Raw genomic sequence first — 56,613 nt, 5'->3', positions numbered from 1 at the left:
GCAATACGTTGAATGTTCGAAAGGTGCAGTCACACAGCATTATTCAGCTTTATATCCTCCTCTGGAGGGTCGCGATGGCCTCAGTGTTTCCGTTCGGTTAACTTCCGTGGACCGCAGTGGCTGTGAAAGATCGCACCGCACAGAATCATCCGACGTCAGACGCACAATGTGCGTACTTCCGGTCGTGGATGCCGAAGGCGGATCGCTTCACCGATGGGATGTCGAATCAACCCGACGCGGGCTCGGTGTCCCTTGCGCCGTGCGGGATTGCGGCTATAGCCTGGCCTCAGCAGCTGTCGGGGGGCGGGGCTTGGCAAGGGGAGGGGTCCGCACTGCTCACCGATCGGTGCGAGGGCGATGGCGCCCGGGTTCTCTGACCGGATTCTTGCTTCTCGGATTCTGACTGCTCGTCATCGTCGACGGGTGAGCGAGCACCTTTCAGGTCGGTGGTACGTCGAGTGTTCTGGAGAGTGCAGATGACGGGTCCGTTGCTCGCAATCGATACGAGGGGTTTAACCAAGACGTACGGCCGCGCGGCTGCGGTCGATTGTGTGGACCTGCAGGTCCCTGCCGGGGGCGTCTATGCGCTGCTCGGTACCAATGGGGCGGGTAAGACGACGACGGTACGCATGCTCTCGACGCTGGTTCGTCCGGACGCCGGCACTGCGCGCGTATTCGGCCTCGACGTGGTCGCGCACGCGGGCAGAGTTCGCTCCTTGATCGGGGTCACCGGCCAGTATGCTTCGGTGGACGAGGATCTCACCGCTACGGAGAACCTGACGATCTTCGCCCGATTGGTGGGCGCGTCCCGTCGGCAGTCGCGTGGACGCGCAGACGAACTGCTCGCGGAGTTCGGTCTCGGTGCGGCCGCCGACCGCGCTGTGCGTCACTTCTCCGGCGGGATGCGGCGACGGCTGGACCTCGCCGCCTCGATGATCACCCGGCCTCGACTGTTGTTCCTCGATGAACCGACCACTGGCCTGGACCCACGCACGCGTCAGCAGATGTGGCAGACGGTTCGCCGGATGGTGGCCGACGGTTCCACGGTCCTACTCACCACTCAGTATCTCGAGGAAGCAGACCAACTGGCCGATCGTGTGGCGGTGATGGATCACGGCCGCATCGTGGCAGACGGGACGGCCGACGAACTGAAGGCGCGGATCGGGGACAACTGTGTGCGGCTGGATCTGCGAGATCCGGACCTGGCGCCCGCCGCCGCTGCCGTCTGTGCGGTGTTCGCACAGGAGGATGTGCTGCTCGAGGGGGCCGAACGGCGGGTGATGGTACCGATGCCCGACCTCGAATCCCTACCTGAGATGTTGCTGGCCCTGCGCGCCGCACAGATCGAGTTGGTGGCGGTCAACGTCGAGCGGCCCACCCTCGACGAAGTGTTCTTTGCGCTGACCGGGGATGCCGAACCGGGGGTCGCGGCATGAGCGCGGCCGCGACATTCGTGGTGGAACACCCCGGCCTTGGTAGCGATCGTGTGCCATTGCGTGCCACGGTCCGACAGTCACTCACCATGGCTTTCCGGGGTCTGCTGAAGATCAAACACAATCCTCAGCAACTCTTCGACGTGATCGTGCTGCCCATCGTCTTCACAGTCATGTTCTCGACGATATTCGGTGGCGCCATCGTCGGTGATGTCGCCGGATACCTGCCTCTGCTGATCCCGGGCGTTCTGGTTCAGGTCGCCGTCGCGGCGTCGGTGACGACCGGTGTGCAACTGCGCGAGGATCTCGATCGAGGAGTGTTCGATCGCTTCAAATCGCTGCCGATCGCCCGGATCGCGCCACTGGCGGGGGCATTGCTGGCCAACGCCGTGCGCTATGTGGTGGCGACGGTCATCACCGTGGCGGTCGGTGTCGCGATGGGTTACCGCCCGGAAAGCGCGGTGGGCCTGGCGATGGCATGTGTGTTGATCGTGATCGTGGCCTTCACATTGAGCTGGATCTTCGCGCTGATGGGGGTGCTGTTGGACAAGGCGTCGACGGTTCAGGGCGTCTCGATGCTGGTCCTCATGCCGTTGACGTTTGTGTCCAACGCCCTGGTGCCTGTCGACACCATGCCGGAGTGGATGCGCAAGTGCGCCACCGCCAATCCCGTATCACACCTGGTCTCGGCCGCCCGAGAGCTGGCCTCCGGTGGTGCGGCAGGTCCGCAGATCGCCGCCACCCTGATCGGGGCTGCGGCCGTACTCGCAATCTTTGTACCCGTGACCTTGCGAACCTACATGCGAAGGACGTGACGTGCCCCCTGGCGTTCCGGAATCGACCGATGCCCCGCGGCCCACTCTGTCGGTGGTGGTGCCGGCCTACAACGAGGAGGAGTCCATCGCGGAGTGCCTGGGCAGACTTGTCGCCCAGCCGGAGATCACCGAGATCGTGGTGGTGGACAACAACTCCACCGACCGCAGCAGGCAGATCGTCGACTCCTTGGCCCTCGAGCACACGAGGATTCACGTCGTGACGGAGCCCCGGCAGGGGTTGGTGTTCGCGCGTAACCGGGGATTGGACGCGGCAACCGGAGACCTCATCGCGCGTATCGATGCGGACACACGGGTCGGTCCGACCTGGGCGCAGACGATCATCGACTTTTTCACGGCCGATACCGCGCGCAGCTGGTCGGCCCTGTGCGGTCGTGGCGAAGCCTATGGCGTGCCACTGGCAGGGAGGTTCGATCGGTGGAAGATCCGGGTACATCCGCTCGGTCGCAGGCAGGCACATCGCGCGGTCACCGAGATCCCCGTCCTGTACGGATCGAACATGGTGTTGCGGCGGGAGGTCTGGGCGACGATCCGGACCCGGGTGAGCATGCGGCGCGACATCTTCGAAGATGTCGACATGGGCCTGTGCGTCACTGAGAGCGGTGGACGCAACGCCTTCCTTGCTTCGTTGACGGTGGGCGTCTCCTCGCGCCGGATGGAGACCGGCGTGATGTCGTTCGTCACCTACATGAGCTTTCTGCCACGCACGTTTGCTCTTCACCGGCGGGTTGCTCTCGCGGCCGGGACAGCGCTGGTCTACGTCCCTGCTCTGACGGTTGTCCACGCGATGCGGTTGGTGGCCATCCGACTGTATGACGTCGAGACCGGTCGCTTCTCGACGTCACCGCGGCAACTGGCCTCAGATCGCGTCTTGCCGTGAGTGGCGATCGGCGACACGCTCGGCGATGTCGGCCGCATGTGAGACCGCCAGCGATGGGGGAATCATGCTGTCACGCAGCGTGGTTGCGGCCTCACGAACAGATGGTGACAGCGCTGAGCGCACGGCTGTGACGAGTCGGGTGGTGTTCACCCGTGACATCGGAAGGGAGGTGCCCACATGCGATGCCATCACGGCCCGCCCCCAGATCGGCTGGTCGGCGCCCACCCAGGTGACCACGGTTGGGATGCCGGCACGCAGGCCGGCGGCCACCGAACCTGCGCCGCCGTGGTGCACTGCAGCTGCGCATCGGGGCAGAATCGCATCGTGGTCGACATGCCCGACGACCCGGATTCGGTCGTCGGACACCCCCGACATGAAGTCGCTCCAGCCGCCGGCGATCAGCAGACGCACATCGAGTTCGGCTGCGACGGCGAGCACGGTGGTCGCGAGATGATCGGGATCGGTCACCATCATGCTGCCGAATCCCACGTACACGGGTGGTGTGCCGCGGTCGATCCACTCGATGAGGTCGGACCCGGCATCGTCGCCGACGCCGGATCGCTGATCGTGCGGCAGAGTGAAGAAGCCGACGAGCGGACGCGCCGGCCCCCACTCGGATGTCAGCGTCGGGAACAAGACAGGGTCATAGGCCTGGATCTCCGGCACGCCCGTCGCGGCGATCTGGGCGGCGAAGGTGGCCGGTATCGGATCCAGTCCCAGATCTGCGCACAGCGCGTCTTCGGCACGCCGGCCCGCCCGCCACAGCACCTGCTCCACCAGCCGCCAACTCATCCGAGCCGTGCGTGGGCCGACATCGATGCCGGCGTGGGCCAGCAGCGTCGTCGACCCGTTGCGCCGGATCGGGCACAGATGCAGTGGTATGTGAGGAATTCCACGGACCCGCGAGACGTTGTGCGCCCGTTCCTGCCCCGCGCTACCGGCGATGATCGCATCGGCGTTCTGCGTCGCGTCGAGCAGTTGTCGTTGCATCACGCTTCCTCCGCGGATGGTCAGTTCGGTCGCAGCCCGCACCCGAGTGAGCGGATCACGGGACCGCATCCGTTCGCGCACCAGGGGGGAATCGAGCGCGGATCGTGTGCTCTCGCCGTAGGAAAGAGTGGGAATGCCTGTGCCAGAGGCGAATGGGACACTGTCTGGCGGAACCAGGAGCGTGACCTCGTGTCCGCGAACGCGCAGTTCGGTCGCCAAAGCGGCCGCAGGCTGCACATCTCCACGGCTGCCGCCGGCTGCAAACACATATCTCATCGGGCCCCTCCTGTTTCCGATGGCGACCAGTGTAGGGGGCGAAGAGTTCGACGGCGCGCCACCGACCGATGACCATGGGACGGATACGAGATGAGAATTGCTTTTGCAGTCAATGGAACTCGCGGAGACGTGCAGCCGGCAGCGGTGCTGGCGCATCGGCTTGCCGAACGGGGCCACGATGTGATCCTGGGGATACCGCCCAACCTCGGTGACGCCATCGCTGGGTCCGGGATGCACGTTCGCCGACTGGGACTCGACACCCAGGCGCAACTCGACCACGTGTCGAGAGCACGAGCTGCGGCCGGGCGTGATCCGATCAAGTTGCAGCGCATGCTCGCCGAGGTCCGAGATCTCGGCTGGGCCGAGATCGTCGGTGACATGGCGGGTGTGGTCGAGGGCGCGGACGTCGTGGTCACCGGGTTCACCACCGAGCAGGTCGCCGCCATGTACGCGCTACGTGCGGCGATCCCGGTCATCTCCCTGCACCACGCGCCGATCCGTCCGAATCTCAGTGTGGGCCCGCTACCCGCGATCGGCGCACGTTCGACGTCGTTGAACCGTCTGCAATGGGCGCTCGCCGACCGCGCTCTGACCGCGATGACCCGGCGGCGAGACCGGGAGTTGGCCGGCAGGGTGGGTGGCGTGCCCGACGACGGCCCCGGCTGGACCAGGGTGCGTCGGGCGCCTGGCGCCGACATCCAGGCGTACGACCCGATGTTCGCGGTGCACGACGACCCGGTATGGGACCGCGACTCCCGCCGCAGACCGCGGCCGGTGGTGGGGTTCCTCGACATTCCCGGCCGGCTTCGGCAACGCATGGGTAGCCAGATGCGCGGCACCGCGTCTGCCGATGTGATGTCCTGGATCGGCCGCGGGGAGCCGCCGGTCTATGTCGGATTCGGCAGCATGCCGCTACGCGACCCGGCCGCAGTGGTCGGCATCGTCGAATGGGCTTGCCGCAGCGTCGGTCGACGTGCGCTGATCTGCGCCGGCTGGAACCGGGTCGACGACATGGCGGCAGCTGTGTGCGACACCAGTGTTGTGCAGGTGGTGGATTCGATCGATCACGCCGTGTTGGCGCGGTGCGCGGTGGTGGTCCATCACGGTGGTGCGGGGACCACGGCGGCGACGCTGCGGGCCGGTGTCCCGTCAGTCGTGTGTTGGTTCAGCTCGGACCAACCGTTCTGGGGCGCCGAAGTGTCGCGACTCGGAGTCGGTGTTTCGCTTCGGTTTCGGAAGCTGGACGCGATGCGACTGGCCGCCGGCCTGCGTGCCTCGCTGGATCCCGCCTGCGTCGAGCGTGCGCGGGCGATGCCGAGTGCGCTGGTCGGTGCGCAGCAGGCCGCCGACCACGCCGCGGACGTGGTCGAGAGTTCGGTCCGACCGATGCGGATCGTCGCATGAGGGCCGCGTCGGCGATCCGCGCGACAGATCACACCGCCGAGCTTGTCGATGACGGCTCCGCTTCGCATGGCCGGTATCGAACCGACCTGTCGCGGCGTGACATCCGCCTCGGTGACGCTGACACCACTTACTGGTTTCTGCACCGTGCACTCGGGTGGGACGTGGTGCTGCAACTCGTGTGGGTGATGAACGGGCCGATCGCGGCAGACACGCTGGCGCTGCTCAACCGGCAGTTGGCCGCCGGTCGGCTCCATCGACGCCTCATCGTCCCGCGGATGCCAGGGGCGCGTCCGGTCTGGACGAACGCATACCAGGCCCCGGCGCTGGTCGTCGATCACGCGGAGATCGACGAGGCCGAGGCAGATGACTGGGCCGCCGAGGAGATGGCCACCGTGCGCCTCGATGCCGAGGCGGGACGGTGCTGGCGCCTGCGCGCGATTCGCTGTGCATCAGGAGCGACGGTGATCTCGTTGTGCGCACTGCACCTCGTCGCCGACGGCCGCACCTTGGTGACCGCAGCTGCGGCGGCCATGGCGGCCACCGACCGCGGCGCGCCGGCCCCGGCCCCGCCCGCCGGTGCCGCGGAGCGGCGATGGTCCCGGTTCGCGCACAGCCTCGTCTCCGACGCCCGCGACGCCGCGGCCCAGGTCCATGCTGCGGCAGGCGGGCTCGCGCGTGTCGCGGGCTCCACGTTGCGGGGCGGCGCCGGTGTCGTAGAGCCGGTCGCGGCGAACCGGGCGCCGATCGTCGAGCGATCACCGCAGGCTCGCTGGGCCCGCGCCACCGCGTCCGTGCCCACGTCCGAGTGGGACCGGGTCGCGGCGAACGCAGGCGGAACAGCGAACTCCCTGTTCATCGCCACGGTCACCGGACTGTTGCGGTCGAGTGGGTATGCGCCCGTGGGTGACCCGATCAAGGTCGGCATCCCGGTGGATCGACGTGACGGCGAGGACGATCCGCGTACCAATGCCACCGCCGGGGTGTCGATCGTGCTGACCGACGAACCGGTGCCCGGCGGCACCCTGCACACGATCCGGCGTGCCTGCAAGCAGGCGTTCGTCGCATTGGCAGCGGGACAACGGCCGGCGATCGCCCATCTGCAGTCGATGGTGTGGTTGATTCCACCCGCATGGCTGGTCGGCATGGTGACTGCGGGTGACGGTATGCCCGACGCGATGGTGTCCAACCTCGGCGCGGTACCCGCGGCAGCGGTGCAACTCGACGGTGCAACCGCGTGTCGATTCGTGTTCCGGGGCATGGCGCAGGGAGTCGACCCGCACCTGCCGTACCGGTTCGGCGACGGGGTGCAGTCCTGGTTGACGCGTACCGATGACCGGGTCACCTTCGCCGTCTTCGGTTGTGATGAAGAGTATTTCGATTCCGATGAGCACCTCCGGACGTTGCTCGACGACGAGCTGACCGCCTGGGGTCTCGTGCACGAGGTCTGGTGAGGTGACCGTGACGAGTTGGTATGAGCGTGTGTCCGCGATGCCCCGGGTGACCGGTGGCGACGAGGCGTATCTGTTGGCGGAGGAACTGTTCGGGCTGAACGCGCCGATGCATTTCGTCTGGGTCTTCGATCGCGATCCCGGAGTTGCGGCGGTGCAGCAACTGCGCGCAAGGCTGGCCGCCGGGTCGATACACCGGGCGGTTCACCGCACCAGGGTCCCGATGGCGCGGCACCGCTGGGTGCGATCGCATCTGCCTGCTGTCGGTTCCGACACCGATCGCATCGGTGACGACGAGGTCGGGACCTGGGCCGACGCGCACGTACGCGACACGACGCTGCGGCCGATCGACGGCGCGGGGTGGCAGCTGGACTCCGCGCTGACCAGCGATGGACGTCGAGTGGTGTCGTTACTCGTGTCGCACATGATCGCCGACGGTCAGGGGGTCTACCGTGCGCTCGCTGCAGCACACGCGGGCAACTCCGGCGCACTGCCGGACCCGGTATCGGCTCGTGGCGCACGTGCGGTCACCGAGGATGTCGTCGATGCAGGTCGGCAACTTGCCGCCGCCGCATCGTCGCTGCGGATCGTGCTTCGCGAGGCGTGGCGCAATCGTGGGTCGACGACGGCGCCGGCGCCGACGTCACCGGTGCCGAGCGCGCCGCGGCCCGTGCCGTCCGATGGGCCGGAGACAACGCTGGCGATCGTGAATGTCGACCGCGGTCAATGGCATGCTCGGGCCCGGGAGCACGGTGGTACGGCCAACAGCCTGTTCACCGCGTTGTTGGCGGGCGTCGTGCAGCGTTCGGGGTACCCCACGGGGCCGGAGTTACGGGTGTGTATCGCTGTCGACAACCGGGCCGGCGAACCCGACGAGCGGGCGAACGCGTCGGGCGGTGTGTGGATCCGGTTGTCCGACAGGGTTGACGCGCCGGGTCCGCTCGGTGGAATCCGAGCATTGAGCAAACAGGCGTTCGTCGAGTACGCGCAGTCGGGTGCGGAGCAGGTGGCCGACAACCTTCAGCCCATCGTACGGCTGCTGCCGCGTCGGCTGATCGCCAGGATGATGGCGGGGATTGCAGGTCCAGACACCACGGTGTCGAACCTTGGGGTGGCGCCGGAGACTGCGCTCGGACTCGGTGGGGTACACGCCAACTCGTTCGCTATCCGTGCCCTCATGCAGGGCATGCCCGCGGAGCGCCGGCGCATCCAGGGGCCGGCGATCGCGGCGTGGGCGGTGGAGTACGACGAGCGGATCACCCTCACCTTCTTCGGTATCCATCCCGATCATTTCGGAGATCCGGAGCTCGTCCGGAAACTCATCGCCGAGCAGTTGTCCTCCTGGCGACTCGACCACGAATTCTGGTGAGGTCGATGCCGATGTGGTCGCGCCAGTGCCGGAGTCGGATTCGAGTTGCAATTGTTTTGTACGGCAGTCGAGGTGACATCCAACCCGGCGTGTGTCTTGCTCTGGAACTACAGGGCCGGGGCCATCGGGTGACCGTGCTGGTTCCGCCGAACCTGGTGGATTTCGCGCGAAGCGCGGGAGTCGCGTCGGTGGTGGCAGTGGGGCTCGACTCCCACGCGGCCTGGTCGTCGGATACCGCGCTGAGCGTTGCGCGAGAGGGAAGCAGGTTGGCGCAGATGAGGTTTGCCGTACGCACCATGCGATCAGGCTTCGCCGCGTTCGACGAGTCGATGGCGGACGAGTTCACCGTCCCCGGAGCTCCGCTGTCCGATGTGGACATCCTCGTGGCCGCACCGCTGTGCCAGGACCGTGCGTTGGCGGTCGCGCAACGCATCGGGGCCCAACTGGTGGTACTGCGATACGCGCCGATGTCGGAAAACGGTGTCGTTGGCGCCGTACCCGTTCTCTCCAGATACATGTCACCTGCACTTCGGCGGTGGTCGTGGCGATGGGCCGACCGGGTGACCTGGGTTGCGACCGGCTGGAACGAGAACTCCTTTCGGCGCCGGATGAAGCTTCGCCGAGCACGGCGACCATTGTCGTTGCGGCTTCGTGACCGCGGAATCGTGCAGATCCAGGCTTTCGATGGAGCGCTCATACCCGGACTGGCGGAACAATGGCGCGACGCGAAGCCGGTCGTCGGGTTCCTGGACCTCGACACCGAGCATCGGCGCGACCTCGCCGAGATCGATGTCACCACACCGGAGTTGGCGACCTGGCTCGCCGAGGGAGACCGACCGCTGTTCGTCGGTTTCGGCAGCATGACCCTGCCCGACCGCGATACCGTCATCGCGACGCTGTGCGCCGCCGCGCGGCGGTTGGGTCTACGCTGTCTGGTCGCCGGACCCGAGTACCGAGGAGCCGTCGGCGATGACCGCGACATCTTCGTCGTCGCCGCGATCGACCATCAGTCGGTGCTGCGGCGCTGCGTGGCCGCGGTACATCATGGGGGTGCGGGCACCACCGCGGCAACCCTGCGCGCAGGTCTGCCATCACTGATCTGTGCGGTGACCGCCGACCAGCCGTTCTGGGCGCGCCGTGTACAAACCCTTGGGGTGGGCTGCGCGATGCGACCGTCGGCTCTCACCGAGACGATGGCCGCCGAAGCGCTCGCTACGATCCTGTCGGCGCCGGTCCGGGAAGCGGCCGAAGTCGTTGCGGCGCAGATGGTGGCGCCGGACAAAGCGGTCGCCACCGCGGCCGACATCGTCGAACAGGCCGTCGCTGCCGAGTAGTCAGCGGAAATCGGGTGACGACTGGGTGACGCCCCGGGCCGCGGTGAACCCGGGCGACGCGCACCCGAACCGGTCTGGGCGTTACTGGGCGATCAGCTTGTTGACCGCCCGGTTGAGGAAGTTGGGAATGAATTTCGCCGCATTGCCGAGCACCAGTGTCTGCGCGCCGACCGAGTAGCTGGTGCGGTGGAGCAGCTTGTCCTGACGCGTGGGATGGACCGACTCCCACACCTTGTCGGCGACCTGGTCGGGTGTGATCCGCACGCCGAGCGTCTTCGTCGACTTCGCCTCGTTCATGGCGAGCGCGGTCTTCGCCCAGAGTGGCCAGATCCCGACCACCCGGATGTCGTCGTCCTCCCATTCCAACTCAAGCGCTTCGGTCAGGCCGGCGACGAAGAACTTGGTGGCGCTGTAGGTCGCGATGCCCGGCTGTCCGTAGATCGCCGACGCCGAGGCGATGTTCACCAGGTGCGCGCCGGGTGTCGCCCGGAGGTACGGGTAGGCGGCTTGCGCGCCCAGTGCGACGCCGAGCGCATCGATGTCGATCTGTCGGCGCACGGCGTCGGGGGAGATCTCGTAAAGCGGACCCTCGACCAGGATGCCGGCGTTGTTGTCGAGGACGTCCAGGGTGCCTCCGGTGTGGGAGGTGAACTCGGCGAGCGCGGTCTCCCATTGCTTCGGATCGCGTACGTCGAGCGTCCCGGTGATGAATCCGGGGTGGTTGGCCTGGACTTTTGCCAGGGCATCGGTGTCGACGTCGAATACACCGACCGTCCATCCGGCGCGCCCGAATCGTTCCGCGGTAGCCAATCCGATGCCCGCGGCGCCGCCCGTGATGAAGATCGATGACATGTGCTTCTCCTGCTTTTGACCTGCATGTACGTGTCCCACGCGAAACTTACTGGCGAGTATATATCCGACCTTGTTCACTTCCGCGCGTTCCGATGCTATCGTGACAACACGCATTGTCATAACAGTGCTCATTGTCATGAAAGAACAGTTGTTCACCAACGGCCCGGAGGTCGAGACTCGATGACTGCAGCGATGGATCGCACGCAGGCCGACACCCACCATGGTGTCGACGAAGCGCAGAACGTGGTCAGCATGCGCGACCAAGGGACCGACGAGGTCTCTGAACGCCTGCTCGCCTCGGCGGCTCGGCTCTCGCGCAATGCGATGACCGAGATCGACTGGTCGGCCCCGATGGACCCCACCAAGTACGGGTGCAGCCCGGAATGGTCGTCGCTGTACGGCACCGCCTACTGGGAGGAACTCTCCGAGTCCCAGCGCATTTCGGTGACCCGCCATGAGTTCGCGTCGATCATGAACATCGGCATCTGGTTCGAGATGATCCTGCAGGAGATGGTCATCCGCGATCAGTACCTCGGCGCCTACCACAGTCCGGAGTTCCAATTCGCGCTGACCGAGGTCGCCGACGAGTGCCGCCACTCGATCATGTTCGCCAAGGCATCCGAGAAGATGGTCGGTACCTCCTACAAGCCCACCAAGAAGGTCGGGCGACTCGGCAAGCTGTTCAAGCGCACCGCCAAGAACGAGGTCGCCTACGCCGGCATTCTGGTCGCCGAAGAGGTGCTCGACGTCTTTCAGCGCGGTTGCATGCGCGACGATCGGGTGCTGCCGTTCATCCGCACCGTCAACGAGATCCACGTGCTGGAAGAGTCGCGGCACATGCGCTTCGCGCGAGAAGAGGTGCGTGAGTCGATGGATGGCGTCGGGTGGGCGCGTCGGCAGTTCAGCGCTCTCTACGTTGCGCTGGGCGCCTACTTCATCGTCACCAGCCTGGTGCAGAAGAAGGCGTTTGCCGATGCCGGGCTCGACGCCGACCGGGCCATGGCCGAGATGCGCTCCAACTCGCACTTCCAGTCCATGATCCGCAGCAGCTGCGCTCACCTCATGGAGTTCCTCGACGAAGTCGGCCTGCTCACCAAGCCGGCCATGTACTACTACCGGAAAGCGAACATGCTCTGATGTTCGTCATCACCCAGTCCTGCTGCAGCGACGCGGCATGCGTGTCGGTGTGCCCGGTCAACTGTATCCACCCGACACCCGAGGAGCGCGGCTTCGGCAGTTCGGACATTCTGCACATCGATCCCGAGGCGTGTATCGATTGCGGTGCCTGTGCTGATGCCTGCCCGGTGGACGCGATCTATCCGGCAGACAAGCTCGGCACTCGCGACAAGGTGTTCATCGACATCAACGCCGACTACTACAAGAACAACCCGGACGTGACCTCCGGGTGGTCGTCGGTCACGTATCCGGACATCCCGAAACTGCCGGCCGGTCTACGGGTTGCGCTTGTCGGCACCGGGCCGTCGGGCGGTTATGCGCTGCGGACGATCCTGGATCGCACCGAGGCGTCGGTGACCGTCATCGACAAGCTTCCCACTCCAGGCGGTCTCGTGCGTGCCGGCGTCGCGCCGGATCACCCGGGCACCAAGGGCGTGCTGCGGGGTTTCGATCTGCTTTATCGCGATCCGCGCGTCACCATGGCGACCAACGTCGAGGTCGGCATGGGCGAGGGCCAGATCACGCCGGACGAGTTGGCCGAACACTTCGATGCGGTGTTCTATGCGGTCGGTGCCAGCGAGTCACGTCGACTCGGCATCCCCGGGGAAGCCCTGCCCGGCTCGACGTCGGCGACCGATCTGGTCGCCTGGTACAACGCGGTGCCGGGCATGGAGGCTCCGCCGATCCCCCGTGACGGCACGGGACGCGCGGTCGTCGTGGGCACGGGCAACGTCGCACTCGACGTGGCACGCATCCTGGTGTGCCCGCCGGAGATGCTCGCCACCACCGACATCGCCGATCGTGCGCTGCGCATCCTGGAAGAACAGAACATCCACGAGGTGGTGGTGCTCGGTCGCCGCGACCAGGCGCACGCCGCGTACACATCTGCCGAGTACCGGGCGCTGTCGACGATCCCGGGGGTGGAGGTGGTGGTCCACGACGACCCCGACGCCGACCTCCCGGACTTCAGCGCGCCCGCCGATCCGGACAACCGTCGGATCACCTTCCTCTTCCACACCACCCCCGAGGAGATCTCGGGACAGTCGCGCGTCGAGCGGGTCACCGTTGCGACCGGTGGACGTCAACACCAGATCGCCGCCGATCTGATGGTTCGTTCCATCGGTTACCGTTCGACGCCGATCGGCGGGCTCCCGTTCGACGACGAACGTGGGGTGTTCCCCAATGTGGACGGCCGGATGACCACCGACAGCGGCGATGTCATTCCGGGTGTCTATGTGCTGGGATGGGCCAAACGCGGGCCGAGTGGCGGCATCGGCACCAACAAGGTCTGCGCGGAGGCAACCGTGGAGGACTTCATTCGCGATGCAGCCGCCGGGCATCTCCCGCGAACAACGCATCCGGCCAAGGCATTCACCGCCCTGCTGCGCCGTCGCACCCGACAGGTCATCGGCTACCGCGGAGTCCGTGCGATCGACGCCAGCGAACGGCGTCGCGGACTCGCACAGGGTCGGCCCCGCGTCAAATACACCGAGTTGTCGGAGATGGTCGGCGCAGCCGGGTGGCGGAAGAAGTAGGCCACCGGCGATCGAGGCGGCCTGGTTGCTCTGGTGGTTGAGTAGGCCGAGGCGCCAGCCGAGGCCGTATCGAAACCACCGCACGCGATCTCGATACGCTCCTCACTCCGTTCGTCGCTACTCGATCAGCGGGGGGACGCTCGATCAGCGAAGGGGGCGCGCGATCGGCGGCGGGGCTCGACCACCCGACCTCGAGATCACATCGGCCGACCTTCGCGGTGAGGTCCTGACAATCGCCTTGTAACACTCAGGCAAGAAGCGATTCACGCGCGGTAGCGATAGTGGCCGTATGTCCAGCACACCGCGGTTCCTGCAAGGCGTCTACGCGTTCACCGGAACGGGGCTGACGAAACCGGCGCCCATCGACCCGTCCCTGACCTACGTGGTGCCCCCCGGCATGACGGCACAGCCCCTCTACTTTCGTGGCGGGAACAGCTCGGGCGAACTGATCTATGTGACGCTGATGCGGGACGGCCAGCCCATGCGCATCTTCCCGATGGGGGCGCGGTCCTCGGTCAACGTCCCGCTGCGTGTGGTGGAGGACGTCGATCCCGACACCACCTTGGAGTTGGTCCTGGCGGCGCCGGAAGCGACGAGCGGTGAGGTCGTCATCGACTTCGGAATGGTCATCTTCTGATGCCTGTCGACGTCACGCCGCACGACGATGCAACCACCGCGAAGCGCAAGCTGGTGGTGGTCGGCAACGGTATGGCCGGCGCACGGACCGTCGAGGAGATCCTGTCCCGCGGTGGCAGTGAACTGTTCGACGTCACGATGATCGGCGACGAGCCCTACGGCAACTACAACCGGATCATGCTCAGCCACGTCCTCTCCGGCGAGGCCACACTCGACGACGACGACCTGATGCTCAATCCGATGGCCTGGTACCGGGAGAACGGGGTCACCCTCTACTCGGGCGACAGCGCCGAGGGCATCGATCGTTTCGCCAAGACCGTCACCTGCGCCAGCGGCCGTGTCATCGACTTCGACGTCCTGATCATCGCCACCGGGTCCAACACCTTCTTCCCCAACATGGATGGGCTGCGCGAGTCCGATGGGCGACTGGCGCGCGGCGTCTTCGGATTCCGGACCATCTCCGACACCAACGGCATGCTGCAGATGGCGACGGCGCGCGACGACGTCCGTGCTGTGGTCATCGGCGGCGGACTGCTCGGGCTCGAGGCGGCCTATGGACTCAAGACCCAGGGGGTCGACGTCGACGTCGTGCACTCGCCCGGTCACCTGATGAATCAGCAACTCGACGAACGCGGCGGAAAGGTGCTGCGCAACAAGATCGAGGAACTCGGGGTCGGCGTGCACACCGGCAAACGCACCACCGCCGTGCTGCGCACTGACGACGGCACCGTCAGCGGAGTCGGATTCGCCGACGGCGAATCGCTGCCGGCGGACATGATCGTGGTCACCGCCGGAATTCGGCCCAACGTCGAACTGGCACGCAGCGCCGGGCTCGTCATCGAACGCGGCATCGTCGTCGACGACCAGATGCGCTGCGAGGACGAGGGTTCCATCTACGCCGTCGGAGAGTGTTGCCAGCACCGCAGCGAGGTGTACGGGCTGGTCGCGCCGCTGTGGGAGCAGGCGGTGGTGCTCGCCGACGTCATCACGGGTGCGAATCCCCATGCGGAGTACCATGGTTCGCGACTGACCACCAAGCTCAAGGTTGCCGGGGTCGACGTCGCGGCCATGGGTGTGAAGGGTCCCGAACGCGAGGACGACGAGTTCGTCCAGTTCTACGAGCCGCGCAGCGGCACCTACAAGAGTGTGGTGGTGCGCGACAACAAACTGATCGGCGCCATGCTCCTCGGCGACATCTCCAAGGCCAACTTCCTCACCCAGGCCTTCGATGAGAAGGTGCCGCTGCCCGAAGAACGTATCTCGATGCTCTTCGACATGGGTACGCCCAGTGCGGAGACCGGTGCGGCCGAGCTCGCCGACGACGTGCAGGTGTGCAACTGCAATGGGGTCACCAAGGGCGACATCGTATCTTGCGTGCAATCCGGGTGCACCAGCGTCAGCGAGGTCTGCGCGAAGACCCGCGCCGGCAAGGGGTGCGGCTCGTGCAAGCCACTCGTCGGCGACATCGTCGAGTTCGCCGCGGGTGATGCGCTGACCGTCGACAAGTCGGCGGACTGGTACGTGCCGTGCATCCCGCTGACCAAGCCGGAGTTGATCGACGCCATCAAGCGGCAGGATCTCCGTTCGGTGTCAGAGGTTTTCGAGAACTTGGCGCCCGACGGTGAGGACGCCACCGCGAAGATGCCGTTGTCGTCGCTGCTGCGGGTGATCTGGGGAACCGGGTGGAATCGCGAACCGGGTGCGCTGTTCGTCAACGATCGAGTGCACGCCAACATCCAACGGGACGGCACGTTCTCCGTCGTACCGCAGATGAAGGGCGGCGTGACGTCGCCGCAGCAGCTGCGCAAGATCGCCGACGTCGCGGAGAAGTACGACATCCCGATGATCAAGGCGACCGGCGGACAGCGTCTCGACCTGCTCGGTGTGAAGAAGGAAGATCTGCCCAAGGTCTGGGACGACCTCGGCATGCCGTCCGGTTACGCCTACGGCAAGTCCTTCCGGACCGTGAAGACATGTGTGGGCACCGACTACTGCCGGTTCGGACTTGGGGATTCGACGGCGCTGGGCATCGCGATCGAGACGCGATACCAGGGTCTCGAGTCGCCGGCCAAACTGAAACTCGCGGTCACCGGCTGCCCCCGCAATTGCGCCGAAGCCCTCTGCAAGGACTTCGGCGTGGTGGCGATCGGCGACGGCAAGTGGGAGATCCTCGTCGGCGGTGCCGCGGGGGCGCACATCCGCAAGGGTGACCTGCTGGCGACGGTCGACTCACCGGAGGAGGTGATCCGCCTGTGCGGCATCTTCATCCAGTACTACCGTGAGCAGGCCAAGTGGCTCGAGCGCACGTACGCGTTCGTGCCGAGGATCGGCATCGAGGAACTGCGGGCGATCCTCGTCGAGGACCGCGACGGCATCGTCGGCGGTCTGCAGGAGCGCATCGACGAGGCGGTCGCCGATTACGTCGACCCGTGGCTCGATCGTGACGAGCCGCGATCGCCCGCCCAGTTCACCTCCGCGTTGCCGCTGCTGCCGCTACCGCAGGTGCCGGTCCGATGACCAGCGTCGACACCGGCGTCCCGGTCGGTCCGATCGATGATCTTCTCCCGGGGGAAGGGCGGGCCTACCCGGTCGACGGCCGCCAGGTGGCGGTGTTCCGGATGACCGACGGCACCCTGCGGGCCACCGACGCGGTCTGCCCCCATCGGGGAGGCCCGATCGCCGACGGCCAGTTCGACCTCGGCCACGTGGTGTGTCCGCTGCATCAGTACGTGTTCCGCTTCTCCGACGGCGGCTGTACCGCCGATGGGATCGGCTCGCTGGGCGTGTACCGCGTGGAGGATCGCGACGGGAGGATCGTCGTCTGGCCGTGAGGTTGTCCCAGTTGACACCTCAGCGCCGCGCGGTCGTCTCAGCAGCGATCGTGTCGCGCTCAGGTGTCATCTGAGACGAGTTCCCTGGTGGGCATCAGTGGCTTGAGGTGTTCGCGCCGACGCACGAGGTCCATGATCGTCTCTTCGGCGGCCGGCCACTCGTGCACCACTTGGTGATACGTCAGTCTGATGACCAGGTATCCGAGTTCGACAGCTGTGCGGTCGCGCTCGCGGTCCTTCTCGAATTGTTCTTTGCTGCTGTGGAATTCGTATCCATCCACCTCGATGATCAAGCGAGTGCCGACCAGCAGGTCGACGATGCCCACTCCCGGGATGTCGACCTGTGAGCGCACACCGATACCGCGTGATCGGAGCCGGAATCGGCTCATCGATTCGGTACCGGACTGAGAACTGCCGTCGCATCGGTCCAGCAGGCGGCGGATCCGCGCGGGTGCGGACCGGAACACGACCCGGAGGTCGGAGAGTTCGAGCAGCCCCAGATTCATGATGGAGTCGCAGACCACCACGATGCCTTCGTCGTCCAGGCATTTCAGTGCGTGCCGCAGCGCGACTGCCAGTTCGTCGACGGACGTGATCTCCGATTCCGGTCGGCCGTACTGTTCGCAGAACGTCGCGCCGGGCGTGCGGTGCGCACAGGCGCGGGCCCGGATGTGAACGGTATCGGATGTACCGGGAACCCAGACCTTGAGCAGTCGTAGCGCCGACAGGCAACTCAGCACGCCGCCACCGGCCACCGCCGACACCACAGTACTGTCGGCCCACGGTGTGGCGTACCACCCTCGCCGCAGACATCGCAGTGTGCCGTTCTTGAGGGCGGCCCGGAGTTCGGTTCGCGTCATGCCGGCCTCACGCAGTTGTTTCCACGAAGCGACGCCGAACCCAGCAGCGAGGACCTCGGAGTAGTCGGGTTGATCCATGGGGTGCAGCCTGACATCCGGTGAGGCGCGGACGAGGTGGTCGGCTGGTTCCCGGACGATATCTGTGGACAGATCCGAGAATGTGCAGAGCGCACCCATAACCCCTGTCCCAGATGACACCTCAGCAGCCCGGCAGACCTCCACTGCCCGGTGGTGGTCGGCTGGCGTGTCATCTGGGACACGTGGTCAGTTGACGGTGGCGTCCTGCACGATGTATCGCTCGGGCCCGAAGGTGAGGGTTGGCCTCTCCGATCAGGATCGACAGGATGGTGAGCCGGTACCGAACGGTGCAAGGGATGCCGGGACGGCCGGCTGCGCCGATGCGCTCGTCGCGGGTGAGGCGTACGCGCTCGCGGAGGAAGAGCTTGCGCCCCTCGCTGGAGGTCGAACTCGATGCCACCTCGCTGGTGCTACCGTGGCCCGCGCGCCTGCCGGACACCTGGGCAGCGCGTGTCCCGACGACGCCTCAGTACACGTCCCGCACGTACCGCTTGTCGGCCGCCAGTGCTTTCACGTAGGACTCCGCACCGGCGGGCGACCGACGTCCGTGATGAGCCACGATTTCCTTGAGCGTCGCGTCGACATCCTTGGCCATCCGCGTGGCGTCGCCGCACACGTAGACGTGTGCGCCGTCGTGCAGCCAGCGGTAGAGCTCTTCGCCGTGCTCCCGCATGCGGTCCTGGACGTAGATCTTGCGGTCCTGATCCCGTGAGAACGCGACGTCGAGGCGCGTCAGCAGGCCATCGGACAGCATCGTGGTGAGCTCGTCGCGGTAGTAGAAGTCGGTGGCCGAATACTGTTCGCCGAAGAAGAGCCAGTTCTTGCCCTCGTGGCCCAATGCCTGCCGTTCGCGGAGGAATCCGCGGAACGGGGCGACGCCCGTACCGGGACCGATCATGATCATCGGGGTATCGGGGTCCGACGGAGGTCGGAAATGCGTTGTCGACGTGACGAACACTCCGATGTCCTGACCTTCGCAGTGGTCGGCCAGGAACGTTGAGCACACGCCGCCGCGAGCCTTGCCGTGCAGGTTGTACCGGACGGCCGACACGGTGAGCTCGACCTCTCCGGGGTTGTGTAAAGGGCTCGATGATATCGAATATGACCGGGGCTGAAGGGTTTTCAGGACAGACACCCATTCCTCGGGGTCGGCCTTCACCGGATACTCGGTGAGTACGTCCACCGACTGCCGGCCCCAGGTCCACGCCTCCAGCTCCTGCTTGTTGCCTGCCGCCGCAAGGGAATGCAGATGCGCCGAACCGTTGCGGTCGGCGACGAAACGCATGAAATCCGGGGTGACCTTGGCGAACTCGAGACGTTCCCGCAGTGCGCGTCGTAGCGGCATGTCGTCGCCACCCGGCGCGTTGACGATCTCGCCGCCATCGAGGCCGGTCACGTCGAGCCATTCGTCGATGAGGGTGTTGCTGTTGAGCGGCCAGACGCCCAGGGCGTCACCGGCCTTGTAGGTCAAGGTGTCGCCGGGCAGATGGAACCCGAAGTTGCGCACGTCTTTCGACGAACCGTCACCGTTGAGTCTGACATTGCGCGACAGCTGGGTGACCAGTGGCTTCTTCTTCGAGAACGCGGGCGCGGTACGCACCGACGGCTGCGCAGATGAGTCGGCCGGCTCGCTGAGGACGGTGACCCGTTCGCCATCCGTCGATGGTCCCGCGCTCTCGTCTGCGGTGATCACCGTATTGACCCGGTCGAGCCATTGCCCGGCGTGTTCCTCGAAGTCCGGTTCGCAATCGACCCGTTCCAGGATTCGTCGGGCCCCGAGTTCGTCGAGGCGCTCGTCGAGATTGCGCCCGTGACCACAGAAATTGTCGTAACTCGAGTCCCCGAAGGCGAGCACCGCATAGCGTAGTCCCGACAGATCCGGCGCTGTATCGCCGCTGAGCGCATCCCAGAACGCCGAACCGTTGTCCGGCGGTTCCCCGTCACCTGTGGTGGAACTGACGAACAGCGTCGTGCCGCTGAGAGATCCCACGTCGGCGGCATCCATCTCGGTGACCGTGACGTCATATCCCTTGGCCCGGATGTGATCTGCCGTCTCGGTGGCGAACTCTTCGGCGTTGCCCATCTGGGAGGCCCACAGGACGGTGATCGACTCGCGCACCGCCTGCACCGCGTCATCGGCGCCGCCCGGTGCACCGGCGGTACCGACGCCCGACAGCGGTGCCCGCGCAAAGATTCCGTCGAGCACTCCCGACGCCCACGCGTGGACGTCGCTGCGCAGCGGCGCCCCGGGCGGCAGCACGGGACGGTCGTCGACAGGTGGATGCGTCCGGAGCCCGGCGATCATCCCGGCGAGGTACGTGCGTTCCGCTTCCGATGGCCTGATGTCTACGTCGGCGACCCCGAGCGCTGACGCCAGGGCATCGACCGGCCCGGCGCGACCGTGGTGAGCCTCGGTCGTGAGGTTGTCGGAACCCTCGGTGGACGAATGCTGAGCCGAAGGCGCACCCGCGACTTTGGTGAGGGTGACTGCGCACACCTTGAACTCCGGCTGCTGCGACATCGGGTCGACGGCGTCGGAGGTCACTGCGTTGATGGTCAGGTGCTCGCCGAACACGTCGTTCCAGTGGAACGGGACAAAACAATTACCCGGTCGAACCCGATCGGAGACCGTCGCGGGTAGCACCGCACGCCCGCGCCGCGATGCCACTTCCACCCGGTCCCCGGGGCCGATGCCGAATCGTTGCGCATCCTCGGGGTGGATCTCCACGAACGGGCCCGGGTTGAGTTTGTTGAGTTTGGTGACCCGACCGGTCTTGGTCATCGTGTGCCACTGATGTGGCAGACGGCCGGTGTTCAGCAGGATGGGGTATGCATCGTCGGGCATCTCGGCGGGATCGACGTGCGGCCGTGCGAAGAACTGGGCCCGACGGTTCGGCGTCGCAAACGCGAGCGCGGGCACGGTCCCGTCCTCGGCGGTGTGCAATGTCTGGCTTACGCCGTCGTTGAGGTAGCGGATGGGGTTGCGGCCCTGACCGTTCGGGGTCACCCCGGCATCGGCCGGTGGGCTGGGCCATTGCATCGGGGTGCGACGCAGCCCCTCGTAGGTCATCCCACGGAGGTCGTAGCCGGTGCGTGGGTTCGCGAACCGGCGGATCTCGTCGAAGATCTGTTCGGCGTCGGTATAGGAAAAGGCCTCGATATAACCCATCTCGCAGGCGATGCGCGCGATGATCTGCCAGTCCGGCAGCGCCTGACCGGGCGCGGTCAGGGCGGGCTCGAACAATGTCACGTTGCGTTCCGAGTTCACCATGGTGCCGGTCGACTCGGTCCACAGTGCGGCGGGTAGCGCGACGTCGGCGTAGGCGTTGGTCTCGGTGTCGGCGAAGGCGTCCTGCGTGATGACGAGCTCGGCCTGCTCGAGCCCGGAGATGACGGTCGACCGATTCGCCACGGATGCGACCGGATTGGTGCAGATGATCCAGCACGCTTTGATGTCTCCGTCGGCCATCTGGCGGAACATGTCGATGGTGCCGCCGTCCACCTCGGTGCGCACGGTTCCGGGCGCCAACCCCCAGACATCCTCGACGAACGCACGGTCGTCGTCGGACATCACCGCCCGCTGTCCCGGGAGGCCGGGGCCCATGTACCCCATCTCGCGGCCGCCCATGGCGTTGGGCTGCCCGGTCAGCGAGAACGGTCCGCTGCCCGGCCGGCAGATCGCGCCGGTGGCGAGATGCAGGTTGATCAGTGCATTGGTGTTCCAGGTTCCGTGTGTGGATTGGTTGAGGCCCATCGTCCAACAGCTCATCCAGTTCTGCGCGGACCCGATCATCTCCGCCGCGCGGCGGATGTCGTCGGCCGGGATGCCGGTGATCTCGCTGACCACTTCCGGCGGATACTGCGCGGTGAACTCGGGCATCTGCTCGAAGCCGTCGGTGAACGACGCGATGAAGTCGTCGTCGGTGTGCCCGCCGGTGATGAGCAGATGCAGCAGCCCGTTCATCAGTGCCAGGTCGGTACCGGGTGTGATCTGCAGGAACAGGTCGGCCTTGTCGGCGCTGGCAGTGCGGCGCGGATCGACGACGATGAGCTTCGCACCCGCCTTGATCCGGTCCATCATGCGCAGGTGCAGGATCGGGTGGCAGTCGGCGATATTCGACCCGATCACGAAGAACACGTCGGCGTGATCGAAATCCTGATACGAACCGGGCGGACCGTCGGCGCCGAGGGACTGCTTGTAACCGGTGCCGGCGCTTGCCATGCACAGCCGCGAGTTCGATTCGATCGCCGTGGTCCTGATGTAGCCCTTGGCGAGTTTGGTCGCGAGGTACTGCGCCTCCATCGACATCTGTCCCGACACGTAGAGGGCCAGGGCGTCCGGTCCGTGTTCGTCGACGATGGCGCGTAGTCGTGCCGCGGTCTCGGTGATCACCTGATCCATGTCGCCGGGCCGCGCTGGAGCGCCGCGTTCGTCGCGCACCATCGGCGTGACCAGGCGCCCGCCGGCGGCCAGCATGTCCGCGGTGGTCGAACCCTTGGTGCACAACCGACCGAAGTTGGTCGGATGATCCTTGCGGCCCACGGTCTTGGCGACCTGACCGTCGGCGCCGAGCGCCAGGTCCATTCCACAGCCCACCCCGCAGTAGGCACACAGCGAATGCACGATGTCGACGGACTTCACGATCTCCACATTCGACGGGGTGTGTTTCCTGATGCGAATCGGCCAGTTACACGCCTATCAACTTGACCTCACATGGGTGGGTCGCACATGTGCGCAGCCCGGTCGCGGACGCGACCGGCGGCGTTGCATTCGACTCGGCGCGCCCCGACCTGCAGCAATCGACGCGGGACACGGCGGTACGTCCTCAGACACATCTCAGCAGTTCGCGATAAGACTGTAGGCATGCGCATCCTTGTGGTCGACGACGATCGGGCGGTACGCGAGTCGCTACGCCGGTCGCTGTCGTTCAACGGCTACACCGTCGATATCGCGGCCGACGGTCTCGAGGCCCTGGAGAAGATCGTCGCCGAGCGTCCGGACGTGGCCATTCTCGACGTCATGATGCCGCGTCTGGACGGGCTGGAGGTGTGTCGTCGGCTGCGGTCGGCCGGCGACGATCTGCCCATTCTGGTGCTCACCGCCCGGGACACCGTCTCCGAGCGGGTGTCGGGTCTGGACGCCGGGGCAGACGATTATCTGCCGAAACCGTTCGCACTGGAGGAACTGCTCGCGCGGCTACGTGCGCTACTGCGACGTGCCAGTCCCGACGATGCGGCCGAGTCGGAGGAACTGTCGTTTGCGGACCTGACTCTGGACCCGGTGACCCGCGATGTGGCACGCGGTGAACGCAGCATCAGTCTCACTCGGACCGAATTCGCTTTGCTCGAGATGCTGATGGCCAACCCGCGCCGCGTCCTGTCCCGCAGTCGCATCCTCGAAGAGGTGTGGGGCTACGATTTCCCGACCTCGGGCAATGCCCTGGAAGTCTACGTCGGCTACCTGCGGCGCAAGACCGAAGCCGAAGGTGAGCCCCGGCTCATCCACACGGTGCGCGGCGTCGGTTATGTGCTGCGGGAGACCCCGCCGTAGTGGTCCCCGACGCATCGGATTCGACCCCTCGGTCGGCACCGACGACGATGCCGGGACGACGGTCCATCGCCCGAATACGTCGGCATGACCGCAAGGAGATGCGGGCGCCGATGCCGCTGACCCGAGCGGTGTCGTTGACGACGCGTGTGACTCTGCTGTCGGCCACCGTCGTGCTCGTCTCGGTCAGCCTGATGGCCGCGGCCGCCTACTTCGTCGTCTACCGCGCGATGTACAACGAGGTCGACTCGCAACTGGAGAGCCGCGCCGACGGCATGACGGTACTCGCCAAGACCGGCCTGCTCAACGAACGACCCGAATCGCTGGTCACCGGCACGGTGTTCTCCACCAACATCTCCCTGGCGCTCGTGCACCCCGACGGCAGCACCTACCTCATCGGGGATGTGCCCTTCGAAGACGTCGAGCGCAGCATCGCGCGGTCGACGCCGCGGCCGGTCAACAACATGCAGAGCCTACGGACCGTGGACAACCAGCGGGTGCTCGCCCGCAAGCTCGCCGACGGCAACACCTTGGTGTTGGCACAGAGCTTGCTGCACACCGATCGGGTCCTCAAGCGGCTGGCCTGGGTTTTGCTGGTCGTCGGCGGCGGTGGTGTCGCACTGGCCGCGCTGGCAGGCACCACCGTTGCACGAGCCGGTCTGCGGCCGGTGGCCCGCCTGACCCGCGCTGCCGAGCGGGTCGCGCGCACGCAGGATCTGACGCCCATCCCGGTCTCGGGCAACGACGAGTTGGCGCGCCTGACCGAGAGTTTCAACACGATGCTGCGCGCCTTGGCCGATTCACGTGATCGGCAGGCCCGGCTGGTGGCCGATGCGGGTCATGAGCTGCGAACGCCGCTCACCTCCCTGCGGACCAATCTCGAGCTGCTGATCGCCGCGAGTGAGCCGGGGGCACCCGCGATGCCGCCGCAGGACATGATCGAGCTGCGCTCGGATGTGATGGCCCAGATCGAGGAACTGTCCACGCTGGTCGGAGATCTCGTCGACCTCGCCCGTGAGGACGCGCCGGAGGTGGTGCACGAGGAGGTCGATCTCGTCGAGGTGATCACGCGATCGTTGGACCGGGTGCGTCGCCGCCGAACCGACGTGGACTTCCACACGACGGTGACGCCGTGGTTCGTCTTCGGGGAAGAACACGGCCTCAATCGGGCAGTGCTCAACGTGCTCGACAACGCCGCGAAGTGGAGTCCGCGTGGTCGGCCAGTGCTGGTGAGCCTGAGTCAGATCGACGCGAACACAGCAGAACTCACGGTGGCCGACGCCGGGCCAGGGATCCCCGAGGAGGACCGGGAATTGGTGTTCGAACGGTTCTACCGATCGACCCAGTCGAGGTCGATGCCCGGTTCCGGTCTGGGCCTGGCGATCGTTCGTCAGGTGGTCACTCGCAACGGCGGAAGTGTGCGGGCCGAGCAGTCCGATCTGGGCGGAACCCTGATCCGGATGACCTTGCCGGGAAGTCCCACCCCTGAGGAACCTTCTCCGCTGATCGTTCGTCAATAAGGGTGACGGTCGCGGCCGCGCAGACCGACCGGCATTCGGTCATCGACCCACCACCTCGATCACTTAGGGTTGAGGGCCAGGGTCGTCGCGAGCCGAGACCTGCACATCGATCGGGACACCCGCCGCCGCGGCGAGGTACGAGAGAGCTGAGGACCAGGACATGACCAGTGGCGGTTCGCACGGCGATCCGTATGGCACCGGACACGGTTCGGGCCAGGGGGCGCACGCCGCTCCGGGTTCTGATCCCGACCGGGGATACGGAGCCGGGCCGTACGCATCACCGTCGCCGTATGGGCCTGCCGCGCAGGACCCGGGCGGTTATGGGCACCACGCCGCCGCGCCCTCCCCGCAGACGAACCCCTATGGCGGGCCGCCGACGAACCCGTATGAGCAGAACCCATACGGCCAACCTGTCTACACTCAACCGGCCTACACTGCGCCGGCGTACACGCAGCCGACGACCGGTCAGCTGCCTGCGCAGCCGTATCCCGGCCCCGGGGTCGGCGGATCGCCGCCCGCGGGGCCAGCTCCTGAGAAGAAGTCCGGAGGCGGCAAGGCGGCACTGGTCGTCGGCGCGTTGGTGCTGGCACTGGTGGCAGGTGGGATCGGCGGTGTGGTCGGTGCCAATGTGCTCGACGACAGCTCGTCGTCGGCGCACAACGGCCCGCTGGGTGGTGACCCGAACAGCAGTGACCAGGGCGTGGTGCCGGCCCCGGCCGGATCGGTTCAGGAAGTCGCGGCCAACGTGTTGCCCTCGGTGGTGTCCATCATCGTGCGGTCCGGCAATGCCGAGGGCGGCGGATCCGGGGTCATCCTGTCCGAGGACGGGGTCATCATGACCAACAATCACGTGGTCTCCGAGGCCGGTGCCGCCACCGCGAGTCAGGTGCTGGTGATCTTTTCCGATGGCACGCGCGCTCCGGCCCGCGTTCTCGGTGCCGATCCCATTTCCGACATCGCCGTCATCAAGGTGGACAAGAGCGGTCTCAAGCCGATCACCGTGGGCACCTCGAACAACCTCGCCGTCGGACAGGATGTGATCGCGATCGGCGCGCCGCTGGGCCTGGAGGGCACCGTCACCACCGGCATCATCAGTGCGCTCAATCGGCCGGTGTCGACGTCGCGCGAATCGGGTACCACGTCGGTGATCGACGCGATCCAGACGGACGCGGCCATCAACCCTGGCAATTCGGGTGGCGCGTTGGTCAACGCCAAGGGGGCGCTCATCGGGGTCAACACCGCGATTGCCACCCTCGGGGCGTCCGCCGAGCAGCAGGGCGGCAGCATCGGCCTGGGTTTCGCCATTCCCATCGATCAGGCGAAGCGGGTGGCCGATGAGCTGACCGAGACCGGCCAGGCCACCCAGGCAGGCCTCGGCGTGTCGGTGCGGGCCAACACCGAGGTCGACCAGCCCGGCGCCTACATCTCCGATGTGACCGCGGGGGGCCCGGCGGACAAGGCGGGTATCCCGCAGGGCGCGGTGGTGACCAAGGTCGACGACCGCAACGTCGCCAGCGGCGACGCGCTGGTCGCGGCCATCCGGTCGCACGCCCCGGGGGACACGGTCACCATCACCTATGTCATCAACGGGCAGACGAAGACCACTCAGGTCACCTTGGAGACCTTGCAGGTCGGGTGACGCCCGGAGCACGATCTTCCTGAACGGGAGCAGAAAGGCAGACAATGAGCGACACCGGATCCACCGCCATCGACCCCGACGACGTGGTCGCCGCAGACGCGGCTGCCCGTGAGTTCGTCGCACGTCATCGTGACGACGACATCCGGCCCACCGAGAGCGGCGACGAGATCGGGCGCGCACTGGTCGTGGTCGTGGATGATCGCGCAGCGCACGGGGAGGAACAGAGTCTGCTGGGGCCACTCGTAGGTGAGTTGCTGGCCGAGGCCGGGTTCCACGTGGATGCCACCGTCGCCGTCTCGGGTGACGAGGTGGAGATCCGTAATGCGCTGAACACCGCGGTGATCGGCGGCGTGGATCTCGTCGTGTCCGTCGGCGGGGTCGGCGTGGGCGCGCGCGACGTCACGCCGGAGGCCACCGAGCCGCTGCTCGACCGGCGTCTGCGCGGTATCGAGGAAGCGGTGCGCAGTTCTGGTCTGGCAGCGGGTTCCGCGGACGGGGGGCTCTCCCGCGGGTTGGCCGGCATCTCCGGTCAGACCCTGGTGGTCAACCTGTCCAACTCGCGTGCCGCCGTCCGCGACGGGATGGCGACCGTCGCCCCGCTGGCCAAGCACGTGATCGAGGAAATCAGCGAGTTCTAGAGTCGACGCCGAGTCCTCCTGTCCAGACCCGTGAACGGCGATGTGGAACAGTCACCGGATCCCCAAGAGACTGGCGGTTCCGGCGATGAACCACGTCGCCGGACCGGCTGGCGTGCCCGTCGGCGGATCGACGACGTGTTCGGTACCGACCTCCCGGACGTGACTTCCGACGAGTGTGAGGAAGGTCACAAGGGGGTAACGCACGATTGGTATGAGGTGAATCGTCCCCCTCATTGGGAATAAGCGAGCCACCTGCGACATAGCCGACCCAGCGTGTTTTCCCTCCGTTAACATTCTCATATCTAGCGATGGCGAATGTGAAGTTCAAGATCGGCAGTGTGGAACCTGAGACACGGCTGAACATAGCTGTTGCCCCGCTGGATATCGCTCCGATAACGTTCGCAACGACGAAGCGCGCGGTGCACTCGAGGGGGCACCGACGGGGAGTCCTGCGATCTGTCGCGAGTGACGACGCAGCAGTGACCAGGGGTGTGCGGAAGGTGACTTCCAGCGAACCGAAACCGACATGGGTTCGGTTGCGGGGCGGGGGTCCGCAGCCCACGAGGGTCGACCCGTGCGTACAGAGGTGTGCGCTGCGGGGCAACAACCGAATCCTGTGAGAGGGAACGAATGAGCAAGTTCAGCAAGCTTGGGCTGCGTCGCGCGGCCGGTGCATGCGCAGTTGCCGCAGTGGCGGCTGTCGGCCTGGCCGGTGTGGGGGCGGGCACTGCAGCAGCAGCTCCGCTGGCCAACGGCAGCAAGGTCATCGAAGGAATCGACGGTGAGCGGGTCTTCACCCAGCGCACCGGCGAGTCGCAGTACTCGGTTGCGCGTGTTGCTTACAACGGCGGCCTCGGACGCACCGCGCTGATCTCGGGCCTGTACAAGGCACAGGCCAGTGCCGGCGTCGGAGGCAACCTCAAGGTCCAGATCCTGGCCGGCTGCCAGATCGACGTCAGTGACATCGGAGCCAGTGGCTCCGGCGGCATCACCCTGTCGGCCACCCCGTCGATCTCCATCAGCGGTGGTCTGATGTTCCCGATCAGGCCGGGCGAGGCAGCACTCTACGACGTCACCGACAAGGACCTCTCGGACAGCGGTCTGGCTCAGATCCAGCTCCAGGATTTCGAGATCACGTTCCCCAACTGTGGCGGTTACGCATCGGCACGCAGCGTCACCAAGGTGATCGCGGCCAAGGGTTACGAGGTCAGTGACGACGATGACGTCGCCACCGGCGAAGGCACCCTCATGCAGTCGACGCTGTACGGCCAGCCGTTCTTCGTCAGCTGACCGGTAGCAGATACCAGCCACAACTCTCGAGACTTATCTGCTCCGCGCAGATCGACCTTCCACTAAGGGGAATCATGAAGAACATCATCACGCGTCGCGCAGCCGCGGCCGCCGGTGTCGCCGGCGTCGCGGTGATGGGCGTGACCAGCCTCGGCGCCGGTGGCGCCGCGGCGGCTCCGGTGCCGAACACCACCATCACCAAGACCCTCGTCGATGGCACCCCCGTCACGATCCAGCTGTTCGGCCAGAACGCCAACATCACCCAGCCGCTCATCCCGTTCCCGACCACCCGTGAGGTCTGGGTGTCGGGCAAGGTCCGCGTCACCGTCGGTGGCGAGGCCGAAGGCGGCACCGTGTCCGCCGGTTACATCGTGGGCTGCCAGGTCAGTGTCGGACTCGGCGCCGAGGGTGGTGTCACCGGCGGTGCTGAGGCGACCCCGAACACCGACGGCGGCGTTGACGTCGCTCCGGACGGTGCGGGCACCGCAGGCGCCAGCATCTCGCTCGGCCCGGGTGAGGCCGGCTACGTGCCGATCGTGCAGGAAGCCGACAGCGACGATGACGCCGTCAACTCCTACACCTTCACCGGCAATCGTGGCGGTGTCGCCTACAGCCAGGAGAAGTTCGGTGTGACCGGCTGTGGTGGTTACGCCGAGGCCAAGGCCAAGATCAAGGTCACGGTCAGCACCGACTCGGTCAAGGGTGTCATCACCCTGTACGGCCAGCCGTTCAGCCTGGGCTGATCGCATCGGGGTCCGCGATCGCGGACACCACAACATTCCGCAAGGGGCGGGATCGGGTAATCCGATCCCGCCCCTTGCGCGTGTGCGTTGCCGGACTTCCGGCGCAGATCAGCTCCCGAAGAACGGGAACGGGAAGAAGGGCTGCGGCTGCTGGCGACGACGCGGCTGGGGGCTCGGCGTGCGACGTGTGGAGCGATTGTTGGTGCGGCCCTTCTGGCCCGGCTTGTGCGGCATGCTGGTGCAACCTCCGTGTCGATTGTTTGTTGTCGGTGTCGGCGGATGTCTCCGTCGACTCCTGCGACAGTAGGGAGGCAACCTTGTCGTCGGCTGCCGGATCGGCTGTCAATGAGCTGGGAGCCGATGCGGCTGCCCCGCAACGACTTCGGGCCGCGCTCGAGGAGAGCGCGGCCCGAAGTCGTTGCGGTTTCAGCGGGAGTGACGTCCCGGTGCATCCGGCGGCGGGTACTCGCCGGGGAATTGTCCCTGCTGCGGATGGCTTCCCGGCGGGTAGGTGCCCTGCGGATAGCCGCCGGGAGGGTAGTTGCCCTGCGGAAAACTGCCCGGCGGCGGATACGACCCCGGTGCGGGTTGCGGTGTGGGATACGGCGGATTGGTGGCCGGGCGGGACTGGGCTTCCACGGCTGCCGGCGGGGGAGTGGTGAGTCGTTGTGTCGCACCCGGTTCCGCGCGATCAGACGGTGCGCCCGGCTCCCGCAGATGCTCGGGCAGATCGCTCTGGGCCTCTTCTTTGGCCTTCGATGTGCCTTCCGGATCGAGCAGATCCCGGATCTCGGTGAGCAACGAGACCTCGCTGACCTCCGACTTCTTCCCGAATCCGCCGAGCTCGGAGAGCTTGTTGTACGGCACGATGATCAGGAAGTACACGACGGCCGCGATGATCAGGAAGTTGATGACCGCGGTGATGAGGGCGCCGATGTTGACGAAGGTCGACGGGTTGTCGGTGATCTGGAAGCCGAGACCCTCGGCGGCGTCGGTCCCGATCGGAATCGCGTTGATCAGCGGCTGGATGATCTGATCGGTGAAGGCGGAGACGATGGCAGTGAAAGCCGCTCCGATGATGACCGCGGTGGCCAGCTCGACGACATTGCCCTTGAGTATGAAGTCCTTGAAGCCCTTGAGCACGGTGTGCGGTCCTCTCGTGTTCAGTTCCCGCTCTGTCCGGTATTCACTTCGCTTGCAGGTCAACGGTCATGAGTGCGCCAGACGCAGGCCGCGTTCGGCAAACCTATCCAGGATCGTAAACGACCATTGCACTGTTTCGCCGGAAGCGCGCCGTTTTGGCAGGTCAGTGCACGACGACGGTGAGCGGGCCATCTAGTCCGGCGGCGGCGACCTGGTGGGCGTCGCCCTCGTCCATGGCCAGCAACACGGGTCGACCGGGTCCGCTCCCCGGGGAGAGTGCGCTGGCGCTGCCCGGCCCGACGGTCAGGGCGACGATCGCGCCACGGGCGAGCACAGCGCTCGGCGCGGAGTCGTTGTCGCGCACGGTGAGTACGTCCACGACGTCGCCTTCGCGTAGTAACGATGCGACCGTGTCGTCGGCGAGCGCGACGGGCACCAGCCGCGCGTCCCGCCGTCCGGTGAGTTGTGTGGGCAGGTGTGCGGACAGGAGTCGGACGTCGGTGAGGATCTCGCCGCCGCGGACACGCCCCACCAGGGTGCGACCGATGGCGTCGGCAGTCATTCGCAATGCGCCTGTCGGGACCAGTCCACCCGGCGCGCTGGTCACGGTCAGGTCTTCGGGAGCGACGGTGTGTCCCGGGAGCAGATCGTGAGCCGCCACCACCACCGCGCGCGATTCGTCGCTGCGATGATCCACGACAGCCGTGATGATCGCGGCGATCACCAATGCTGTCGACACCGCCCTGCGGATGATGATCGACCGAGCCCACCCTGGATGCGTCAGATGTCGTACGCGGTCGACAAGGCGAGGGGACAGTTCGCTGCGGAACAAGGCCGGCATGCGGTCACGGTAGGCCCGCCGGTCCCGCGACCCGCGGGCTCGACAGTGATCTGTGGACAGCGGCCGCACCGTTCACAGCTCGCTGCCGCCATCAGGTGACGCGCGCACACCGAGATGGTCACAGCCCGACGCCGATACCCATCGGGGTCGTGGGCCGATTGGACCCGGTTGCAGGCTTCGGGGAGAATGACCGAACGGTGTGCCGGGAAGTCTGGTCGGCTCCTGTCGTCGAGTGGGCAGGGATGTAATACATGTGTGCCCGGCCTGCGACCGATGACCAGGAGAGTTGATGTCCACAGTTGGTGACCAACATTCGTCCGCCGCCGATCGCTTCCGTCGGTGGATCTCCCTCGACACCCCTAGTGGGGCACTGTTGCTGATCGCCGCGGTCGTGGCGGTGATCTGGGCGAACTCACCGTGGGAGGCGGCATATCACTCCCTCGCCGAATTCGAGTTCGGGCCGGCGAGCCTGCACTTGCATCTGTCGCTGGAGGAGTGGGCCGCAGACGGACTTCTCGCGATCTTCTTCTTCGTCGTCGGAGTGGAACTCAAACAAGAATTCGTGATGGGCAGCCTCCGCCAACCGAAACAGGCCGGTGTGCCCATCGCTGCGGCTCTGGGTGGGATGGTGGTGCCCGCACTGTTCTACGTCGTGATCGTCGGCGTCGGCGACCCCGACGCACTGAACGGCTGGGCCATCCCGACGGCAACCGACATCGCTTTCGCGCTTGCCGTGCTGGCGATCTTCGGGCGCGGGCTGCCGCTGGCGCTGCGTACCTTCTTGCTCACCCTGGCTGTGGTGGACGATCTGCTGGGCATCACCATCATCGCGACCTTCTATACCGAGACCATCGACTTCCTGATGTTGGTGATCGCGCTCGCGCTGATCGTGGTGTTCGCGTTCCTCGTGCGGATGCGGAAAACCCACTGGTGGATGCTCATCCCGGTCGCAGTGGCCGCGTGGGGATTCATGCACGCCTCGGGCGTGCACTCGACGGTCGCCGGGGTTCTCCTCGGTTTCGTGGTGCCGGCCAAATATGTGCACGGAGAGAAGGAATCGCGCACGCACCGGTTCGACGACGCGGTACGACCCGTGTCGTCGGCGGTGGCGCTGCCGATCTTTGCCTTCCTCGCCGCGGGGGTCACCGTGGTGGGTACCGATGCCGAGCTCATCCAGCCGGTGTCGATCGGGATCTTCCTCGGCCTCGTGGTGGGCAAGTTGATCGGTGCGATGGGGGTGACCGCGCTGATGACTCGGTTCACACCGCTGCGGTTGCCCGACTCGATCGGGGTGCGTGACCTGCTGCCGGTCGGTTTCCTGACCGGGATCGGCTTCACCGTGGCGTTGCTGATCGACGAGCTGTCCTTCGTGGACACCGATCCGCACGCCGAAGCCTCCAAGACCGCGATTCTGGTCGGCTCGCTGGTCGCGGCGACCTTGGCCGCGTTGTGGCTGCGGTGGGACGCGCGGCAGACACGTGCGGCGGATATGAACCGGGACAACGTGCCCGACCGCAACATCGACGTTATCGGCGGCTGACCTCCCACCGGCTCGCGCCGGCGGAACCCTTTTTCTCGCCGACGGAACCCTCTTTCTCGCCGACGGCACCCGCGGCCGCGCCGACGGCACCCGTGGCTGCGCCGGTGGAACCCACCATGCCGTTGACCGAACCTGCAATTGCGTCGACGGAACCCACATGCCTGCACCGTCGACGACGAGCCACCATCGAACTCCCGCAGGTCCTCACCGTGTCCCGCAACGACAACGGCCGTCTACCTCGTGAGGTAGACGGCCGTTGATTCGTCGGTCGATGGCCCGTTGGGCGCTCAGGGAGCGTCGGCGGTCTCGCGGGTCTTGCCCGTGACCGGGTCGTAGTTCTCCCAGAAGGTCGCGCCCATGATGCCGAGCGCTTTCGGATCGAAGGTCGGGTCCTGGCCCAACTTCTGCTGACGCTCGTAGTCGCGAAGCGCCTTGAAGGCGGGCTGTTGCAAGATGATGATGCCCACGATGTTGAGCCAGGCCATCAACCCGACGCCGATGTCGCCCAGTGTCCAGGCCTCCGACGCGGTCGACACGCATCCGATGACCACCGACACCAGGATCAGCGCCTGCAGCAGTAGTGTCAGGTTGGCGCCGAGCGTGCTACGCAGCGGCTTGATCTCGATCGTCGCAGCCTTGCCCATGAGGAACCGCAGGTTGGTCTCGGCCATGTAGTAGTAGGCGATGATCGTGGTGATGCAGAAGAACAGCAGCGAGATCGCCACGAACGAGGAACCGGCGCCGCCCCAGAACGAGTCGAAACCGGTCTGGACGAAGGTCGGGCCCACTGCCACGTCGGCCGGCAGGATGCCGCCCTCGGCGATGACCGAACCGTCGGCGGATTCACCTTCGAACACCCGGTAGGCACCGGTGGACAGGATCAGGAACCCGGTCGCGGTGCAGATGAACAAGGTGTCGACGTAGACCGCGAACGCCTGGACCAGTCCCTGCTTGGCCGGGTGTGAGACCTCGGCGGCGGCCGCTGCATGCGGGCCGGTGCCCTGACCGGCCTCGTTCGAGTAGATACCGCGCTTGACGCCCCACATGATCGCCGAGCCCAAGATGGCGCCGAACGCCGCATCCGCTCCGAAGGCGCTCGCGAAGATCGTGCTGATGACGTTGGGAACCTCCGAGGCATTGAGAGCCACGATGATGATGGCGAAGAAGATGTAGATCACGGCCATGAACGGCACCACGATCGAGGCGAAGCTGGCGATGCGTTTGACCCCGCCGATGATGACGAACGCCAACACGATCACCGACCCGACCGCCACGACCCATTCGGAAAGTCCCCAGGCTTCGTTCATGGCGACCGCCATCGAGTTCGACTGGACGCTGGGCAGCAGCAGTCCGCAGGCGAGTACGGTGACCGCGGCAAAGACCAGGCCGTAGACCTTGAATGCGCCGCTCGCGTTGGTGTGGGCCATCGCCCGGCTGAAGTAGTAGGCCGGACCGCCGCGGTACTCGCCGGTCAGTCGGTCCTTGGTCTTGTAGATCTGGCCCAGGGTGCACTCCACGAACGACGTGGACGCACCGAGGAAGGCGACCACCCACATCCAGAACAGCGCACCCGGACCGCCGAAGGCGATGGCCGTGGCGACACCGGCGATGTTGCCGGTGCCGACGCGGCCCGCCAGGGAGATGGTCAGTGCCTGGAACGAGGAGACCCCCGACGGTGACTTCTCGCCGCGGAACATCAGCCGGATCATCTCCGGGATCTGACGAACCTGGACCAGCCGGGTTCGTATCGAGAAGAAGACGCCTGCGGCCAGGCAGAGGAACACCAGTGCGTTGCTCCAGATGTAGCCGTTGATATCGCTGAGAAAATCGCTCATCGGCGGAGTCCGCCCTCTCGGAGTCAGATGACCGGTCCCGGGTCCCCGCACCCGGAGTTCATGTGCGTAACACAATCGCATGTCGACCGGCGGGCCGCACGATGAACGGACATCGTTGGCACTCGGAATGGCGGAGTGCCAAAATCGGTTACACTGTGCAACGATCACTAGTCTTCCGGAGGTTATCGGTGCCCACTTACTCGTATGCGTGCACGGAGTGCGACAACAAGTTCGACATCGTGCAGTCGTTCTCCGACGATGCACTCACCGAGTGCCCGCAGTGCACTGGCCGACTCCGCAAGCTGTTCAATTCCGTCGGCATCGTGTTCAAGGGCAGCGGTTTCTATCGCACGGATTCGCGCAAGTCGTCGTCGGCGAGCGAATCGTCGTCGACGTCGGAATCGTCGAGCAGCTCGTCGTCCGGCAGCTCCTCGGATTCGTCGAGCAGTTCGTCGGCGAAGTCCGACAGCACGTCGGCCACGGCGCCGGCCGCGTCCTGACCTGACCTGCTTCCCGCTCCGCGCGGCACAACGCAACGACGGGTCAACCCAGCTCGCGGAACCCACCGTCGGGTGTCAGAGCCCACCGGACACGGACGTCGTGCGGCGCGGCGGGTAATGATTCGACGAGTTCGTCGTCGTAGACCACCGCGATGATCTCGGCGGTCAGCCCGGTCAGCGTCCGGTCGTAATACCCGGCTCCGCGGCCGAGTCGGTTTCCCGTCTTGTCCACGGCATAGGCGGGCACGAAGATGACCGACGCCGCCTCGACGGCGTCGGAGCCCAATCGATGTCCGATCGGTTCCAACAACCCCCAGCGTCCACGCGCCAACGACTCGGCGCCGTCGTAACGCACCCAGTCGAGCGCGGTGGGTTCGCCTGCCGGTACCGCCGGCACGATGACGGACACCCCGCGGTCGATGAGCGCGTCCAGCAGACCCGGTGAGCCGGGCTCGGCGCCGAACGGGACATAGGCGGCGACGGTGACGTCGTACTCGAGCCGGAAGGGTGCCGATGAGACCCATCCGGCCAGGTTGTCGGCCGCCTGCTTGCGTGCCGCGAACGGTCGCGCCACCCGGCGCTGTTCGAGTTCGGCTCGCAAACGTCTCTTGGTGGATCGCACCCGACCGCCCTCTCCTCGTCCGCCTCGTCGGACCACGCCGTGAAACATCGCACCCGGGAATCTGCTGGCCACACGACAGGATGTTGCCGGCAAACAGCACTAGGGTGGTCGCATGAGCACCAGTGACGTGAGCCAGAATACCGACGTGTTCACCGAATACGAATCCGTGCCCAACACCCCACCGATCCCGCGAACCGCGGTGGTTCCCGCAGCGGGTCTGGGTACGCGGTTTCTTCCAGCAACCAAAACCGTTCCCAAAGAGTTGTTGCCGGTGGTGGACACTCCCGGAATCGAACTCGTCGCCGAGGAGGCGAAATCGGCGGGCGCCGAGCGACTCCTGATCGTCACCTCGCCAGGCAAGGACGGCGTGGTCGCGCACTTCGTGGAAGACCTGGTGCTGGAGAACACCCTTGCCACGCGCGGGAAGGCGGCGATGCTCGCGAAGGTGCGCAAGGCTCCCTCTCTACTCGAGGTGGCGTCGGTGGTTCAGGAGAAGCCGCTCGGACTCGGACACGCGGTCGGTTGTGTCGAGCCGTACCTGGACGACGATGAGGACGCCGTCGCGGTGCTCCTGCCCGACGACCTGGTGCTGCCGGGCGGGGTGCTGGAAGTGATGTCACGTACGCGACAACGTCGTGGTGGATCGGTGCTGTGCGCGATCGAGGTGCCCGAAGATCGCATCAGCGCATACGGGGTCTTCGAGGTGGAGGACCTGCCCGACGCCAACAACCCGAACGTCAAGCGGCTCAAGGGCATGGTCGAGAAGCCGGCCGCCGAGGACGCGCCTTCGAATCTCGCCGCCGCCGGGCGATACATCTTGGACCGCAAGATCTTCGACGCGTTGCGTCGAATCGAACCGGGCGCGGGTGGGGAATTGCAGCTGACCGACGCGATCGCGCTGCTGATCGAGGAGGGCGAGCCGGTTCACGTCGTGGTCCATCACGGGACGCGGCACGACCTGGGCAATCCGGGCGGGTACCTGAAGGCCGCGGTTGACTTCGCGCTCGATCGCGACGACTACGGGCCCGACCTCCGCGACTGGCTCGGCAAGCGCCTCGCCGACAGCTGACCGACGGCGACGACAGCGCGCCTGCGCCATTCGGCGGCAACCTCCGGCTAATGTCTGGTCAAGTCTGTCAGCCGAGATGGGGCGAGAGGTGAGATGCGTTCGGTCGAAGATCATCTGACCCGGGTGACCGCTGCCGCGGTGGCGCCGCGGCCGGTGCGTGTCGCGATCTCTGAGGCGCAGGGCCTGATGTGTGCCGAAGAGGTGGTCACCGAACGGCCCATGCCCGGCTTCGACCAGGCCGCGATCGACGGCTATGCGGTGCGGGCGGTCGATGTGGACCTGGCCGGCACGATCGCACCCGAAGACATCGAGGACTTCGATCCCGGTGGGGCGGAGCTGGTGGATCTCGAACCCGGCACGGAGATGATCGTGTCCCTGCCGGTGGTCGGGTCGGTGGAACCCGGCGCACGCACACCCACCCGGCTGCAGCCGCGCCAGGCGGTCCGCGTGGAGACCGGCGCGCCGATGCCCACACTGGCCGATGCCGTCGTCCCGCTGCGGTGGACCGACGGCGGCGAGAAGAAGGTCAAGGTCGGCCACGCAGTCGAGAGCGGTGACTATGTTCGCCGGATCGGCGACGACGTGCAGCCCGGCGACGTCGCGGTGCGTGCCGGATCGATCATCGGGCCCGCGCAGGTGGGTCTGCTGGCAGCGGTCGGCCAGGCGCGCGTGATGGTCCATCCGCGGCCGCGGCTGTCGGTGATCTCGATCGGCAGCGAACTCGTCGACATCGATCGTTCGCCGGGGCCGGGACAGATCTACGATGTCAACAGCTACGCCTTGGCGGCCGCGGCCCGCGACGCCGGTGCCGACGTCAACCGGGTGGGCATCGCCGAACGGGAGATCTCCCGAATGCGGGAAGTCGTTGAGGCGCAACTGATCCGGTCCGAGATCGTGGTGATCTGCGGGGCCGTGGGAGGCAGTGCGTCGCGGGCCGTCGCCGAGGCGCTGAGTGATCTGGGTGAGCTCGAGATCCTCCGGGTGGCGATGCACCCGGGGTCGGTACAGGGATTCGGTCGTCTCGGGCGCGACGAGGTGCCGACCTTCCTGTTACCGTCCAATCCGGTCAGTGCATTGGTCACCTTCGAGGTGATGGTGCGCCCGTTGATCCGGATCGCCCTCGGCAAACGTCAGCCGATGCGACGGGTCATCACCGCCCGGACCATCGGACCGATCGCCTCGGTGCAGGGCCGTAAAGGCTATCTGCGCGGCCAGTTGATGCGCGACGAGCGTTCCGGTGAGTACCTGGTGCAGGTGATCGGCGCGTCGCCCACGGGCAGTTCCCACCTGCTCGCCGAACTCGCCGAGGCGAATTGTCTGATCATCGTCGAACCGGATGTGGAGGAGCTGGCCATCGGCGATGAGGTCGAGGTCGCGTTCCTGGCGCAGCGCGGTTGACGCGGACATAAACTCACTCTCGTGTTGAGGTGGTTGTCGGGGGCGCAGATCAATCCTGGCTGGCCCGCGACATTGGGTCCCCTGCATACGCAGGCGGGCGCGGTGATGTTGCGCCCGGTCAAGATGCGCGACGCCAAGGCCTGGAGCACGTTGCGCATCCGAAACCAGAACACGCTGATGCCGTGGGAGCCGACCGGGATCGGGTCGTGGGCCGAACGTCACCAACCCAGTGCCTGGCCACCGCTGTACTCGGTGCTCCGGTCGGAGGCCAAACGCGGCAGTGTGTTGCCCTTCGTGATCGAGCTGGACGGCGTCTACATCGGGCAGCTCACCATCGGCAATGTGCAGCGCGGTGCGGTGCGCAGCGCGTGGATCGGGTATTGGGTCGACGCATCACATGTCGGCCAGGGAATCGCCACCGCGGCAGTGGCGCTCGGTGTGGATCATTGTTTCGGTCAGGTCGGGTTGCATCGTCTCGATGCCACCGTGCAACCCGCCAACGTCGCTTCCCAAGCGGTCCTGACGAAGGTCGGCTTCCGTCGCGAGGGCTTGTTGGAGCGCTACATGGACGTCAACAAGCGCTGGCGTGATCACATCCTGTTCGCGTTGACCGCCGAAGAGGTCACCGGCAGTGCCGCAGAGACACTCGTCCGGTCCGGGCGCGCTTCCTTTCACTGAGCCCCCCTCGCGCGCGGCGGGCTGAGAGCGCCCTGTGAATCCGTCGAATGTTCATGGGCCTCGGCGCGTCTGCGCTGGGTGCACTGTCCGTGCGCCTAAATTGTGAGGTGGCCTCGTGTAACCAGAGTGAAAGAAGGGAGAGTCGCATGCCGAACTCAGTCTTGTGGGTCTGCCTCGTGGCCGTATGGCTTTTCGTGCTGGTTCCGATGGTCATCAAGGGCCGACCGCAGATGCGGAAATCCACAGTGGCCGCGAAGGAGACGCGTCTGTTGCACCGCGGCGGGACGCGAACCCGCAGCGACCGTCGACGCTCGGCCGGATCTCACCCGCATGACCCGTCGTGGACGTCGCGGCGCGCGAAGTCCGACCGCGCCGAGTCGGCCACCACGGTCCTCGACGAGGAGGATGACGAGCGGGCCGAAGGCGACCAGTCCGACGTCGAGAACGTCGATTCCGATCGGTTCGACGCTGACCACGACACGATCTCTGCCGATGCGGACGCCGACGACGACGCAGTCCAGACGACGATGCGGCGCGCGAGGGTGGCCGACACCGTTGCGCCGAGCGTCGACGACACCGACGGTTCCGATATCTCCGCCGATTGCGACCTGGAAGACGAGTCGGACGCGGACCACGATGCCGATCACGACGAGGAGATCACCCTCGACGGAGAATTCGTCGACGCCGAGCGTGACGACGTCGACGAGGAACTCGACGACGTGGAGGATGCCGAGATCGCCTCGATGGAGGAGACGGCGACCGGGGAGCACGAGCCGGCCGACCTGGATGACGGTGACCTAGAGGGACCGACTGACGATCACGAGTTCGACGACGAGTTCGTGGACAGCGATTCCGAGTTCGCGACCGACGACGCCGATGACGCCGATGACTACGAAGATGATTACGACGTGGACGACGAGTATGGCGCCGACGACGAGTTTGACGAGGTCGAGTTCGACGACTCGAATGACTATGACGCTGACGACTATGCGGACGCCGACGAGTACGACGATCTGGCGGATGACGTCGAGACCGACCGCGACGGTGTGGCCGAGGCGCCCGCCCGTTCCCGGCGGCGAAGCGCGGATACCGCTTCGCGGTCGCGACGACGTTCGGTGTACTCACCGGATGCCCGCCAGTCCGAACTCCGCTACCGGGAACGTCAGCGTGTTCTGATCGGATTGCTGACGCTGCTGGTGATTGCCGGTGGCGTCGGCTTCTTCGTCGGGTTAGCCGGCTGGATCGCCACCGGTGTCCTCGCCGTGATGCTCGTGGCCTACCTCGGCTACCTGCGCCGGACCGTCGCGCTGGAGCAGAAGATTCGCGCTCAGCGGGCCGCACGGGCGCGCCGGTCCGAACGTGAACTCGCGTCGCGTCAGCGTCGGGCCGACGCGGCGGCGGCGTTCGAATCCGCACCGCCGCCGCCCCGGTTGCGGCGACCCGGGGGTGCCACAGTTCTCGAGATCGACGACGAGGACCCGGTCTTCGACCATCTGCCGCCGTTCCAGCGTCGGCGCATCATGCGCGAGGACGACGGCCTCAGGCGGGTCGCCGGCTGATCGCCGCAGGGTGATCGGCGATCCACTTGCGGCCGCGACGCGTTGCCTGTGACAACGCGAGGCGTTCCCCGATATAGGTCACCGGAGCCCCGACCACCGGGATGTAGGCGAGCATCCGCAATGGCAGGACGGGCTGCGGACGCCGATCGAACTCGTCGGAAAGACCGCGCAGGATCGTGGCGATGTCCCAGATCGCGCCGATCAGCGTGGTGCCGTGGTGCTGGTCGGCGTCGTGCGCGTCGGTGTCGGCGCGATCGGCAGCGTGGTCGACCGTGGTGGCCGACATCTCCCGGTTGCACAGCACCGACGCCAGCAACTGCACCTGGTGGGCGCGGTCGGTGACCCCGTACTCGCGGGCGATGGCGATGAGCACGATGGCCTGATTGGCGAAGCCGAGCACGGAGGCCAACGGAAGTCGACGCGTCCAGCCGCCGAAGACGCCGGGGTAGGCCACGGCCACTGTGTTGACGGTGCCGATCCGATTGACCCACCAATCGGCGCGGTCGTGCATCGAGCGGCGCGTCCAGCCCTGCGTGCCCGGCCAGTCGGCGGCGTCGAGGCCCTGGGCGAGTAGATGCAGCGCGCGTTGTACTCGGGAGTCGGGGTGGGGGTCGTCGTGGAAGGTGTGCTTCTTGAGCCCCAGTGGGTCGCGCCGGGCCAGCGTGTCGAGCACCGGGTTGATACCGGCCACGGCCCGGTCGAGCACCCCCGCGACCTGGTCATCGGACATTTTCGCCATGCCGCGAGGTTAGCCCGCTCCCGGGCCGGCAAACATTTCGCCGAGTCCGCGAGCGAGCCGGTTTCGTGGCGGTGCGGTGGTTTGGTTGCACCGGGGTGCGGGCTGCTAGAGTGGCCAACGGCCGGTCACACGACCGCCCGGGGCTATGGCGCAGTTGGTAGCGCGACTCGTTCGCATCGAGTAGGTCAGGGGTTCGATTCCCCTTAGCTCCACAGAATCCGCCTTGAATGCACCCGACACAGCGCCGCCGCCGACACAATGTCGACGGCGGCTTTGCGTCGGGCGCTTTTGTCTGGAGCATTTCGGTGTCGAGTGCGGTGAGGGTACTCACGCCTGGCCGATCGTCGATCCGCTCCGCCGCGAGCGACGTATATTCTCCGGTGTGCTGTGTGAATTAGTGCCCCGCGCCGGAAGTTCGTTGATGAGTTCGACGTGCAGGCAGTGCGTCGCCTCGTTGGCGTCACCGCCCAGAGGGGCGTGATCTTGGATGGCAGACCGTCGGGGTGACCATACAGGTCAGGGTGACGAGCAGGCGGGGCGCCGAGCGATGCTCGTGGTCGCATCCATGGCGCAACCGGTGATCGTTATCGGCGCTGATGGATGCGTCGAGATCGCCAACGCGGCCGCGCGCAGCGTGTTGGATCTGGGATCTGACATCACGAGGGCGCGAATCGACGATGTCGGCCTCGACTTCGCCGCCACCGAGATGTCACCGATTCTCCGGTGCGTGCAGGCCGGGGAACCCTTCGACGATCACATCGCCACGATCATCGCGCCGCAGGGACGGCGCTGGCTGTCGTGCAGCGGCCGCCAGATCGCGCACGACGGGACGCTCGCGGCGGTGGTCACGTTCACCGATATCACCGAACGTCACCAGGAAACCGCTCGACTCGAGTGGGACGTGAGTCGATTCGAATGGCGGGCGTTTCACGATGATCTGACGGATCTGCTGAACCGCGCAGGCACACTCGCCGCCATCGGCGATCACTTGGCGACGCGTTCGGCGCCGCTGGACAGCGTGGGCGTGTACTACGTGGATCTCGATGGTTTCAGGGTGATCAACGATTCGTTGGGGCGGACGGTCGGCGACGACATCCTCACCGCGGTGGGCGGCCGGTTGCGGGACGCCTTGGGCACCGATGCCGCCATCGGCCGACTCGGTGGCGATGAGTTCGTGGTGGTCGAGCTCATCCGCGACGACCTGAGCGCGCGCCTCGAGAACCAGGTCTCGCGCATCCGAGAGCTCGTGGACCAGCCCATTGCGCTCGACGGGCGAACCGAACGGATCACCGCGTCGGTGGGGGTGGCCGTGGCCCGCCATTTGGTGGATGATCCCGCACCGGTAGACATGTTGCGCGACGCCGAGATCGCCTTGCAGGAGGCGAGGACGAACTCGGCCGGCCGGCCGTACACCTCGTTTCGCCCGCAGTACCGTTCGGACCGGTTGCGGCGGCAACGCATCGAGTACGAACTACGGAACTCGGTGAATTCCGACCCCGGCCAGCTGTACTTCGACTATCACCCGGTCGTGGATGTCGGGCGCGGGCACGGGCGGGTCGCGCTGGAGGCGCTGATGCGTTGGCGCCACCCGGAGTTGGGCCAGGTGTCGCCCGGTGAGTTCATCGCGATCGCCCGGCGCACTGATCTGATCGAACAACTCGGAGCACACCTCGTGGACACCACGATGCGTGAGTTCGTCGTGAACGAGCGGACGACCGATGGACTGACGTTGTGTCTGAACTTCACTCGTCGTGAACTGGCCGACCGTCACTTCGTACCGCGCCTGCAGTTGGCGCTCGGTGACGCCGGATTGGACCCCGGCCGCTTGTGCGTGGAGGTCTCCGAGCGAGATCTCGCCGCCGGGGACCGCACGGGCATCCGGGCGACGATGACGTCGATCCGCGACCTCGGATGCCAGCTCGCCATCGATGACTTCGGTACGGGCGGAATGTGTTTGAGCGACCTGTACCAAATGCCCATCACCACCATCAAGACGGCCAAGGCGTTTGTCGACGACATGGAGGACGGCGCGGCCGACGAGGCCGACCGCGCCGAACAGATGTTGACCGGCATCGCATCCGCCGCGCACGCGTTGGGGATCACGGTGATCGCCGAGGGGGTGGAGACGTCTCGGCAGGCTGCGGCGATCGTGCGCGCCGGGTGCGACTTCGCCCAGGGGTTCTTCTACGCCTTCCCGCAGCGGCTGGTCGACATCGACTGAGTGTGGTCAGTGCACCAGGATGCGCCGCGCAAATCCATTCAGGTGCCTGCGCAAGGTGGCAATTCGCTGTTGCCGAACCGCTTCGGGGTCGTCGCCGGCGAAGATCGCCGACGGCCTGGTCCGAACGTTCGCCGAACACTCGAACCGCGAACACATGAGAATGCCCACCGTGTCGCCTTTGCGCCCCGCGGCTCCGGCGAGTTTGGCGCTGTAAAACGACACTTCGTTGGGCAGGTGGACATCTTGGCAGAACGAGCATTGCGGCCGGGTTCGTGGTTGCCGACCGCCCAGGCGCAGCATGATTCCGACGTCGGTGTCGTCGTGTGGAATGACGAGATAGCCGACCTGCGGCAGTTTTGGATCCCGCCAACCCAGGAAATCCATTTCCTCCCAACGCAATTCGGTATAATCGAGCGGCAGGCTCAACGCCTTGCGCTCGCGGACCGAGGCGTTGACGAGCGAGGAACGGATAGCGGATTCGGTAAGTGCATACATGTGTATCGATGACCTCATGTCGTGGGGTGTGAAGGCATGCGTCTGCCGACGTGGTCCGAGCGGAGTCACGTCGACGGGGCAGGGCGGTCAGTTGTCGGCGCGCACGACGCCGGCAACCTCCGCACACCCGGTGGGCAACGACACGAATGAGTACACGGTGGGTCATCGTCGTCGTCGACGGTTGAGGTGTCAACGTCATTTCGGCTGCCGCGCATGTCACCAGGAGCAACAGGCATGACGCGCATCACGATGATTTGGCCGGGTCGACGGGCCTCGCGTAGCCTGGTCTCATTGATGCACCGATCAGGTGCGGTCAACGCGTCGTAGAACGCTTCTTCGACAGGCTTCAAGCGCCTGCTCTTTGACTTCATACGGCGAACGAACACGCACAGATGCGTCTTCGCCATCCGACCCCGACCCGCGGTCTGACGCTGCTCGGTGTCCACAGAGAAAGACGGACCTTGTCCACTACTTTTGCTTCACTCGGCGTACCTGCCGAACTCGTCCGTGTCCTCGCTGCCGAGGGCAAGACCGAGCCGTTCCCGATCCAGGCCGAGACCCTCGGCGACACCCTGGCCGGCAACGATGTGATCGGTTCCGGCAAGACCGGCTCCGGTAAGACCCTCGCATTCGCCATCCCGATGGTCGCCGGGTTGGCCGAGATGGAGGTCACCCGACGACCGGGCGCACCCACCGGCCTGGTGCTGGCGCCCACCCGCGAACTCGCGACCCAGATCGCCGCGGTGCTCACCCCGTTGGCCAAAGCGCTGAACCTGACCGTGACCACCGTCTTCGGTGGCGTCCGCCAGAATCGGCAGGAGGAGGCGTTTCGCCGTGGGGTCGACATTGTGGTCGCGTGCCCCGGTCGGCTCGAAGACCTGATGGGCCAGGGCATCGTGCGACTCGACGATGTCGAGATCACCGTGCTCGACGAGGCGGATCACATGGCCGATCTCGGCTTCCTTCCCGGTGTCACGCGCATTCTTGCCGCCACCCCGCGCGACGGGCAGCGCATGCTGTTCACCGCCACGCTCGACAACGGGGTCGACAAGGTCGCCAAGCGCTTCCTGAGCAAGCCGACTGTGCATTCCACCGAGGAGACCACGGCTCCGGTTCAGATGACCCACCACGTCTTCGAGGTCGACCCGGGCGCCAAGAACGATCTTGTGCGCGAGCTCGCCTCCGGGCGCGGGCGTCGAATCCTGTTCACCCGCACCAAGCATCAGGCCAAGAAGCTGGCCAAGAAGCTCACCGACGGCGGAATCCCGGCCGTCGACCTGCATGGCAACCTCAGCCAGGCCCAACGCGACCGGAACCTCAAGGCCTTCGGTGGCGACGGGGCGCGCGTGTTGGTGGCCACCGACGTCGCGGCGCGTGGCGTGCACGTCGACGGTGTGGAACTCGTGGTGCACGTCGACCCGCCCGCCGAGCACAAGGCCTACCTGCACCGTTCGGGACGTACCGCACGCGCGGGCAGCAGTGGCGACGTGGTCACCGTCTGCCTGCCGGATCAGCGCCGCGACGTCGCGGGACTGCTGCGTAAGGCAAACATCAAGGTGGCGCCGACCCGCGTCGATGCGGCCTCCGTCGAGGTCGACGATCTCATCGGCCCCCGCGCCGAGTTCGTGGCGCCGCAACCCAAGCCCGTGCAGAATCCGCCCCGTAACGCCGCACCCCGTGGCCAGCGCGGCAATGGCGGACGAGGACGTGGGCAGGGCGCGCGTCGCCCGAGTGACGGCCAGCGGCGGCGTGGTGGCACCGCCCGCCGTGGTGGCCGCGGTGCTGCCGCCGCGGCTAGCCGGAGCAGCGCGGGAGCGCGGTAGATCGCAGGGCACCAGCGTCGTGCGGAACGTGAGGCCGACCACCCGGGTCGGCCTCACCGCGAGTTCACGCGACGCCGAGCGCTCGCATGCCGGCCGTGACGCCGGCCGCGAGCAGGATCACGATCATCAGGGGTGCCCGGCAGACTGCTGCGACCACGCCGACGGCCACTCCGGCCGGACGGGCCCAGCCGGCGAACTCCTGACCGGCGAACACCGCGCCCGTCACCGCGACACCGACGAGCAGCAGGATCGCCGCCCGGTCGAGCAACGCGGCCGCGGTCGGGCTCACCTCGTAGCGGTTGCGTAACGCCGGTCCGGCCACCCGGATGAGGTACGTACCGACAGCGAGCAGTGCCGCTCCGGCCAGCAGGTCGATGGTGCTCATGGTGCGTACTCCTGCAGTTGATGGTCGACGGGGGTGCCCTGGGCGGCCGGGGTGCCACGTCTGTCTCCGGGGTCGCGTGCGATCACGGCCAGACCGGCCAAGGCGCACAGGATGGGCACCCCGGCCGGTAGGAGCGGTGTCGCCGCCACGGCTGCTGCTCCGCCGACAAGGGCGGCGCACAGCGTTTTTCGTTCGCGCAGTGCGGGGATGGCGAGTGTGGCGAGCAGTGCGGGGAAGGCTGCGTCGAGACCGAGCGACGCCGGGTCCGCGACGATCTCGCCGATCGCGACCCCGATGGCCGACCCGAGTGGCCAGCTGACCAGCACTCCGGCGCCGCAGAGAAGGAAGGCGGCGCGAGCCCGCCGCTGATCGGTTTCGACGGCCGTGACCGCGGCGGTCTCATCGTTGATCAGGTGGGCGGCGAGCGCTGTCGGCCATCCGCGTGGAAGGAAGCGCCCCATCGACAGTCCGTAGCCGAAATTGCGTGTGTTGACCACCAGACCGGCGAGCGCGGCGAGTAGGGGCGCACCGCCCACCGCGATGATGCCGACGAACACGAACTCCGAGGAGCCGGCGAGGACCACAGTCGCAATGACGACGATCTGCCACCAATCCAGGCCTGCGGAGTGGGCGGTGACGCCATACGACGCGCCGATGACCAGCACGGACATGCTCATGACGAGCACTGTGCGAACAGTGGCACGATCAAGTGTTCTCCGAAGCGAACGCATGTCCACTATAGTGGACCTATGCCAGGTGTTCGTCAAGATGGACGATCGTCCTATGAATCGAACGATCCGACGGATGTTGCTCCGTCGGATCCCAAACGCGTCGTTGCTGCCGCGCTCAAGCGGGAACGGACCCGGGCGGGATTGTCGATCGGCGAACTGGCTCGGCGCGCCCGGATCGGGAAGTCGACCCTGTCGCAGCTGGAGACCGGCGAGGGGAACCCGAGTGTAGAGACGCTCTGGGCACTCTCGACGGCGCTGGGAGTGCAGTTCTCGGCATTGTTGGACACACCGACCCGGTCGGTGGAGGTGATTCGATTCGGCGACGGTCCACTCATCCCGGCTGCCGCAGCCGACTACTCGGCGACCCTGCTGTCGACAGCACGGCCCGGAACGCGGCGCGACCTGTATCTGATCCGTGCGCAGCCGGGTGAGCCGAGAATCTCCGCGCCGCACGCCCGCGGCGTGGTGGAACTGGTGGTGATCAGTAGCGGTAGAGCGAAAGTCGGGCCCACCGGCAGCGAGGTGGAACTGGCCGCGGGTGACTACGTGTCGTATGCGGGCGATGTCGAGCACGTGTTCGCCGCGCTCGAACCCGAAACCGTTGCCGTCATGATCAGTGAATCGACCTGATCGCGGAATGATGCCTATCGGCGAAGGATCTGATCACGCCGGTGCGAAGCGGCGGCAGAGACCGGCGGCCAGCCACGGGCGCGCGCCCCAGGCGAACGCCCGGCCGGTCACGGCCGCCCACGTCGGCGACATCCGTCCGTACGCCGCCAGCATGGCTACCACCGGGTCGACACTGATGTGCACGTCGGGATGGCGCGACTGCGGTGGGTCGATCACGAGTCGGCCGTCGGTGAACTCGTAGACATACCTTTCGTCGCACCCGCGGAGGCGGATGTCATAGGTCGCCGAATGTCCGCCGCACGATGACTCCACCAGCCACCGAGGCAGCACCTGATGGCGCCCGCGCGCCACGAGGGGCGCCACCTTCGGGTCGATCTGCCACGACGCGCCGACGGCGGTGGCCACGTCGTGACCGTGGATGAGGAACTCGCCGATCAGGATGCCCAGTGCCGCGTCGGACCGAACCTGTGAATCCGCATCGAAGTTCATCACCGGTACCCGGGCGCCGAAATGTGACACGGTGTAGAGGAGGCGGTCCAGGTCGTCGAGGAATCGCTCGGTCAGCCGATGGATGTCCCGGGTCGACATGTTCGCTATCTGCTTGGCGTTGAAATCGGGTAGGTCCGTGGGCCGGCGCGGCCACGAACCCGTGCCCTCGATCAGTTCGAGGTAGCGGCCCGGCGTGGCGGCCACGTGGCCGAGGCAGTCGACCACGGTCCATCCCGGGGTGCTCGTGAGGCGGGCGTCGGGTTCGGCGACGGTCCGCACCAACTCGGCGAAACGTTCCCCCGAATCGCGCGCGGCGTCGATGTAATCGAACCGCGAGTACATTGTCCTCACCCGTGGCACCCCCTGAACAAGTGGATGCCAGGATATCTCGGAACCGTTTGGCGGACAGGGGAATCACGACTGTTCACCTGGAATGTGCGGTGGTGAACTCAATTGCTGTCAGTGATCTGGTGTGCGCCGCCGCAGTGTGAGATCTGGGACAGTTGTCTCAGTCGGTGGCCCCCGATGGCGCTGCCTGCCTCGTCAGATCACCGGCTCTTCGCCTCGGGTCGATGCTTCGCCGGACCGCACGACAATCACGCCGACGACGATCAACACACCACCGACGAGTTGCACAGCGGTGGGTAGTTCGGCGAGTGCTGCCCAGGCGAAGGCGACTGCGAACAGCACTTCGGACAGTCCGACGAAACTCATCACCCGCGACCCCAGGCGTCGGCCGGCGGCAATACCCATGGAGTAGGCAACAGCCGCGCTCACCACCCCCAACACGACAGCTGGTACCCACCACGGCATCGACCGGCCGGCGAGCGTCACGTCGAGTGACGACGTCGCCATCGGCAAGACCCCCACCAGGCCGGCCACTGCGAGGATCACCGCACCAACCGTGAGCCCGCCCGCCGCCAGCGTCAACGGCGGTAGCGCGATCCGGTCGTCGGCGGAGATCACGAAGTATGCCGCCGCACCCACCATCGCGATCAGGGCCCACAAGACACCGATCACGTCGGTGCCGACGTCACCGCGCAGATCGAGCACGAGTGCGAGACCTGCCAGCGCAATCACCGCACCCATGATGGTCAGCCGCCCGGGGCGTTGGCGGTGACGCAGCCACATCCAACCGATGACGGCCACGGGTGCGGTGTACTCGATCAGCAGCGCGACCCCCACCTGCAGGTAGGTCACCGCGTAGAAGTAGGCGAGCTGGCAGGTGGCCACGGCGAGAGCGCCGTAGGCGAGCAGGATCGGCCATGCGTGGCGCAGCGCACCCCAGCGGCCGCGCAGTGCGACGACTCCGGGAACGAGAAGAATCGCCGCGCCGAGCGCGATCCGTACGGTCACGGTGGCGCCGGCGGTCCACCCGGCATCGATCATTGCCCGGGCGAGCACGCCGGACAACCCGAAGGCGGCCGAGGAGCCCAGGCCGAGCACCAGACCCGTCGACGTGCGTGACCGGATTGTCACGACACCGGTCGGCGTGCATCATGCCCGGTACGGGGACACCATTGGCTCATCGGCACAATGTAGCGAAGCCGACGGTGCGGGCGAACCCCGTCACAGGGCGAGCGTGCACATCGGCACGACCGGTCAGCCGAGCGGACTCAGTGCGTCGGACGTTGCCGCGAGTTTCCCCGATTCGTGATCGCGCAGCAACGATGCGACGGTTTCGGCGGAGTCTGTCTTGTTGGTGCCGATGAAGCCCGAGGGGCCGCGCTTGATCCACCCGGTCACGTACATGCCGGGGCGGGGCACACCGTCGTCTACGACGCGGCCGGCATCGTGCGGGATGACGCCGCGGACGTCGTCGAAAGGCAGGCCCGCGACGGCCACGCCGCGATATCCGATCGACGTGAGAATCAGCGATGTGTCGATCGATTCGGAGACGCCGGTGGGTTCGACGGCCCCGGAATCTCCGATGCGTGTGTGGTCGGTGACGAGGCCGCTGACGTGGCCGTCGGGGCCGAGGCGGACCGCCGACGGCGAACGGTGAAAGGCCAGCCGGATGCGAGGTCCGTCACCGGGTGGCCGACCGGCCACCTCTGCCAACACTTCCAGTTTCGCTCGCGTCGTCGCGTCGTCGACGACCAGGTCGGCCGCCGAGCCGAGATCGGCAGGGTCGAGGACCACGTTGACGCCGGTGTCGACCAACCCCACCAGCTCGGGCAGGGTGAACGCGGCGTGGGCGGCTCCGCGACGACCCAGCACCACCACTTCGTCGATCGCGGAGCGCCGCAGCGCCGCCAACGCGCGCCGCGAGATCGTGGTGTCCGCGAGAGACGCCGGATCGGCCGTGAGGATTCGGGCCACGTCCAGGGCGACGTTGCCGTTGCCGATCACCACGGCCCGTCGGCTGGAGAGGTCCACATCGAGATCGGCGTGATCGGGATGGCCGTTGTACCAGCCGACCAGCGCGGTTGCGCTCAGGACGCCTGGGGCGTCGGCATTCTCGATGTCGAGCCGCCGGTCGGTGGGCGCGCCGCCGGCCCAGATGACGGCCTGATGACGGCGCTGTAGTGCATCCAACCTGACGTCAGCCCCCACGGCGACGTTGAGCCGGATGTCGCAGCGCGGTTCGCGTGCGATGTCATCAAACAGTCTCATCACCGATCGCGTGGCGAGGTGGTCGGGTGCCACCCCGAAGCGGGCCAGGCCGAACGGGCGGTCCAGACGTTCGTAGATGGTCACCGAGACCTGTGGATGCCGCAGCAACTCGTCGGCCGCGTACATCGCCGACGGGCCGGAGCCCACGATGCCCACCGACAACGGCGCATCGACACTCAGTTGCCTCGGCTTGCTGATGGGGGCCAGCGGGAGTCGTTGCGCGGTGTCGACCGGGAAGCGGACGGCATCTGCGGCGGGCCCATCGAAGTGGGCGGCGTTGATGTCGGCGAACCGTGCCTGTTCATCGGGGAGTCGATGGCCGGGCACGATGGCGCTCACCGGACATGCGCTCACGCAGGCACCACAGTCGACGCACGTCGACGGATCGATGTAGAGCATCTCCGAAGTGCCGAACCCGGGCTCCTCGGGAGTGGGATGGATACAGTTCACCGGGCATGCGTAGACACACGAGGCATCTCCGCAGCACGCCTGTGTGACGACGTGAGGCATTTCGGTTCCGTTGCAGCAGTGGGCGGGTGCGGTATCAGGCCGCGGTGTAGGTGGGCTCGCTGCGGAACCGTGACGGGCGTCCGCCGATACCCAGCAGCTTCCACAACAGGCGCGAGACGGGGTTCATCAGCCCGCACTGCTCGCCGAGCATCCGGACATCGCCGAATACGTTTCGTAGGAACTGCTTTGACTCCGGTGACCGCCAGAAGATGTCACGCATCACCTCATTCGGGATGTCGAAACGCCGCTGGAACGACCTCGGCGGCACCACGATGGCACCGCACAGGATGCGCATGGTGAGCGGGAACATCAACGACAGCAGGAATCGCTGGACGCGACCCTTCTGCGGCACAGTCTCGCGCAGGAGGTGGTGCGCGAAGGAGATGTGGCGGGCCTCCTCAGCGACGTGCAGCTGCATCACCGCGGCCATGGTCGGATGCAGGTTGGCGCGCGTGCGTAGGAAATCTTTCTGGATGTGGTCGATCGGTTCCTCGCCGCCGAGCACACCGAAGAAGAACACCGTCGGGAAGATCGTCGACGCCAGAGGTACCAGCGGCGAGATCAGGCGATAACCGATCTTGGCGCCGGGCACGTCCATTCCGGAGCGGTTCACGAACTCCTGGAACATCAGGGTGTGATTGCACTCCTCCTTGGATTCGTGCGTGGTGTAGCGGAACTCCTTGGCGCCATTGGGCAATTTGAAGCTGTACTGCATGAGGCCGCGGATCAGAATCGATTCGAACTGCAGTCCGACCTTGGCGACATTGGCCTGTCGCCACATGCCGATCTCGATCTGCTTGTCGCGGGGTAGCTGCTGGTACCAGGGGTGTCGACCGACCGGGTCGACCTCGGCGGACAGAATCCAGCGCTCGTCATCGGGCACGATGGCCATCTCCGGGGAGTCCCAGTCGATATCGATGTAGGGGTCGAAATTCCGATGCACCGACGCGCTCGACAGGTCGTCGAGCACCTGTGTGTAGTCGTCTGCCGGCGCCTGGGGGGCCTCGGGGACGTAGGTGGCGCCGATGCGGTCGATGGCGTTCGTCATGATGGCTGCGGGTCCTTTGCGTGCTCAGAATCCTGCTGTCCGGGTCGGTTGACCAAGATCTCGACTCAGGTGGCCGAGAGCTCGGTCGATGGTTTCTGAACGTAGTTCGACGGCAGGTATATGTCAACATTCAATGTCGCAATTCGCAATGGCACTGCGTGCCGCACCGGCATCGGCGATGCTGCGACAGGATGGTCGGCATGGAGAAAATCCTGTTCGTGATCCTCGCGGTGCTCGGCATTGCCGCCGCGCACGTCATCGGCCCGCGGATTCGCGTGGCAGCGCCATTGCTGCTGGTCGTTGCCGGCGCCATCATTGGTGTGCTGCCGTTCGTGCCGGAAGTAGAGGTCGATCCGGAATGGATCCTGATTGGCGTGCTACCGCCACTGCTCTACTCGGCGGCGGTGTCCATGCCGACGATGGACTTCCGGCGAGACTTCGCGGCGATCAGTGCGATGTCGGTGGTGCTGGTGGTCATCAGTTCGGTGGTCTTGGGTGTCTTCTTCGACCAGATCATTCCCGGCGTGGATCTGGCCACCGGGATCGCGTTGGGGGCCATCGTCTCGCCGACCGACGCGGTCGCGACGTCGATCGCCAAACGACTGGGCGTGCCTGGTCGGGTGATCGCCATCTTGGAGGGTGAGAGCCTGCTCAACGACGCCACCGCACTTGTGCTGCTTCGGGCTGCGGTCGCGGCAACCGCTGCCGGTTTCTCGTTCGGTCACGTGGCCGTCAGCTTTCTCTGGGCGGTCATCGCCGCGGTGGCGATTGGTGCCGTAGTCGGTTGGGGAAACCTCTGGGTTCGGCGCCGGGTCGGTGACGCCACCGTCAACACCGCGATCTCGTTCACAGTGCCCTATCTGGCTTACCTGCCGGCCGAGGAGCTCGGGGCCTCCGGGCTCGTCGCGGCGGTCACCGCCGGCCTGATCACCGGTGCCGGCGCGGTCCGCTACCTCTCGCCCCGTCATCGGGTTTCGGACGCGCAGAATTGGCGAACGGTGGAGTTTCTGGCCGAAGGTGGGGTCTTTCTCTTGATGGGGTTGGAGTTGTGGGCTCTGTTGGTCGACGTCCGTAATGACCACGGCGGCATCGTCACAGCTGTCTGGATCGGGTTGTCCGCGCTGGCCATGACCGCGGTGGTGCGGGCGCTCTACGTGACCCCGCTGATCGTATGGCTCGACCGGGTCGCACGTCGACGTACGGCAATGCGGCCATATCTGGAGAACATGGACGCCTCCATTGTCGAGAAGTCCCGCCGGGCGGCCGCAGATGGCACCGGGGTCGCGGCCACCAGTGCCGAGCGGGGACGACGGCCCTCGCTACGGTTCGGTCGGGCAAAACGGAACCGGGCGAGAGCCGAACAGCTGTCGACGGCCGCATTCGCCGAGAACCCCGAATCGGCGCAGCGGGTGCGTGACCGGATCACCCGTGCAATGGCCGATATCGACTACTACACCGCCTCGCCGATGGGCCCCAAAGAAGGCGCGATCATCGTCTGGGCTGGGATGCGTGGTGTCGTGACCCTGGCGGCAGCGCAGACCCTCCCCGCCGACACTCCGTCGCGAGAACTGTTGGTGCTCATTGCGTTCGTGGTCGCTGCGGCCTCGCTGATCGCGCAGGGTGGAACTCTCGGTTGGCTGATCCGGGTGCTGCGGTTGGCTGATGTGTCCGACGACCGCGCGGCCGAACGCACTCGTCTGCATGCCGAGCTGTCGCGCACGGCGTCGGAAACCCTCGCTGGATCCGATGTCGCGGCACGCTTTCCCTGGATTCGTGAACGGATCGAGAAGATGGAACGCCAGGCCGATGCCGACGACACCGTGATCGGCACCAACCTGGCATTCCGGGCCGCGTTCGAGCAGACCCGCCGCGAGGTCATCGACGCTCAGCGGGAAACCCTCATGCGTATGCGGTCGACCGGCACCTACCACTCCAACCTGCTGAGTCACGAACTGGCGCAACTCGACGCGGAGGAGATCAGTCTGGACATGCGCGTCGACGACGATTGAGCTCGCAGTCAGCGTCGGGTGTCGTAGGGCAGTAGGGCCATTTCCCGGGCATTGCGGATCGCGGTGGCGACCTGGCGCTGTTGTTGGGGGGTCAGGCCGGTCACCCGGCGGCTGCGGATGCGTCCTTTGTCGGACAGGAACTGTCGGAGCAGGGCCACATCCTTGTAGTCGACGGGGTTGTTGCCGTCGACATGGATGCCGTGACCGTGCAACAGATTGCGCGCGCGTTTCGTCGGGATGTCTCGGGACGGTCGAGTTGGTTTGCGGGCCACTGTGTTACCTCGGGTTCGAATGGGTGATCACCAGCTGGACTTCTGGATGCCGGGGAGTTCGCCCCGGTGGGCGAGTTCGCGGAAGCGCACCCGGGAGAGCCCGGCCTTGCCGATGTAGCCGCGGGGGCGTCCGTCGACGGCATCGCGGTTGCGCAGCCGCGTCGGACTCGCATCGCGGGGTAGTCGCTGCAACCGGCGCTGGGCGTCTCCCCGTTGCCGGGGGGACGACGTCGACGCGGCGATGGTCCGTTTGAGCTCGGCGCGGGTCTGCGCATACCGGGCGACGATCTCGCGCCGTTGTCGGTCGCGGACGATCTTGGACTTCTTGGCCATCAGCGGTCCTCTCGGAAGTCGACGTGCTTGCGCACGACTGGGTCGTACTTGCGCAACACCATCCGGTCGGGGTCGTTGCGCCGGTTCTTGCGCGTGACGTAGGTGTAGCCGGTGCCGGCCGTCGACCGCAGCTTGATGATCGGTCGGATCTCGTTGCGGGCCATCAGATCTTCTCTCCGCGCGCACGGATCGTCGCGAGAACCGACTCGATTCCGACCTTGTCGATGGTCTTGATTCCCTTGGCGCTCACGCGCAGGGTCACGTAGCGGCCCTCGCCGGGCACGTAGTAGCGCCGGCGCTGGATATTGGGGTTCCACCGCCGCGACGTGCGGACGTGCGAATGTGACACCTGTTTGCCGAACCCGGGTTCGCGGCCGGTCACCTGACAGCGTTGGGACATTGAGGTGCTCCTCTCGTGCTATTGGAAATGATTGGCGTTTGTGTGGCTGTCACGGTACCGTCGGTCTCGACTAAATGGAAATTGTTGTCAAGAAGGTGGTAGACGGTGAACGACGGAGGACCGGCTCGGCGACGTGGCGCGCCATCGACGACCGACGAGCGGACGCCGATCGTGCTCGTGACGGGGCTTGAGGCGGCGGCGGTATCGCGGGTCGGGGATGCTCTCACGGGTGAGATGAGTTTGGATACCGCAGGGACCGTCCTGGTGCATCACGACTTCTCGCACGTCGCTGACGGCAGGGTGGCTCGGCTCATGAGCTGGGTTGACCCGGATGGGCGGCGACGCGAACGGACAATCGGCGTCGAACTCGCCCACGGATGCGTGCCTTGCACGCTTCGTGAGGATCTGCTCCCGCTGTTGCGCAGGCTCCATCGACGTTCGTCGGTGCGCCGGATCGTGTTGACCCTGGATCCGATCCTCGAACCCGAGCGCATCGCCTGGGCGATCGACGAGGTCGTGGTCGAGTCAATGCCCGGCTTCGTCGACGGTCCGGCATCGCGTGATGTCCGGATCGAGGCGACGATAACCTGCGTCGCGGAGCAGGATTGGCTCGAGTCGGCAACCGGCGACAACACTCTCGCCGAGGCCGGGTTCGGTCATGTCGACGACGACCGCACACTGGCGCAGGTGGCAGTCGGCCAGGTGGCATTTGCCGACGCGCTCGTGGTGGCGGGCTGCGATCCCGCTATGCGGGACGCGTGGGAGTCCGCGCGGTTGACCGCTGTGCTGAAGCGACTCGCCCCGAACGCGCCCATCATGATCGAGTTGCCGCAGCGTCCGGTGACGACGATTCTCGTGGAGCGCCTGCTCGCCGCGGTGGCGCCGATGTCGCGCCGGGGCCGTGTGGACGCCCCGCACGACCCGTTGTTGCGCGGCGAGCCGCCACTGGACGCCGACTGCGGCGTGTCCTGGGTGGAATTCCACTCCGAACGGCCCATGCACCCGGGGCGACTGCACGATGCCATCGACGCCCTGCTCGACGGGGTGGTGACCGCACGCGGCAGGCTGTGGATCGCGACCCAGCCCGCAGAGGCCCTATGGCTCGAGTCGGCCGGTGGTGCCCTGCAGGTTGCCCGCGGTGGCGCATGGCTTGCCGCGATGGACGAGTCGGAGGTCGACCGGGAGCCGGCGGAACGGCGCGCGATGGCGGCCCTGCGGTGGGACGAGCGCTACGGCGATCGGCACACATCTCTGGTGGCCCTGGTTCATCGCGCAGACGCATCCGAAATCCAGGACGCACTGCGGGATGCGTGTCTGAACGAAGTCGAATTCGCCGCCGGACAGGAGTTCTGGGCGACCCTCGACGATCCGTTCGGCGGATTTCATACCGATCCCTGCGACGATCTCGATCTGT

At 66.4% G+C, this 56,613-nt stretch carries 51 protein-coding genes, 1 tRNA gene and 1 pseudogene (1 of these 53 cut by a window edge); 30 read left to right on the top strand and 23 right to left on the bottom strand.

The genetic code is table 11. The features are described from left to right. Positions 1-476 precede the first annotated feature (476 nt). From VX037_RS02500 to VX037_RS02490, 3 genes are read left to right on the top strand one after another with little or no spacing between them, the layout of a single operon-like run. The gene (locus VX037_RS02500) at positions 477-1,436 is read left to right on the top strand and encodes an ATP-binding cassette domain-containing protein (RefSeq protein WP_266059793.1); all 960 of its coding nucleotides are present in this window, start codon (positions 477-479) and stop codon (positions 1,434-1,436) included. Beyond that, positions 1,433-2,248 (top strand): ABC transporter permease, encoded by an 816-nt coding sequence (locus tag VX037_RS02495; protein ID WP_235724720.1) that lies wholly within the window; start codon positions 1,433-1,435, stop codon positions 2,246-2,248. Before VX037_RS02500 ends, VX037_RS02495 begins: the two co-directional genes overlap by 4 nt. 1 nt (position 2,249) lies before the next feature. Further along, positions 2,250-3,146, top strand: coding sequence for a glycosyltransferase family 2 protein (locus VX037_RS02490; RefSeq protein ID WP_266059791.1), 897 nt, complete (start codon positions 2,250-2,252; stop codon positions 3,144-3,146). Here VX037_RS02490 and VX037_RS02485 read toward each other — a convergent pair. Then, positions 3,126-4,136, bottom strand: a complete 1,011-nt coding sequence (locus VX037_RS02485; protein ID WP_266059912.1) for a glycosyltransferase — start codon at positions 4,134-4,136, stop codon at positions 3,126-3,128. The genes VX037_RS02490 and VX037_RS02485 overlap by 21 nt on opposite strands. Before the next feature lie 183 nt (positions 4,137-4,319). Then, positions 4,320-4,412, bottom strand: a pseudogene (locus VX037_RS02480) (glycosyltransferase); the annotation flags it as partial. 90 nt (positions 4,413-4,502) lie between these two features. Here VX037_RS02480 and VX037_RS02475 point away from each other — a divergent pair. The 4 genes from VX037_RS02475 to VX037_RS02460 all read left to right on the top strand — a co-directional run bounded on the left by VX037_RS02475 (position 4,503) and on the right by VX037_RS02460 (position 9,967). Beyond that, entirely contained in the window at positions 4,503-5,816 is a 1,314-nt protein-coding gene (locus VX037_RS02475; RefSeq protein ID WP_266059789.1) for a glycosyltransferase, read from the top strand. Next, positions 5,813-7,267, top strand: a complete 1,455-nt coding sequence (locus VX037_RS02470) for a hypothetical protein (RefSeq protein WP_328713088.1) — start codon at positions 5,813-5,815, stop codon at positions 7,265-7,267. Before VX037_RS02475 ends, VX037_RS02470 begins: the two co-directional genes overlap by 4 nt. Position 7,268: 1 nt before the next feature. Next, a complete protein-coding gene (locus VX037_RS02465; RefSeq protein ID WP_328713086.1) occupies positions 7,269-8,633 on the top strand; it encodes a hypothetical protein in 1,365 nt (454 codons plus the stop codon). An 89-nt stretch (positions 8,634-8,722) separates the two neighbouring features. Next, entirely contained in the window at positions 8,723-9,967 is a 1,245-nt protein-coding gene (locus VX037_RS02460; protein WP_328713084.1) for a nucleotide disphospho-sugar-binding domain-containing protein, read from the top strand. Positions 9,968-10,048: 81 nt separating this feature from the next. Here the strand turns inward: VX037_RS02460 and VX037_RS02455 are convergent, their stop codons facing one another. Further along, entirely contained in the window at positions 10,049-10,819 is a 771-nt protein-coding gene (locus VX037_RS02455; protein ID WP_328713081.1) for an SDR family oxidoreductase, read from the bottom strand. Between the two features lie 180 nt (positions 10,820-10,999). Between VX037_RS02455 and VX037_RS02450 the strand changes: the two genes are divergently transcribed. The 5 genes from VX037_RS02450 to VX037_RS02430 all read left to right on the top strand — a co-directional run bounded on the left by VX037_RS02450 (position 11,000) and on the right by VX037_RS02430 (position 16,997). Continuing rightward, the gene (locus VX037_RS02450) at positions 11,000-11,956 is read left to right on the top strand and encodes an AurF N-oxygenase family protein (protein ID WP_235724712.1); all 957 of its coding nucleotides are present in this window, start codon (positions 11,000-11,002) and stop codon (positions 11,954-11,956) included. Next, positions 11,956-13,530 (top strand): FAD-dependent oxidoreductase, encoded by a 1,575-nt coding sequence (locus VX037_RS02445; protein WP_328713079.1) that lies wholly within the window; start codon positions 11,956-11,958, stop codon positions 13,528-13,530. Before VX037_RS02450 ends, VX037_RS02445 begins: the two co-directional genes overlap by 1 nt. Before the next feature lie 289 nt (positions 13,531-13,819). Then, complete coding sequence (locus VX037_RS02440; protein ID WP_235724710.1) at positions 13,820-14,167, top strand: molybdopterin oxidoreductase; 348 nt, start codon at positions 13,820-13,822, stop codon at positions 14,165-14,167. Continuing rightward, positions 14,167-16,683 (top strand): nitrite reductase large subunit NirB, encoded by a 2,517-nt coding sequence (gene nirB / locus VX037_RS02435; RefSeq protein WP_287015570.1) that lies wholly within the window; start codon positions 14,167-14,169, stop codon positions 16,681-16,683. The genes VX037_RS02440 and nirB overlap by 1 nt, the downstream gene beginning before the upstream one ends. Beyond that, entirely contained in the window at positions 16,680-16,997 is a 318-nt protein-coding gene (locus tag VX037_RS02430) for a Rieske (2Fe-2S) protein (RefSeq protein WP_235724708.1), read from the top strand. The genes nirB and VX037_RS02430 overlap by 4 nt, the downstream gene beginning before the upstream one ends. A 59-nt stretch (positions 16,998-17,056) precedes the next feature. Here the strand turns inward: VX037_RS02430 and VX037_RS02425 are convergent, their stop codons facing one another. Both VX037_RS02425 and VX037_RS02420 read right to left on the bottom strand, forming a co-directional pair. Beyond that, on the bottom strand, positions 17,057-17,935 hold the full coding sequence (locus VX037_RS02425) for a type IV toxin-antitoxin system AbiEi family antitoxin domain-containing protein (protein ID WP_328713077.1): 879 nt from the start codon (positions 17,933-17,935) through the stop codon (positions 17,057-17,059). 466 nt (positions 17,936-18,401) lie between these two features. Beyond that, on the bottom strand, positions 18,402-22,520 hold the full coding sequence (locus VX037_RS02420) for a molybdopterin-dependent oxidoreductase (RefSeq protein WP_442903634.1): 4,119 nt from the start codon (positions 22,518-22,520) through the stop codon (positions 18,402-18,404). Positions 22,521-22,799: 279 nt separating this feature from the next. On the opposite strand from VX037_RS02420, the gene VX037_RS02415 reads away from it, so the two are divergent. The 6 genes from VX037_RS02415 (at position 22,800) to VX037_RS02390 (ending at position 29,313) form a co-directional block, all read left to right on the top strand. Further along, positions 22,800-23,486 carry a response regulator transcription factor gene (locus VX037_RS02415; protein WP_235724706.1) on the top strand — a complete coding sequence of 229 codons (687 nt, stop codon included), beginning with the start codon at positions 22,800-22,802 and terminating at the stop codon, positions 23,484-23,486. A 47-nt stretch (positions 23,487-23,533) separates the two neighbouring features. Continuing rightward, positions 23,534-25,003: a sensor histidine kinase gene (locus VX037_RS02410; RefSeq protein ID WP_235724705.1), complete on the top strand. Its 1,470-nt coding sequence runs from the start codon at positions 23,534-23,536 to the stop codon at positions 25,001-25,003. A 160-nt stretch (positions 25,004-25,163) separates the two neighbouring features. Continuing rightward, positions 25,164-26,642 carry a S1C family serine protease gene (locus VX037_RS02405; protein WP_287015567.1) on the top strand — a complete coding sequence of 493 codons (1,479 nt, stop codon included), beginning with the start codon at positions 25,164-25,166 and terminating at the stop codon, positions 26,640-26,642. Positions 26,643-26,686: 44 nt separating this feature from the next. Next, positions 26,687-27,280, top strand: a complete 594-nt coding sequence (locus tag VX037_RS02400) for a MogA/MoaB family molybdenum cofactor biosynthesis protein (RefSeq protein ID WP_235724703.1) — start codon at positions 26,687-26,689, stop codon at positions 27,278-27,280. A 630-nt stretch (positions 27,281-27,910) separates the two neighbouring features. After that, positions 27,911-28,570, top strand: coding sequence for an MspA family porin (locus VX037_RS02395; RefSeq protein WP_266059775.1), 660 nt, complete (start codon positions 27,911-27,913; stop codon positions 28,568-28,570). A 74-nt stretch (positions 28,571-28,644) separates the two neighbouring features. Then, the gene (locus tag VX037_RS02390) at positions 28,645-29,313 is read left to right on the top strand and encodes an MspA family porin (protein WP_266059773.1); all 669 of its coding nucleotides are present in this window, start codon (positions 28,645-28,647) and stop codon (positions 29,311-29,313) included. A gap of 108 nt (positions 29,314-29,421) precedes the next feature. Here the strand turns inward: VX037_RS02390 and VX037_RS02385 are convergent, their stop codons facing one another. The 3 genes from VX037_RS02385 to VX037_RS02375 form a co-directional block, all read right to left on the bottom strand. After that, positions 29,422-29,547: a hypothetical protein gene (locus VX037_RS02385; protein ID WP_268900385.1), complete on the bottom strand. Its 126-nt coding sequence runs from the start codon at positions 29,545-29,547 to the stop codon at positions 29,422-29,424. Positions 29,548-29,739: 192 nt separating this feature from the next. Beyond that, entirely contained in the window at positions 29,740-30,456 is a 717-nt protein-coding gene (mscL, locus tag VX037_RS02380; protein ID WP_266059770.1) for a large conductance mechanosensitive channel protein MscL, read from the bottom strand. A gap of 163 nt (positions 30,457-30,619) precedes the next feature. Further along, entirely contained in the window at positions 30,620-31,297 is a 678-nt protein-coding gene (locus tag VX037_RS02375; RefSeq protein WP_235724699.1) for an SAF domain-containing protein, read from the bottom strand. A 289-nt stretch (positions 31,298-31,586) separates the two neighbouring features. On the opposite strand from VX037_RS02375, the gene nhaA reads away from it, so the two are divergent. Then, complete coding sequence (gene nhaA, locus VX037_RS02370; RefSeq protein ID WP_328713073.1) at positions 31,587-32,837, top strand: Na+/H+ antiporter NhaA; 1,251 nt, start codon at positions 31,587-31,589, stop codon at positions 32,835-32,837. On the opposite strand, the gene VX037_RS02365 is transcribed toward nhaA, so the two are convergent. After that, entirely contained in the window at positions 32,824-32,994 is a 171-nt protein-coding gene (locus VX037_RS02365) for a hypothetical protein (RefSeq protein WP_235724697.1), read from the bottom strand. The genes nhaA and VX037_RS02365 overlap by 14 nt on opposite strands. 130 nt (positions 32,995-33,124) lie before the next feature. After that, positions 33,125-34,672, bottom strand: a complete 1,548-nt coding sequence (locus VX037_RS02360; RefSeq protein WP_328713072.1) for an alanine/glycine:cation symporter family protein — start codon at positions 34,670-34,672, stop codon at positions 33,125-33,127. A gap of 188 nt (positions 34,673-34,860) precedes the next feature. Here VX037_RS02360 and VX037_RS02355 point away from each other — a divergent pair, with 188 nt between their 5' ends. Beyond that, positions 34,861-35,172: an FmdB family zinc ribbon protein gene (locus VX037_RS02355; protein ID WP_266059765.1), complete on the top strand. Its 312-nt coding sequence runs from the start codon at positions 34,861-34,863 to the stop codon at positions 35,170-35,172. Between the two features lie 43 nt (positions 35,173-35,215). Here the strand turns inward: VX037_RS02355 and VX037_RS02350 are convergent, their stop codons facing one another. After that, a complete protein-coding gene (locus VX037_RS02350) occupies positions 35,216-35,794 on the bottom strand; it encodes a 5-formyltetrahydrofolate cyclo-ligase (protein WP_235724694.1) in 579 nt (192 codons plus the stop codon). Positions 35,795-35,906: 112 nt separating this feature from the next. Here VX037_RS02350 and VX037_RS02345 point away from each other — a divergent pair, with 112 nt between their 5' ends. The 4 genes from VX037_RS02345 to sepX all read left to right on the top strand — a co-directional run bounded on the left by VX037_RS02345 (position 35,907) and on the right by sepX (position 40,498). Further along, positions 35,907-36,863 (top strand): UTP--glucose-1-phosphate uridylyltransferase, encoded by a 957-nt coding sequence (locus VX037_RS02345; protein WP_235724693.1) that lies wholly within the window; start codon positions 35,907-35,909, stop codon positions 36,861-36,863. 93 nt (positions 36,864-36,956) lie between these two features. Continuing rightward, entirely contained in the window at positions 36,957-38,261 is a 1,305-nt protein-coding gene (gene glp / locus VX037_RS02340) for a molybdotransferase-like divisome protein Glp (RefSeq protein ID WP_235724692.1), read from the top strand. Positions 38,262-38,282: 21 nt separating this feature from the next. Next, positions 38,283-38,939 (top strand): GNAT family N-acetyltransferase, encoded by a 657-nt coding sequence (locus VX037_RS02335; protein WP_235724691.1) that lies wholly within the window; start codon positions 38,283-38,285, stop codon positions 38,937-38,939. 146 nt (positions 38,940-39,085) lie between these two features. Continuing rightward, positions 39,086-40,498, top strand: coding sequence for a divisome protein SepX/GlpR (sepX, locus tag VX037_RS02330; RefSeq protein ID WP_328713071.1), 1,413 nt, complete (start codon positions 39,086-39,088; stop codon positions 40,496-40,498). Here sepX and VX037_RS02325 read toward each other — a convergent pair. Further along, a complete protein-coding gene (locus VX037_RS02325; RefSeq protein WP_328713070.1) occupies positions 40,479-41,237 on the bottom strand; it encodes a hypothetical protein in 759 nt (252 codons plus the stop codon). The two genes, sepX and VX037_RS02325, sit on opposite strands and share 20 nt — an antisense overlap. A gap of 139 nt (positions 41,238-41,376) precedes the next feature. On the opposite strand from VX037_RS02325, the gene VX037_RS02320 reads away from it, so the two are divergent. Together VX037_RS02320 and VX037_RS02315 are read left to right on the top strand one after the other, a co-directional pair. Continuing rightward, positions 41,377-41,449: transfer RNA gene (locus VX037_RS02320), tRNA-Ala, on the top strand. A 353-nt stretch (positions 41,450-41,802) separates the two neighbouring features. Then, on the top strand, positions 41,803-43,458 hold the full coding sequence (locus tag VX037_RS02315; protein WP_328713068.1) for a putative bifunctional diguanylate cyclase/phosphodiesterase: 1,656 nt from the start codon (positions 41,803-41,805) through the stop codon (positions 43,456-43,458). A gap of 6 nt (positions 43,459-43,464) precedes the next feature. Here the strand turns inward: VX037_RS02315 and VX037_RS02310 are convergent, their stop codons facing one another. Beyond that, positions 43,465-43,953: an FBP domain-containing protein gene (locus tag VX037_RS02310; RefSeq protein ID WP_235726179.1), complete on the bottom strand. Its 489-nt coding sequence runs from the start codon at positions 43,951-43,953 to the stop codon at positions 43,465-43,467. A 461-nt stretch (positions 43,954-44,414) separates the two neighbouring features. Between VX037_RS02310 and VX037_RS02305 the strand changes: the two genes are divergently transcribed. Next, a complete protein-coding gene (locus tag VX037_RS02305) occupies positions 44,415-45,776 on the top strand; it encodes a DEAD/DEAH box helicase (protein WP_328713066.1) in 1,362 nt (453 codons plus the stop codon). Between the two features lie 64 nt (positions 45,777-45,840). Here VX037_RS02305 and VX037_RS02300 read toward each other — a convergent pair whose 3' ends face one another. Continuing rightward, positions 45,841-46,161, bottom strand: a complete 321-nt coding sequence (locus VX037_RS02300) for an AzlD domain-containing protein (protein ID WP_235726177.1) — start codon at positions 46,159-46,161, stop codon at positions 45,841-45,843. Continuing rightward, entirely contained in the window at positions 46,158-46,892 is a 735-nt protein-coding gene (locus VX037_RS02295; protein WP_328713065.1) for an AzlC family ABC transporter permease, read from the bottom strand. The genes VX037_RS02300 and VX037_RS02295 overlap by 4 nt, the downstream gene beginning before the upstream one ends. A gap of 18 nt (positions 46,893-46,910) precedes the next feature. On the opposite strand from VX037_RS02295, the gene VX037_RS02290 reads away from it, so the two are divergent. Beyond that, a complete protein-coding gene (locus tag VX037_RS02290) occupies positions 46,911-47,522 on the top strand; it encodes a helix-turn-helix domain-containing protein (protein WP_235726175.1) in 612 nt (203 codons plus the stop codon). 33 nt (positions 47,523-47,555) lie between these two features. On the opposite strand, the gene VX037_RS02285 is transcribed toward VX037_RS02290, so the two are convergent. From VX037_RS02285 to VX037_RS02270, 4 genes are all read right to left on the bottom strand, one after another. After that, on the bottom strand, positions 47,556-48,353 hold the full coding sequence (locus tag VX037_RS02285; RefSeq protein WP_328713240.1) for a maleylpyruvate isomerase family mycothiol-dependent enzyme: 798 nt from the start codon (positions 48,351-48,353) through the stop codon (positions 47,556-47,558). Positions 48,354-48,554: 201 nt separating this feature from the next. Continuing rightward, the gene (locus VX037_RS02280) at positions 48,555-49,490 is read right to left on the bottom strand and encodes an EamA family transporter (protein ID WP_328713064.1); all 936 of its coding nucleotides are present in this window, start codon (positions 49,488-49,490) and stop codon (positions 48,555-48,557) included. Between the two features lie 123 nt (positions 49,491-49,613). Continuing rightward, positions 49,614-51,137, bottom strand: a complete 1,524-nt coding sequence (locus VX037_RS02275) for a 4Fe-4S binding protein (protein ID WP_328713063.1) — start codon at positions 51,135-51,137, stop codon at positions 49,614-49,616. Positions 51,138-51,171: 34 nt separating this feature from the next. Next, complete coding sequence (locus tag VX037_RS02270; RefSeq protein ID WP_287015550.1) at positions 51,172-52,185, bottom strand: AurF N-oxygenase family protein; 1,014 nt, start codon at positions 52,183-52,185, stop codon at positions 51,172-51,174. A 200-nt stretch (positions 52,186-52,385) separates the two neighbouring features. Between VX037_RS02270 and VX037_RS02265 the strand changes: the two genes are divergently transcribed. Further along, positions 52,386-54,194: a cation:proton antiporter gene (locus tag VX037_RS02265; RefSeq protein ID WP_266059750.1), complete on the top strand. Its 1,809-nt coding sequence runs from the start codon at positions 52,386-52,388 to the stop codon at positions 54,192-54,194. A gap of 8 nt (positions 54,195-54,202) precedes the next feature. On the opposite strand, the gene rpsR is transcribed toward VX037_RS02265, so the two are convergent. Genes rpsR through rpmB form a run of 4 tightly spaced genes read right to left on the bottom strand, consistent with a single transcriptional unit; the run spans position 54,203 to position 55,199 of the window. After that, the gene (gene rpsR, locus VX037_RS02260; protein ID WP_372475271.1) at positions 54,203-54,466 is read right to left on the bottom strand and encodes a 30S ribosomal protein S18; all 264 of its coding nucleotides are present in this window, start codon (positions 54,464-54,466) and stop codon (positions 54,203-54,205) included. Positions 54,467-54,493: 27 nt separating this feature from the next. After that, positions 54,494-54,799 (bottom strand): 30S ribosomal protein S14, encoded by a 306-nt coding sequence (rpsN, locus tag VX037_RS02255; protein WP_235725295.1) that lies wholly within the window; start codon positions 54,797-54,799, stop codon positions 54,494-54,496. Beyond that, entirely contained in the window at positions 54,799-54,963 is a 165-nt protein-coding gene (gene rpmG / locus VX037_RS02250) for a 50S ribosomal protein L33 (RefSeq protein WP_235725296.1), read from the bottom strand. The genes rpsN and rpmG overlap by 1 nt, the downstream gene beginning before the upstream one ends. Next, positions 54,963-55,199 carry a 50S ribosomal protein L28 gene (rpmB, locus tag VX037_RS02245; protein WP_235725297.1) on the bottom strand — a complete coding sequence of 79 codons (237 nt, stop codon included), beginning with the start codon at positions 55,197-55,199 and terminating at the stop codon, positions 54,963-54,965. Before rpmB ends, rpmG begins: the two co-directional genes overlap by 1 nt. Positions 55,200-55,367: 168 nt before the next feature. Here rpmB and mrf point away from each other — a divergent pair, with 168 nt between their 5' ends. Next, positions 55,368-56,613: the 5' portion of a ribosome hibernation factor-recruiting GTPase MRF gene (gene mrf / locus VX037_RS02240; protein ID WP_442903633.1), read on the top strand. 62 nt of this gene lie beyond the right edge of the window; 1,246 of the gene's 1,308 nt are visible here — the first part of the coding sequence; it begins with the start codon at positions 55,368-55,370; the stop codon falls past the right edge of the window.

This window comes from Gordonia sp. Z-3, from assembly GCF_036233855.1.
In the GTDB taxonomy this organism is placed as follows: Bacteria; Actinomycetota; Actinomycetes; order Mycobacteriales; family Mycobacteriaceae; genus Gordonia; species Gordonia tangerina.
The sequence above is the reverse complement of the archived record's forward strand: the minus strand, read 5'-3'. Positions and strand labels throughout refer to the sequence as shown.

What these genes read in the sequence shown, in the direction of transcription:
- VX037_RS02500 (WP_266059793.1), top strand. Translation starts at nt 477, where the DNA reads ATGACGGGTCCGTTGCTCGCAATCGATACGAGGGGTTTAACCAAGACG.
- VX037_RS02495 (WP_235724720.1), top strand. Translation starts at nt 1,433, where the DNA reads ATGAGCGCGGCCGCGACATTCGTGGTGGAACACCCCGGCCTTGGTAGC.
- VX037_RS02485 (WP_266059912.1), bottom strand. Translation starts at nt 4,136, where the DNA reads ATGCAACGACAACTGCTCGACGCGACGCAGAACGCCGATGCGATCATC.
- VX037_RS02475 (WP_266059789.1), top strand. Translation starts at nt 4,503, where the DNA reads ATGAGAATTGCTTTTGCAGTCAATGGAACTCGCGGAGACGTGCAGCCG.
- VX037_RS02470 (WP_328713088.1), top strand. Translation starts at nt 5,813, where the DNA reads ATGAGGGCCGCGTCGGCGATCCGCGCGACAGATCACACCGCCGAGCTT.
- VX037_RS02455 (WP_328713081.1), bottom strand. Translation starts at nt 10,819, where the DNA reads ATGTCATCGATCTTCATCACGGGCGGCGCCGCGGGCATCGGATTGGCT.
- VX037_RS02450 (WP_235724712.1), top strand. Translation starts at nt 11,000, where the DNA reads ATGACTGCAGCGATGGATCGCACGCAGGCCGACACCCACCATGGTGTC.
- VX037_RS02445 (WP_328713079.1), top strand. Translation starts at nt 11,956, where the DNA reads ATGTTCGTCATCACCCAGTCCTGCTGCAGCGACGCGGCATGCGTGTCG.
- VX037_RS02440 (WP_235724710.1), top strand. Translation starts at nt 13,820, where the DNA reads ATGTCCAGCACACCGCGGTTCCTGCAAGGCGTCTACGCGTTCACCGGA.
- nirB (WP_287015570.1), top strand. Translation starts at nt 14,167, where the DNA reads ATGCCTGTCGACGTCACGCCGCACGACGATGCAACCACCGCGAAGCGC.
- VX037_RS02430 (WP_235724708.1), top strand. Translation starts at nt 16,680, where the DNA reads ATGACCAGCGTCGACACCGGCGTCCCGGTCGGTCCGATCGATGATCTT.
- VX037_RS02425 (WP_328713077.1), bottom strand. Translation starts at nt 17,935, where the DNA reads ATGGATCAACCCGACTACTCCGAGGTCCTCGCTGCTGGGTTCGGCGTC.
- VX037_RS02420 (WP_442903634.1), bottom strand. Translation starts at nt 22,520, where the DNA reads ATGGACCTGGCGCTCGGCGCCGACGGTCAGGTCGCCAAGACCGTGGGC.
- VX037_RS02415 (WP_235724706.1), top strand. Translation starts at nt 22,800, where the DNA reads ATGCGCATCCTTGTGGTCGACGACGATCGGGCGGTACGCGAGTCGCTA.
- VX037_RS02410 (WP_235724705.1), top strand. Translation starts at nt 23,534, where the DNA reads ATGCCGGGACGACGGTCCATCGCCCGAATACGTCGGCATGACCGCAAG.
- VX037_RS02405 (WP_287015567.1), top strand. Translation starts at nt 25,164, where the DNA reads ATGACCAGTGGCGGTTCGCACGGCGATCCGTATGGCACCGGACACGGT.
- VX037_RS02400 (WP_235724703.1), top strand. Translation starts at nt 26,687, where the DNA reads ATGAGCGACACCGGATCCACCGCCATCGACCCCGACGACGTGGTCGCC.
- VX037_RS02395 (WP_266059775.1), top strand. Translation starts at nt 27,911, where the DNA reads ATGAGCAAGTTCAGCAAGCTTGGGCTGCGTCGCGCGGCCGGTGCATGC.
- VX037_RS02390 (WP_266059773.1), top strand. Translation starts at nt 28,645, where the DNA reads ATGAAGAACATCATCACGCGTCGCGCAGCCGCGGCCGCCGGTGTCGCC.
- VX037_RS02385 (WP_268900385.1), bottom strand. Translation starts at nt 29,547, where the DNA reads ATGCCGCACAAGCCGGGCCAGAAGGGCCGCACCAACAATCGCTCCACA.
- VX037_RS02375 (WP_235724699.1), bottom strand. Translation starts at nt 31,297, where the DNA reads ATGCCGGCCTTGTTCCGCAGCGAACTGTCCCCTCGCCTTGTCGACCGC.
- nhaA (WP_328713073.1), top strand. Translation starts at nt 31,587, where the DNA reads ATGTCCACAGTTGGTGACCAACATTCGTCCGCCGCCGATCGCTTCCGT.
- VX037_RS02360 (WP_328713072.1), bottom strand. Translation starts at nt 34,672, where the DNA reads ATGAGCGATTTTCTCAGCGATATCAACGGCTACATCTGGAGCAACGCA.
- VX037_RS02345 (WP_235724693.1), top strand. Translation starts at nt 35,907, where the DNA reads ATGAGCACCAGTGACGTGAGCCAGAATACCGACGTGTTCACCGAATAC.
- glp (WP_235724692.1), top strand. Translation starts at nt 36,957, where the DNA reads ATGCGTTCGGTCGAAGATCATCTGACCCGGGTGACCGCTGCCGCGGTG.
- sepX (WP_328713071.1), top strand. Translation starts at nt 39,086, where the DNA reads ATGCCGAACTCAGTCTTGTGGGTCTGCCTCGTGGCCGTATGGCTTTTC.
- VX037_RS02325 (WP_328713070.1), bottom strand. Translation starts at nt 41,237, where the DNA reads ATGGCGAAAATGTCCGATGACCAGGTCGCGGGGGTGCTCGACCGGGCC.
- VX037_RS02315 (WP_328713068.1), top strand. Translation starts at nt 41,803, where the DNA reads ATGGCGCAACCGGTGATCGTTATCGGCGCTGATGGATGCGTCGAGATC.
- VX037_RS02310 (WP_235726179.1), bottom strand. Translation starts at nt 43,953, where the DNA reads ATGTATGCACTTACCGAATCCGCTATCCGTTCCTCGCTCGTCAACGCC.
- VX037_RS02300 (WP_235726177.1), bottom strand. Translation starts at nt 46,161, where the DNA reads ATGAGCACCATCGACCTGCTGGCCGGAGCGGCACTGCTCGCTGTCGGT.
- VX037_RS02295 (WP_328713065.1), bottom strand. Translation starts at nt 46,892, where the DNA reads ATGCGTTCGCTTCGGAGAACACTTGATCGTGCCACTGTTCGCACAGTG.
- VX037_RS02290 (WP_235726175.1), top strand. Translation starts at nt 46,911, where the DNA reads ATGCCAGGTGTTCGTCAAGATGGACGATCGTCCTATGAATCGAACGAT.
- VX037_RS02285 (WP_328713240.1), bottom strand. Translation starts at nt 48,353, where the DNA reads ATGTACTCGCGGTTCGATTACATCGACGCCGCGCGCGATTCGGGGGAA.
- VX037_RS02275 (WP_328713063.1), bottom strand. Translation starts at nt 51,137, where the DNA reads ATGCCTCACGTCGTCACACAGGCGTGCTGCGGAGATGCCTCGTGTGTC.
- VX037_RS02270 (WP_287015550.1), bottom strand. Translation starts at nt 52,185, where the DNA reads ATGACGAACGCCATCGACCGCATCGGCGCCACCTACGTCCCCGAGGCC.
- VX037_RS02265 (WP_266059750.1), top strand. Translation starts at nt 52,386, where the DNA reads ATGGAGAAAATCCTGTTCGTGATCCTCGCGGTGCTCGGCATTGCCGCC.
- rpsN (WP_235725295.1), bottom strand. Translation starts at nt 54,799, where the DNA reads ATGGCCAAGAAGTCCAAGATCGTCCGCGACCGACAACGGCGCGAGATC.
- rpmG (WP_235725296.1), bottom strand. Translation starts at nt 54,963, where the DNA reads ATGGCCCGCAACGAGATCCGACCGATCATCAAGCTGCGGTCGACGGCC.
- rpmB (WP_235725297.1), bottom strand. Translation starts at nt 55,199, where the DNA reads ATGTCCCAACGCTGTCAGGTGACCGGCCGCGAACCCGGGTTCGGCAAA.